Here is a 57671-nt window from a genome sequence, read left to right on the forward strand (position 1 = left end):
GGTTTCAAGATGTAATCACTCGCGCCCAATTGGATGCTTCGCTGAGCAAAATGAAAATCACTATAGCTGCTAATAACGAGCACCTTTGGGTTGTAACCATTCATCCCTTCCATCAATTCCAGCATCTGAAGTCCTGTCATTTCAGGGAGAACGATATCAGTTACGATAATATCAGGTCTGTACTGATCAATGAGCTTGATGGCCTCCTCCGCACTTCGCGCTGTAATCAAATGCTCTATGCGCCGGTCAAGGACTTCCAAAGTATCGTGAAGTCCACGCAAGATATCCATCTCGTCCTCTATCACAATGATTTTCAATTGGCTTCCTCCTGATGGTAGTTACTGCTATAAGGAAAAGCGGCTCTCATACTGATGTACAAGAACCGCCTGTCGTTTGTACTCCTTTTACCCCAACAACCTTTTTTTATTTCCCGATCTGTTCAAGCGGCTTCACATTTTTCCCTAATGCTGGTATCGGCCCGTCAACCGGTTTTGCCCACTTGACACTATTGGATATAATTTTCAGTACCTCCGGATGATGATAAGTAGGGTACGATTCATGACCAGGACGAAAATAGAATACTTTGCCCCGCCCTTTGTAGTAGCAGCAACCGCTCCGGAACACCTCACCACCCTCGAACCAGCTGACGAGCACTAATGTATCCGGCGCAGGAATATCGAAGCGTTCGCCATACATTTCCTCTTGTTCAATGTCAATATATTCAGAATGAATGCCGTCAACGATCGGGTGCCCTGGCTCTACAATCCACAACCGTTCCTTCTCATCGGCTTCCCGCCATTTTAATTTACATGATGTACCCATTAGTTTTTTAAATATTTTAGATACATGACCTGAATGAAGGACAATTAACCCCATCCCATTCAGGATGCCTTGATAAACCTTCTCTACAATGTCATCTCTAACCTCATCATGCGCTTTATGTCCCCACCATAATAAAACATCCGTATTAGCTAGCACTTCATCTGTTAAACCATGCTCTGGCTCATCCAAGGTAGCAGTCCGTACAACAAAGTCTGCATCCTTTCCCAAATATGCTGCTAATGCTTTGTGGATACCTTCAGGATAGATTTGTGCCACTTTGGCGTTTATTTTTTCATGGCGATATTCATTCCAGACCGTAACTTTCGTACTCATCCTAATTCCCCCTTTAAATCCATCCATTTATATTCTTCTGCCGAGTGAAGAATCGTATCTAGCAGCCTTTGATTCATCACACCATCTTCCAACGTGGCAGCAAGACCGTCGCCTTTCCCATTAATGAGATCAAAAAAGGCCTGCATCTGATTAGCTTGAAAATGAGGCGGAATAGACATCTTCTGATACATGCGGGATTGGCCATACACATCACCTAGGCAAACCTCTAATGTATCCGAATCATCGAGATGATAGACTAGGCCTCCCTTGCTACCATAAATCTCAAACCGTTGATAATTAAATCTACCAAACGCACAGCGCGTGATCGAATAATTAGCAGATATCCCGTTGTCTAGCTTGGCCATGAAATGACAGTAATCATCTACCGTAACCTCTCCCATCCTCTCCGAATCCAACATCTTGCGAGCAGAAATATTAGTTCCTGTATGGCCGCAAACTGACTGAAAATCACCTACCAGAAATCGCGTTAAATCCAGCATGTGAGATCCTAGATCTCCGAGAGCCCCGGAACCGGCTAATTCCTTGCGAAACCGCCACAGCAGTGGTTTATTTCCTACAATCGAGGTGTAAAACAAATATTGCCCATAGACATGATAGATATCTCCCAAGTGCCCTTGATCGATTAACCACTTAGCATATCTCGCCGCACCTTTAAACCGATAAGAGAAGCAAACCATATTGGTCACGCCATGCTCGTCAGCAAGCCTTTTTAACTCCTGTGCTTCTTGCTCGTTTAAGGAGACAGGCTTCTCCAAAGCAAAAGGCTTCTTGTTCATTATCGCTTCCCTAGCAATTGGATAGTGCATATGATTAGGCGTACAAATGGATACTGCATCAATTTCGGGACATTGTAGAAGTTCCCTGTAATTCGTAAATCGTTTTGCAATCGAATACTGTGCTCCTTTTTGCTGCAGCGTGTACGGGTCTACATCGCAAATGGCGACTAGCTCAGCATCATTGCTTTGTAGAATACCTCTTATATGACCCTCTGCAATTCCACCCATGCCTATAATGCCCATCCGAATTTTCAATTCCATTCCTCCTGCTCTATTTGAGAAGTTACCCCTTTATGGCACCAGTCATAATCCCCTGAATGATGTATTTTTGCGAAAATAAATATAAGATCAGAACCGGTAATACTGAAAGCACAACTGCAGCCAGCGCAAGATGCCACTGATTGACGTATTCACCAAAGTAAATAAAATAGCTTAATGGAATCGTTTGATTATTTTTTCCGCTTAGCATTAATAATGGCAACAAGAAATCATTCCATATTTGCAGTGTCTTCAAAATCGCGACACTAACCGTAATGGGCGTGAGCAATGGGAAAACAATACGAAAAAACACGCCGATCGGGCTACAGCCGTCTATCTTAGCAGAATCCTCTAGTTCAAGCGGAATCCCCTTAATAAATCCATGGAACAAGAACAAGGCCATGGAGGTGCCAAACCCTAAGTAAACGGCAATAATGCCTGGGATGCTGTTAATTAAATGCATATCCTTCGCTACCTTAACTAACGGGATCATCATCGTTTGGAAAGGCACAATCATCGCCGATAATACGGTGAAGAAGATCACACTGCTTAACCAACCAGGCGAACGCACTAGCTTATACGCAGTCATGGAGCTGAATAATAATATCCCTGATACACTGCATACCGTGATGATGAGCGAGTTCATAAACGCAGTTGGAAATTTTATTTGTTTCCAGACTGTCATAAAATTGGATAAATCCAGCTTCTGCGGCAAAGAAATCGTTGCCAATACAACCTGATCATAGGATTTAAATGCATTGATTACCGTCAGATAAAGGGGAAATGCAAATAGAAGAGCGAATAACACGACAACCGCTTCTAGACTAAACGTTCTCCAGTTGTAGATCGTTCTCATCACATTTCCACCTCCCTGCGTTTCATGATCCTTACTTGAATCAAGGTAATTGTGACCAGGATAAAGAAAAATACGACGGCTTTTGTTGTTCCAAGTGTATAATTATTGTTAAAAAACGCCACTTGATAAATATGCAGCGGGAGCAACTCAGTTGAGTTGAAAGGTCCTCCACGGGTTAGAGCCAGATTGAGGTCAAACATCTTGAATGCGCCCGAAATAGCCAAAAAGATACAGATGGTCATTGCAGGACGAATTAGAGGAAAAACAATATACCAAATTTTCCTCCACCAATTTGCACCGTCTATGGACGCGGATTCTAGAATATCATGCGGAACCCCTTGAAGAGCGGCCAAATAGATCACCATAAAGTAGCCGGATGACTGCCACATATACACCAGAATAATCGAGGCAAAAGCATAGCTAGGCGTACTAAGCCAATTCAATTCGAATAGCGGCCAATTTGTTAAATCGGCTAGCTGAGCAAAAACTTGAACAAATATAAATTGCCAAACAAATCCAATGATAAGTGAACCTATCACTTGTGGCATAAAAAATAGGGCGCGCAGAAGTGTTCTCGTTTTTAGTGTAGTATTCAATATTAACGCCAGCATTAATCCGGCTAGATTGACAAGAATTGTGCTTATCGCTACAAATTTTACTGTCAGCCAGCTAGAGGTCAAAAACCTTGTGTCATCCAGCAAGGACAAATAATTCGATAGCCCAACCCAACGGATATCGGAGCTAATTCCATTCCAATCTTGGAAGGAAAAAATGATCGCTTGAATAAACGGCACCACATTGATCATCGTAAAGAAAAGAAGGGTTGGTAGTACAAACAAGGCGTAGATTGAACCGTTTTTAAAGTTTTTGTATGTCAAATCATTCTCACCTCCCTAGCCGGCAGTGCCTATCTTTTCACCTTTTGATCATAGATGCTTTGAATTTGGTCAATGGTTTGCTCTCTCGTATTCTCACCTGCTACGTAGGCTTGAACAGGTGATGCAAATTCCTTGTCAGACCCGGCTGGCCATAAGCTCATTGCCCAAGGCATCGTACGTCCTTCTGATGTGTAAAGCATTATATCTTGCGCTAAAGCTCCCAGCTTCTCAATTCCGTTTATAGATTCAAATGCGGGCAGCATTTTGAACGAATCAACAATATACTTTTGCCCATTCTCGTGCAGCCAGATTAGAAACTTCTTGGCTTCATCTACGTGCTTGGATGCCTTGTTGATTGCGTAATAGGACGGGACGGCTACTGGCATCTTTGCATCTGACGGATTATTACTGATTGGAATCGGAAACATACCGATATTTATTTTTGAATCCGCTTTCATAATTGGTTCCAACGCCCACAAGCCTTGCTGCATCATAGCCGTCTTGCCCGATGCAAAATGAATAACTTGTGTATTGTAATCAATGCCAAGTGTTTTTTTTCCATCTCCATATTTCAGAGCCATATCAATTAAGTCAAAATAATGCCCGATAAATGGATTATCTTTAATCTTAGCTGTACCTGCTTCGATTTCTTTAATATATGACTCCGGATCGTCCATTGCCGCAAACGGTAGATTTAGCAGATGATAGCCTAACAGCCAACCGTCTTTATAACCTTCGGAGAAGGATTGAATTCCTGCAGCCCTTAGCTTTTCATTCACTTCTTTTAGTTCGGTCTGTGTGGCCGGTAGCTTGGTAATACCAGCCTTTTCGAATAAATCTTTATTGTAGATATACCCATAGCCAGCAAGATTGGTTGGGAAACCATATTGGCGATTTTCTATCGTCATACCCGGGATCGCCTCTTTTACAACATCATTCATCCAAGGCTCTTCCGACAAGTCAACCAGGTGCTCCTTCCAATCCTTCACATCTGAAAAAGCTTTGACAAAGAAGATATCCGGCCCTTCCCCAGAAGCAAATCTTGTCTTTCGAAGTGTCTCGAAATCTTGAGAAACCTGCGCCTCAACAATTACATTTGGATGCTCCTTCATATAGTCTTCCGCCATCTGCTTTACTTGCTCGGTCAACTCCACCTTGTATTGCAAAATTTTGATCGTTACCTTCTCATCTGAGGAACTTTTGTTACCTTTACCGCTGCTCAAATCCTTTCCATCTGTTGTTTCTGATGAGCAACCTGATACCATTACAATACAAAATACAAGAACAGCTAAAAACCGTTTGTTCATATAACCCCTCCTCGTTTTATATGCTTCTTCATACTACCCTGCCAAACAGAGGGATAACATGGAATTTTTCTACTTCACACTTGTACATTCTTATCTTTATCCAAGTTACGAAATTGTTTTGGAGAGAGGCTTGAATCCTTTTTAAATACTTTGCTAAAATACGCTTCATCATCATAACCGACCAGCTGGGCAATTTTAACAATAGGCAGAGAAGTATGCATTAACAGCGACTTTGCTCTCATAATTCGCATTTCTGTTATAAATTGAATAAAGGTACTGCCATATACCTCCTTAAATCTTCGTGAAATGTATGGCGGACTCAAATAGAAACGGTCCGCAAGCTCTTTCAATGAAAGAGGCTTATGGTAGTGAGTCTGTATATATTTTTTTATTTCTTCAAACAGATCTCCCTGCTCCTCCCCGCTCAAACGCTCCTGCAAATCCCAGAGTTTATGGATAAACCATTCTTCCCATTTCTGCAAATCACTGATCCATAAAGGTATTTCTACGTCCAAACGCTCAGTTTCTTGCAGTTGATATTGATCTGCTGTCCGGCGTAGGAACAGATTCGCTTCCAACGTATACCCTTGCAATTCGCTTAACGACATTCGTCCGCTACGCATGTTATTTTGCACAAAGTCATGGATGAATGCCGAGACTTCCCTTTTATTCCCAGATTCAATCATTCTGCTTAAACGTTCAAACTGTGCAGCTAGTAAAAATGGCTCATTTTTAGATGTTTGTGAAGAATGCTGCTGCGTTCCATAGGTTTGGAATATGTTACAGGCCAGAAGAGAACGATGCGCTTCCCTCATGAGTTGGGCCCCTTGAGACACATGAGCAGTTGAACTGCTAAAGCCATATAGCACTTCTATTTCTATTGTCTCGCGAAGGGACTGAACTACACTCTGGATTTTCTTATGGTTAGGCTCTTTTATACCTGCACTGTGCATAACATCGGATTCACTTAAACTTAACATCGCCCACTGGTCTGTCTTTAGTCGCAGAAGTATCATCTGATGCACAGGCAGTACAGTGTCTCTTACAATATTTCTAATCGCAAAGTCCATCAACGAGACGTCTCCATCAAATCTCCGTCTCAAAATGTCTTGTCCATTTTTTATGAGCAGTACACATACATCGCTAATATATGGAAGGGGGAATAGGTCTTTGATCTGCTTGGAATAGCTGAGTTCACCTTGGAGGAAAGAAACCATTTTGCGTTCATGAAGAATGGTATTCGCCGATTTGAGCTTGTACAGATTATCAATGGCTGAATAGGACAAACCTTGCTCTTCTCGCCATTGTTTCACCGCTTTCCCAAGGCTGGACTCTAACTCGGATTTGCGTAAAGGCTTAAGAATGTAGTCTACTCCTTTAGCTTGGATCGCAGCTTTCATATAGCTGTATTCATCAAATCCGCTAACGACAATCACCTGTGTGTGACGATTAGTCATTCTTAGTCTCTGCAGCAACTCGATTCCGTCTACTCCTGGCATTCTCATATCAGAAAATATAACGGCTGGATTTTCTCGACTTACAATTTGAAGAGCGGTTTGTGCATCGCCTACTACGAACCGTTCTGTAATGCCAAACTTCTCCCACTCTATAAGTAAATTAATTCCATCACGGACAGCCTGTTCATCGTCTACAATAACTGCTTTCAAAAATTTCACCCTCGATCTAATGGAATGCGAAGCTCAATCATCGTCTCTACATAAGGCACACTGGTCATGCTCCATGTAAAATGTTCACCGTATGCCAAACTCAGCCTATTTAAAACATTCATCAGTCCAATGCCTTCTTCTTCACTGTGTACTTGATTTCTACTATGCTGTTGATGAATTTTGCTAATTTGCATTGCCTCAATCCCTTTACCGCTGTCGATTATCTTAATAATCAAGAAATGGTCATACCTAACAGATGAAACATGAATGAATCCAGTCCCTAATTCTTCTTCAATACCATGAACAATACAATTTTCTACGAGCGGCTGAAGAATCATTTTAGGAACCTTAATGTGGCGAGTGTCTTCAGACGATTCGATAAAATAATACAGCCGATCTTGATATCTACTTTTTTGTAACGATAAATAATCCTGAATATGTGCAATTTCCTTCTCAAACTCTACGATCTCCTCACGCATATCCATACTGTAGCGAAGGATTGCTCCTAATTCGCTTATTCGTTCTTGTATTTGAGGAACACCTTGCTTCAAGGCATAGGTACCAATTGTTTGCAGTATATTATTTAGAAAGTGAGGATTAATCTGGGCTTGCAAAACCTTTAATTGTGACGTGGTCAACTCTATACGATGTTTATATTGTTTTAAAATCAAATCTTTTAGCGCAAGTACCATGACCTGAAAACGCTTTTCTAAGAGTCCGATTTCATCTTCTCTTGCTTTAAAGTTGTCGATCTTAAAGATTCCTTTTTCAACCCTACCTATATTCCGGATTAGGCCTCGAATAGGAGAGATAATCGAAAAGGATACCACCATAGCAAGCAAAATAATCAGGAGTAATGTGACAAATTGGACAACTAAAATCATATATAAGGACTCCTGAGCACGAGCCGTAATGTTTTTCTTTGGAATAAATTTTATCATGATGTACGACTTGCCTTCCTCCTCACTATGAATAGAAAGAGACAACCCTTTTATTTTCTGAAGTTCGATATGCCTGTAACTGGTCGTTTTTTCTTGAGAAAGAGCAGGTTCTAATGCCTTATCAAGCTTAGCTCCCCTTTCATGCTTAGCGGTTTGATATAAAACTGTGAATTCATCTGCTTGATTGTACAAGACATATAGTTGCTCATTTGATTGATCTAGCAGCCTCGACTGAATTAGCTCTAACTGCTCATAGGAAAATTCGAGTGTTAAGTAACCGAGAATCTCTCCCTTAGGCATATCAACTAACTTACGATGAACATATAAAACTACCTCGTCTCCGACAGTTGCAGTTTCAATGAATAAAAAACGCTCACGCAGCTTCTCCTCAACCATCGCCTGCTTCTCCATATATTTGCCGTCAATGGGCTCCTTCGTCCTCTTGTAATTCATACCGTTTTGATTGCTATAGTAAGAAATCGCCTGTAGCTCCTCACGACTATACAATAAAGAAATCATTTTATTTTCCAAATAGGTCGTTTCTTCATAATTCAATGACTTTTTCTCCAGCAATTGAAATAACGCCTTATCGAAATACCATTGTAAAGATAACGCTTCGAGCTCATTCATATAACTTATCGTATGCTCCACCCCCTGCTGCATCAGACTCAGGTTTGTATGAATCATATTGTCCTCAAGCGCTCGAGCGGTCGAGAAATACGTAATCGTGTTCGATATTAGAAAAGGAATGGCAGCAGTAAGCAGCAGCAAGCAGCTGATTTTCATGTATAGGCTTTTTCGAATCATGGGTATACCACATCCTTATCGATAATTCTTGTTGACTGGCGATAATTATAACAAATACTTTTGCAAGAGAGGTGACTGTGTTGTCCATTCACAACAATCAGAACAACAGTCCACGTCCCCCTAGCCTGTCATTTTGTTAATTTGACAATATTCAATTTGCTAGAAGGCATTATTCCTACCCAATTGAAAATCGTGGTAGGATCATACTATATTTTGTACTAAGTGGGAACAGTATTGTTTATTTTATTTGTTATAATATCATTGCTTCTATCATTGGATTATTTTCCGGTGGAATTGGCTGAGTGATTCGTAAAGTAACCAAAAAAATACCAATAAACGCTTGCAGTGGTTAATAGTGAAATCACCTTAAAAAGGATGGTAGAGAGAACATGAAGTTAAGTGAAAAAATGTTAAATCGGAGGATGCTTTTGCAGCCGTGCAAGTAATTGTTCCAAAACTTCTTCATCTGCTTGCCTGTCCCTTAGCCTTTCCTTTCGGAATAAACTGGATAACACGCAGACAAGCTTCTTCTAGCGTCATGATCTGAATGAGCTTCTTGAGCTCATTCAGCGCTAATAGATCCTGCTCCGTGAGCTGTCTTCGATTATTTTCTTTTCTTTCAAATACATAAACTGATTGCTCCATTATCGTCGCATACAAGACGAGTTGTATCGTCAATACAACCTTAAAGTCAATCACAAGAATGTTCAACGCCTCATGTATGAGCTCGGCATTAGAGAGATTAAACGTCGTAAATATATTCATCGAACCAGCTATGAGGCCGCGGTTTCTGATGGCGGGATTCAGAGAATAAGCTGCAACAAAACTTCAAGGCTGATGGCCTTAATCAAAAGTGGATTACGGATGTTACACAATACCGCGTATTGGATGAGCGGATCTATTTGTCTGTCATCAAGGATCTGTGGAACAATGGAATCTTCATCTATCAATTGAGCCGTCACAAGGACAATCCGTTTGTCTTGGAGATGTTTAGAAGGGCATTTGAAAAGCATAAAGACGTGACTGGACTGATCGTTCACAGCGATCAAGGAAGCCAGTACACGTCTCATGCTTACCACGACATGCTGCCACAGGTTGGTGCCGTGCTACTTCCTTTTTCCACCTTGAAGCCTTCCTTCTCCAGCCAATGGAACTACCCCCTGATCGCCGAGTATATGTAGCATTCCAACGTCAAGCATATACGTTTCTTCTTTATCACTGTTCAGGTAGCCTTTAATATTCTCTGCCATTTCTACAATGATGTCTGTCAACAAGTTTTTGTGATATTAAGCATCCCAAGCAGAAGAGTTAGTATAGTCATGCAAGGCGCTATAATTGCCTTCTTTCCACATTGCTTCACGCGCTCGATCGTACGATTGCGTTTGTGATGACGATGACGATGAGCATGGTCTGCATCCAACGACGCATTTACCCCTTCGAAAAATACAGATTTATGGGCCAAGTTTGGAGAGCCCAAAGTGACCAACCGGTAACTAGAGACAGCTTGTTAATTCTGACGCACTCGGTAAGCAGCTGATGTTGTAGACGAACATTGTCCTGAACCGTTACTTTCGGAAAACTCACCTTAACCCAAGGCGCTGGGCTTTTATGAATACCGCAAGAGCTACCTTGTCAACAATATTGAATATTCACTTTTTACAGCTCATTTAGCTCTAATAGTGCTACAATGTAAATCTTTAATGCAGTTATCAGATTAGGAATCGACTGCACCTCATCTGGACCGTGAATTTGACCATGACCAGGAGGCAAATCAAGCGATGACAGATCAGTCGTCAAGCCAGGGCCATAGCCTACCGCATGAGGCAGCTTTCTGGCATAAGTACCTCCACCCATTACAAATGGCTTCACTTGCTCTCCTGTTACGACTTGAAAAACTTGCATTAGACATTTTACCTCTGGCGTATCGGGATTATAATAATTTGGCTGACTGTCATGAACATTAGTCACTGTAAAGCCACTTTCCTGCAACTGCTGCAGCGCCACCTTGGATGACTGTTGGATAGGATATCGGATATTTAGCTCTAACGCCAGCCTTCCATCCCGTCCATCTAACAAAGTCCCGACACATGTTAAAGCTCCAGATAACTCATCCTCACACTGTATCCCTAATGCCCGTCCATCATAATTCTTGCAAATATTATAAATCTTCTCAAGTTGCTTGTGGGTAGACCCCTCAAACCATGCACTGTTCAACAATGGCTCAAAAAGGATCGCAATCGCATTGCTTGTCCCTTCAGGAAATGCAGCATGTCCAGATTTGCCGACTGCAAATAAAGTAATCTCTTCTTCCGTCTGACTATACTGAATATGAGAAGGCAGGAGACTTAGCTTGGCGACCGCTGCTTCATCACGTCGAACAATAAGCTCAGCATAACCAGGCACACTATTAGAAGCCACTCCCCCCTGTATGCGAAGGATTGAGCAATCAGTAATATCACAGCTTAAAGTAACAGAGAGCATTCCCTTCTCTCCATAACAAACCGGAAATCCGCTATCAGCCACAATATTAAAGTCTGGAGCATCATAATGCTTACGATAATAGGCAGCATCAAACATACCTATTTCCTCTCCACTACCAATAATGTGCTGAATTTGATAGTTTAAGGGAATACCCAGCTCCTTAATAAATCTAAGTGCATAGAGAACAGCAATTACTCCACCTTTATTATCTTGTACACCTCTGCCTATGAGAAAGCTGTCCTTATGTGTACAAGAAAAAGGTGGGTAGATCCAGCCCTCTCCTGCAGGAACAACATCGATATGTCCCCAAATGCCTACAGACCGCTTTGTCTCATCTCCCATACTAATTTCTGCACAATAATATTCCCTATTGAACGTTTGCAATCCATAGCGTTGACCTAAATCTAATATATACTGAATAGCCTCCGCACATTTTTCCCCGAACGGATACGAAGAGGATGGATCATAAATGGCCACGCTTGGAATACCTACTAATCCAGCAATATCTTCTAATAGCTCGGTCTTGTGCCTCTCAATCCATTGTTCAATCTGTGCTTCATTAATTAAACCTCTCATTAACTTCCCCCCTATCCTGGCGTAGCTTGATCGTTATCCTTTAATTGCACCTTCTGTTAGCCCAGCGATAATGTACTTCTGACCGGCTGCATATAACACAATGATAGGCAGCATCGCCATTAAATACGAAGTGAAGGCCATTGTATAATTAAAGGAATATTCGGTCTTGAAGTTATATTGAAATAAGGGTAAAGTCCAAAATTCCTTCGATTTATTCAAAATTAGAAGTGGAAGCATAAAATCATTCCAGAACCATAATGCATCCATAATGACGAGCGTAACTAGCATCGGCATAATTAAACGTAACACAATAATATGATAAATTTGAAAGGTGCTGCAGCCATCAATTTTTGCCGCCTCTTCAATTTCGGTTGGCATTCCTTCAATATAGTTTACGAGTAGAAATACCCCTCTTGTTAAGCTAAGAGCACCATATAACAAAATAAGCCCAATCGGATTTAGTAGGTTTAGATTGGTCATTATTTTCGTTAAAGGAAGCATAATCACTTGAAAGGGTACAAATAATCCTAACAGTATATAAACATATATAGAGTTGTAATATTTCTTATGACGATTACGAGCAATCGCATAGGAAACGGTAGGGTTAATAATAAGAAGCATAATGATAGATCCGATTGTAATAAAGGCAGTATTCCATACATATCTCCAGTAGTTCCCTTTAGAGAGTAATTCTGCGTAGTTGGAAAAATTCAATGCTCGAGGAAAACTGAAAAAGCCCCTGCCTGCCTCCTCCAATGTCTTGAAAGAGTTGATTATGACCAGATACATCGGCCCCAAAATAATGATGATTCCAATTAGCAAAATGATATTACGGAGAATGCGCCAGCCAAACCCTTCTTGTCGTATCAATAAATTCATATTTATTAGATACCACCTTTACGTGATATTTTTATTTGTAAGAAAGACAACAGAGCAATAATAATAAACAAAATAACCGATTCGGCATTAGCCATCGCAAACCTTAAGTTTTGAAAAGCATCGTTATAAATCATAATTCCAATTAAATTGGTAGATTTCACTGGACCGCCACCAGTCAAGGTATAGGCATAGTCAAAGGATGTAATTCCTGATTTAATTGCAAGCACCATATTTACAGTAATTGTAGGCATTAGATACGGGAATGTAATGTAACGAAAACGATTAAAGGTGCTTGCACCATCCATTCGTCCCGCTTCGTACAGTTCGGCAGGAACAGATTGCAATCCCGCAATAAAAATAAGGGTTGGCAAAGCGACAGCTTGCCAGATATTGACGATTGCAACAGCAATCAATGCATATTTAGGATGAGCTATAGGACTCTGATACAGCGCGGCAATGTCTAAGGCCTCACCAAGGGGTGGAACAACTCTAAAAAATAGCTGATCCCATATTAATGAAATGGTTACCGCACTAATCATAGCCGGCAAAAAATAAACAGACTTAGTGAATGTTTTAAATTTCCTAAGGGAGTTTAAGCTTAAAGCTAAAATTAAAGATAGAATCATTACTCCTGCTACAAGCATAATCGCATACTTCCCAGTGACGATTAAGGATTGCTTAAAGTTAGGATTATTCCATAGTTCTACATAGTTACTAAAACCAACATAATTATAGCTAGAACTAATCCCATTCCAATCTGTAAAGCTATATTGAATACCTATAATCACTGCATAAGTAAAAAATAGTGTATACAGAATGACAGCAGGAAGAGTGAATAAGAAATAAGTTGAGCGTTCTAGTACTTTGCTTATCATGCTATACCTTCCTTATCTCGTAGTTAAAAAGACTGAACGACAACTTGATATGCTCAAATTGTCGTCCAGATCAATGCTATTGAATTTACTTAACGGCGTTCAGCTTAATGGTCTCATCAATGTTCTTCAGGTATTGCTCAGGCGTCTCGTTATTAATGAGATAGCCTTGAGTTGTACTATATAATTCCGTTACGATCGCACTTGGAATCTTCGAAGACATCCAATCATGAACATTACCGTTGTCGATAAAGTCTAGTAAAGGCTGCAAATATTGATCGCCATACGTTGTCCCGCTAATAATGGAAGGTTCGCCAGATAAATCAGACCACTTCTGAGCAACCTCTGGTTTAGCAAGATATTTCAAGAACGTAAGTGCAGCTTCTTTTTCCTCAGGCTTTGCTTTCGCAGAGATTGACAGGGAGGCATTAACACCCGATAGAGCTGTCGTTGTATCTGCCGTATCATTTGGAAGTGGGAACGCACCGAATTTCAAATTAGGATTAGCAAGCTTAATATTTCCACGACCGTAAGAGCCAGAAATGATCATAGCAGCTTGCCCATTAGCAAATGCTTCCTGCATCATTTGAGCACTCACACCAAACGCATCCTTATTCGCATATTCTGTTAGCTCTTTAAGTTTTTTAGCAAATTCCAAGAATGCAGGATTTCCCTCAACTTGTCCTTCACCCTTAGCCACTTTAACCATTTCCTCAACACCACCAGGTGCAAATGCAATGTTGGTTGCCTGGAAGATATGACCTACATCCTTCAGTGGAAGATATAACGGTGTAATGCCTTTGCTTTCGAATACTTTGCATACTTCGATAAACTCAGCATACGTTGTTGGAATTTTCACTCCATTTTGCTCAAATAGATCGATATTATAATATACAGCCATATAATTTCGAGCGTATGGTAGAGAGTAGTATCCACCGTCATCTGCTGCTGTCATGTCCAAATACTTTTTGTTAATGTCCTTGATAAAGGGTTGATCGCTTAAGTTTTCGATATATCCATTTTTCACTTTTTCCTTAAATTGAAGCTGTGTAGGGAAATCAGTGAATAATGGTGGAATATCGTTCGTTGCAAAACGAGACGTTAACACTTTAACCGGATCAGGTACTGTATTCATATCAATTAAAATGTTCGGGTATTCCTTTGTAAAATCAGCAATAATTTCGCGATAGGCGTTTTGAATCGCTTCCTCACCCTGCTGCTGGAAAAACTCGATTTTAATACTATCGCTCTTACCTGAATTTCCGTTAGCTGGTGCATTTTCCTTACTGCATGCCGTCAGCATTATGGACACTAATAACATAGCTATGACTGATAACTTCACACTTCTTTTCATCTCTTTCTCCCCTAACTACTTCTTTTTTATGGACTCCATATAGAGCTTTACTTTCCTAATGCACGATTGGCTAAATTCGTAATGACAACATCGTCCATTGGCGGATTATGAAGCCCTGCACGAACATCACGATACATACGCTCAAGCGGATAATCTTTGGAGAGGCTAAAGCCCCCTACAATTCTCATCGCGCGATCAACAACACGTAGTGCTGCATTGGTAACAAGATGCTTTGCAACACCTAGCTCAATCTTCAAATTTTCACGATTATCCTTTTCCTTATCCCAACGATCTGCAGTATCATAAAGGAAGGTTCTTGCTGTAATTAAATCAAGTTCAATTTCTCCGATTAGAGACTTAATATTGGGCAGCTCAGCAATTGGTACTTGTAATGAATTAGGCTGGTGTTTAGCTGCAAATGAAACGGCTAGATCTCGAGCTCCATGTGCAATTCCAAGATAACATGCAGGAATATGAAGCATATTACCGTCTGTTGGAATAGGCTTACGTAGCTGATCATTTGCTTTACCACGAATCAGATATCTGTCCGGTACAAATACCTCTTTCATTACAACATCGTGACTGCCTGTAGAACGCATCCCCATCGTGTTCCATGTCTCAAGCACCTTCACGCCATCGCCAGCTTCCATAAGAAATGACCCTACAGTATCGCTATCTGACATCGTAGCCGCAATAATAAACTTTTCGAGAATCGGACTTAACGTGCAGTAAGATTTTTGACCCGTTATCAACCAGCCGCCCTCCACTTTAACTGCTTTCGTTTCAGGCTTTCCGCCACGAGTCGGACTGCCCATTGCTCGCTCACTTACCAATTCATTCAACACTAGCCCATCATGTACAATCTCATAACATAACTCACTAAACAGGTCATCTGGCATTGCACCTGATAGATGAAGCTGCTTCAATAAACCAATATGCCAACCGATTGCTAGTGCAGTGGAGCCGTCTCCTCTTGCCAGTCGCTCTTGAGATAGAACTAGTTCGTAAATCGACGCTTCCTCTCCTCCGTATTGCTTTGGGACGGTAAGAGCAGTGTATCTGCTCTGTCGTAACTCATTAAAATTCTCAAAAGGAAATGTTCCTTCAAGATCATGCTTAGGAGCTCGACCTGCAAATATCTTTGCCAGCTGATCTGCTCTCGCCGCAATTTTCGCTTCCCGCTCATTTCGTATAAAACGATCTGAAGGATCAGAGTATGTCACCATTAACAACTGCCTCTCTCATAAATCTTATTGGTTTACTTTGTTTTATGATAGACGTATTTTGATGCAAATTAAATATAAAAAAACCGAGTTTTTTATTGTAAAAAACCGTACTAGTTGTCCTCCACAGGCTGTTTACGGCATTCATTAGGTGTAACGCTATAAAATTTCTTAAATACATTGGAAAAATACTGCGGATCTTGCTCAAATCCACATTGTTCAGCTACTTCATATATTTTCAACGTAGGATGTGAAAGCAATAGCTCCTTCGCCTTCTTCATGCGAACAGAGGTCAAGAACTGAGTATATTTCTCTCCTTCATGTTGCCTAAACAGCTTACCCAAATATTCGGAGTTAAGAAATAAATAATTTTGAGCTAGCCATTGCAAAGAAAGCTGTCTATTCTGAATGTGCCGGATGGTTAATTGTTTTATTTTTATAACCAGCATTGCCTTCTTATCAATCTTATAATAATGATAGCTCGTATACAGCCTCCCTAGTTCCTTCTGGAAAGCTTGTATATCTTGACTCTCTACAACTGTAGATGCTGTACGAATGCCATATTCTGATTTCAACTGATCGCGAATATAGGACAGAACATCATTATTGTTTTCTTGAATGGCAGGTGATGATACCCCCTCACTCCATAATTGCTCTATCCATAACCTCGATATCTTCATTAACCGGGCTTCATCAGCATCAACAATCGCCTGTAACAAATCACTAGGTATCGTTGAAGAAATTATCCTTTCACTTTCAACTGCAATTGAAACGTTGGGGTTTGTATTTTTCGCAAAATTATTGCGTATAGTATCTACCTCCCCTTTAGACCACAGCAAAGCTTCAGTAATCTCCTGCTCATTACTTGGCTTTAATAAATACCGTCGCACACCAAAACGCATCGCCTGAGTAGCTAACTCAAACTCTCCAAATCCTGATAATACAATAAATATAATGTGCGAAGATTTTTTTAAACCCTGCTCAATTAATTGAAGTCCATCAACGATTGGCATTTTAATATCTGTAATGACAACATCAGGCTGTAGCTCTTGAATCCTCTCTAATGCCTGCTGTCCATTGACAGCTGTTCCTACTAACACCATACCAAGAGCTGACCAGTCAATAGATGCTGCAATACCTTCTCTCGACGTTCGTTCATCATCGACGATTAATACCCGATAGCTAGACATGACCATCTGCCCCTTCCAATAAAACAGGAATTCGAATCCGAATAATTGTTCCTTGATCAATACCTTTCAATATCCCAATACCATATGGCTCTCCATACAGTAATCGCAAACGTTCATGAATGCTTCTTAGTCCAATTCCATCCCCTGTTTCCTGCTCTAAATAATGCGTGTCCATTCCTGGGCCTTGATCCGCAATCCAAATATCTAATTGCTCACCAAAACGTTCCCCACTAATCGTAATATTACATTCTCCTGTCAATTCATCGATTCCGTACTTAATAGCATTTTCAACAATAGGCTGCAGGATCATTGCAGGAATATAACATCTATTTAATTCATCCGGAATATCGATTTCACATTGCAGCCGTTCTTCAAAACGATATTTCTGAATGAGTAAATAGTTATTCACATGCTGAATTTCTTCCTGTAACATGACCATTTCCTTTTTACTTGTCGTACTTCGCAACATATCGCCCAAGGCTTTAACCATACTAGAGATACGCTCTTGTCCATGTCTGCGTGCTAGCCAGTTAATCGAATCCAGCGTATTGTAGAGAAAATGAGGATTTAGCTTCGCCTTCAGCGCCTCATACTGAGACTCCTTTATATGAATTTGTTTGATATAGTTATCCTTAATTAAACGGTCTAATGAAACGGTCATTTTGTCAAAGCTGTTCGTTAACCAACCGATTTCATCCATATTTTTTACAGGCTCATCTTGATAGGTAGCAAAATCTCCTTTCTCTACCTTGCTCATCCGAAAAGCCAGCATCTCCAATGGACGTGTAATGCTTCTTGCAAAAATAAAGCCTATCCACACAAGTGAGACAAGAATGAGACTGTATAAAAGCAGCAGGATTTTTTTCATCAGAATGGCTTTCTGAAATAACGATTCATAAGGTACAAGATTCACTAATGTCCAACCTGTAAAGCTTATTGTAGATAAGGTACTTAAATATTTGTGATCATTTAACGTGATCATCTCATAGCGTTCGCCTGATCGTTCATTCTGTATTAGAGAGTTCGGCATAATTGTATCTTTCCATTGCTCATCATTCCAATAGATGGGGGTATGATCCTCATAGATGAGTAATATATTATTGGAAGTTGACTGACCGGAGCTAATGGAATCAATCAAATCATCTGCATTCACTCGAACAATTAACGTCCCTAACTTTGGAAAATCCATACTCTTTACTGCCCTTATTTCCCTTAAGGAAGTAAAAATCTTGGAATCTCTTTCCCCACCCTTCCACAGACTCTTCCCTTCCGCCTCAGCGGCCATTGCGATAAATTGCTTACTATAGGCTGGTGCAGTTTCATCCTTGGTGGTGCCTAGCCAGTATTCATTACCCCAATAATCAATAATCGCCATAGAGCGAATCGGATAATTAAAGAAACGATACGACAGCAGCTTATCTTCCAATGCTCGAATTGTAAAATAGGTTTCGCGACTATTCTTGTTCTGCTTTATCTTCTCCAGTCCTTGTTGAATGTCAGCGTCACTTGCTATCGATTGCGTCATTCGATCAATAGCTGCTAGCATATCCTCGATTCGCTCTGAATACAAATATAGCTTCTCACTTGTTTGTTCATATACAAGCTGTTCATATAACTTATGCATATTTTGTACGTACAAAAGACTAATGCCACTCGTCAATAGAACACCGATCAATACAAACAATACCAGCTTATGTCTTATTCTTTTTTTCATTCTTAATTCTCCCCGTACACCGTATACCACTTCCATCGTATTAAAATAATCTAATAAAGAAGTACTAATGTAGATGAATAGATCAACGCTCTAATAAAAAATACTCTATATTTCCTAGTAAAACAATAAGGAAATAAGAATATAGTTTGTTGGGGATATGAAATTACAAAACGAATCAAGATATAAAAATCAGATAGATATAAAATTGAAAGCAATTAAGGATATTAGGAATATTAAAAAATCGAGGATTTAAGAGAGTTGATTGAGGGGGGAATTGATATACGAATGATAGATATACTCAAATATTATAAGTAAGTTAAATTTACTGAATTTTTTTAATAAAAATGGCTCCATCTTTATACCAGTGCTCAACTATGTATAAACAACAGTGGAGTTTTGAAGGAATGTTGACAAGCGAAGCGACTACCTTGTTAAAGGATAATTTCTTCCCTCATTTGTATCCATTCAGGAAATTTAGTTTGTGAGTATGCTTATAATTTAGATGAAAGCTATTGCTATATGTCATAAATATCCGATTTAATTGCCTAGAGATGCTCTTTAACTGCAATGGGAACATCCTTCAAAACGTAACGTTACTTTCCTATCTTGAAATCGGACTAGAACAAATGGACAAAATAATTCCGAATAGCGTTACAAAGATACATTTAAATAGGGAGAAATAGGAACGTTAACTTTACTAAGCCTAAGTATAGAGATAATGAGGTTTCGTTTTTCTAAAAAAAAACCACCCCGAAGGGTGGTCCGCACTCATGATGAGTACTATAGGATTTGGATAGGAGTGGAGAGAAACCATACTGTACCTTTATTATATGTATACGCTTCCACTTTGTCAATAAGCGCTTTCATTTTTGTTTTAATTAATTTGTAAGCGCTTAGATGTTACAAAAGACGAACACCTGGTTAAAGGTGCACGTCATAGCCTTTTGCAGAAAGCACGGCAACCGCCTGGTCCAAATACTCCTGGCTTCGGAACGAAAGTCTTAACACGCCCGGCACGTCTTCCCTGCTCTCGATAATGTGGATGTTGCTCAGGTTGATTAGGCTATTCCCTAGCTCGCTTGTTATTTTACCGATGATACCGGGATGATCCGGAATATCGACATAACAATCAAAGGCGGATTGGATCATGCCTTTGCGGCGCTCAGGCATTTTGCTGCGGAATTCCCCTGCTGTTTCGAATGCGTTTGCTATCGCATCTCCATCGAGATTCTCCAGCATCGCAACAAATTTATCCGTTTCCTTGCTCCAATCGCGCAGCAGCTCAAGCACAACCTTGCGATTATTAATTAATATATCACGCCATATGATCGGATCGCCGGAAGCAATACGCGTAATGTCACGGAAGCCTCCTGCGGCAAGCGATTCATACAGCCCATTCTCTTCATTATAGCCACGAATCTGGTTCACCAGCGAAACAGCGATGATATGCGGCAAATGACTGATTGCTCCTGCAATCTCGTCATGCTCCTTCGCGTCTACTTTGACGATATTCGCTTTCGTATGGCTAAGAAGCTCTACGAGACGGCCAACCGCTTCCTCAGATGTATGTTCATCCGGAGTCAAGACGTAGAAGGCATTCTCGTAGAGATGCGAGGACGCGGCTTCAACTCCTGTACGCTCGGAACCCGCCATCGGATGTCCGCCAATAAACGTTGCCGGGCCAAAATCAAGCGATTTCGCGCAAGCCATAACCGAAGCCTTTGTGCTCCCCGCATCCGTAACAATACAACCTGGCTTTAAGTTGAAATTGCTCAGCTTCACCATATATTCTTCAATATTCCCAACCGGTACGCATACAAAAATAAAGTCGGCTTGCTCCGCGGCCTCCTGCATGGATGTAGTCGCATAGTCCACGACGCCGCGCTGCACATACTTCTCGACTTGAGATTGCCGATTTGAATGACCGATCACGGTAATATCCGGTTTTCCCTTAAAGCAAAGGGCGATCGAACCACCGATCAGCCCTACCCCAAAAATAGCAACAGTAGTCATAACGTTATCCTTGCACCGCCGCTTCCTGCAAAACCTGTTCAAGCGCTGCGATAAACTTTTCATTTTGCTCTCTTGTGCCAACCGTAATCCGAATATGATTCGGATAATAAGTCCAGCGTGGTCTCGAAATAATTCCTCTGCGAAGCAATCCGTCGAATACCTCGGGCGATGAACGCTTCGTATCTACCATAACGAAGTTCCCGTATGCGGGGAAGTAGGATAAGCCAAGGCGGTCAAATTGCTCGGACAAATACGCAACGCCTTGTTTATTTTGCTCACGGCAGTAAGCAATAAAATCCTTGTCCGCAAGTGCAGCTTTTGCCGCTGCCTGCGCCGCCCGCGAGGTATTGAACGGCTCACGCACTTGATTCGTGAAGCGAATCACATCGGGATGTCCAACGCCATACCCAATCCGCAGTGCTGCCAAGCCATAGATTTTCGAAAAAGTACGTAATACGATCAGGTTGCGGTGCTCTTTAAGCAGCTTAACCCCATCTGGGAACGCAGGATCGTCAATATATTCGCCATAAGCTTCATCCAGCACGACAAGGACGTTCGCAGGAACCTGCTTTAAAAATGCGGACAATTCCGGCAGCGTTACAATCGTTCCCGTCGGGTTGTTCGGATTGCAAATCCAAATGATTTTTGTGCGGCTGTTCACTTTAGCAAGCATGGCAGGCAAATCATGTTTGCCCTCTTTTAGAGGAACCTCTACGATGCGCGCATTTTCGATTTCTGCATTATGCTTGTATTGGGGAAATGTTTCATCCGCCATGATCGTTTCGTCGCCAGGTACAATAAACGCTCTGTTAATCATAAGTATGATTTCGCTGGAGCCCGTTCCAAAAATAATTTGATTTGACTCCACGCCAAGCTCGTCCGCAAGTGCAGCTGTTAGTTCAACGCTCGCTCCATCGGGATAAATATTTAAATTTGATATTTCTTCAATAATGGCTGTTTTAACCTGTTCGGAGCATCCAAACGGATTTTCATTCGATGCAAGCTTAATAACTTCCTTTAATCCAAGCTCCCTCTTAACATCCTCAACCGGCTTTCCAGGCTGGTAGACGGGAAGGTGGACGATATTACCTTTGGGCTGCATGAGCCGCTCACCTCTTTTATTATGGACTAGTCTAATTACTTGATACATTGTCTCATATCTGTTTAAGGTTTTAAAGTTTTTTTACGCAAGAAGAGCCCCTCGCCGTATGCAAGAAGCTCTTCTTCATAAAATCTTATCATTATCCTTTAAGCTGTGCGACAAAATCGCCGATTTGCTTAAGGCCTGCATCACGTTTGCTTGGATCTTGCAGCAGCGGAATCGCTTCCTCAATCGTGCGTACAATAGCGCTTCCTACGATTACCCCGTCGCATTGCTTCTCGAAGCGAGCTACCTGCTCGCGGCTTGAAATGCCAAAGCCAACGGCGATCGGCAAATCAGTCGCCTCGCGCACTGTCGCAAGAAATTCATCAATGCCCGTATGAAAATCCGCTCTCACTCCCGTTACGCCAAGCGAGGATACGCAATACACAAAACCTTTTGCTTTGCGCGAAATCCGGGTCACGCGATCCTTTGAGGTTGGTGCAACAAGCGGGATTAGATGAACGTTAGCCTCTTCGGCAAGCTGACGTACTTCCTCATCCTCTTCAATCGGCAAATCAGGAATAATTAGTCCGCTGATCCCTTTGCTTACTACAAGCTCAAAGAACGCCTTCAATCCGAACTGAAAGACTGGATTATAATAAGTAAATAAGATAAAAGGAATAGTAACGCCGGCTTCGCGAGCCCGCTCCGCAACATGAATGCAATCCTTTAACGTAATGCTGTTATGGAGCAACGCACGCTCGGATGCCCGCTGAATAACTGGGCCGTCTGCGAGCGGATCGGAGTAAGGAACGCCCAGCTCGATCATATCGGCGCCGGCTTTCTCAAGCGTCTGGATGATCTGAACGGACGTGTCCAGATCAGGGTCTCCCATCGTTACAAAAGGAATAAGCGCCGTTTTGCCTTCGGCTTTCAGGCGCGCAAACGCCGTATCAATGTGATTCATGCTTTTCTACCCCCAAATACCCCATAATCGCCTCTACGTCCTTGTCACCGCGGCCGGACAAGCTTACAACGACAACCTTGTCTTTATCCAGCGTTGGAGCAAGCTTAATCGTCTGAGCAATCGCATGCGCGGATTCAAGCGCCGGAATAATTCCTTCCGTGCGCGACAGCAACTGCAGTGCTTCGAGTGCCTCCGCATCAGTCACAGGTACATATTCCGCACGGCCTGAATCCTTCAGGTAAGCATGCTCCGGTCCAATGCCTGGATAATCGAGTCCTGCGGATATCGAATGCGCCGGCTGAACCTGTCCATGCTCGTCCTGAAGCACGTAGCTCATGGAGCCTTGGAATACGCCGTGGCGTCCTTTAGTCATTGTAGCCGCATGCTCTATCGTATCCACTCCGCGGCCGGCTGCTTCAACCCCTAGCAGCTTCACGCCCTCGTCGTTCACGAACGGATAGAAAATACCCATCGCATTGCTGCCTCCGCCTACTGCTGCCACTACGTAGTCAGGCAATCTGCCTTCATCGGCCAAAATCTGCTGACGGGCTTCATCCCCAATAATGCGTTGGAAATCACGAACCATCATCGGATAAGGATGCGGGCCAGTAACCGAGCCCAAAATATAATAAGTATCGTCAACGTTGCTAACCCAGTAGCGAAGTGTTTCGTTGCAAGCATCTTTAAGCGTTCTTGTACCCGACAGCACAGGCACCACTTCAGAGCCGAGCAGCTGCATGCGGAACACATTGAGCTGCTGACGCTTCATATCCTCTTCGCCCATGAACACCTTGCACTCGAGGCCAAGCAAAGCAGCGATCGTAGCAGACGCTACACCATGCTGACCTGCGCCGGTCTCGGCAATAATTTTCGATTTGCCCATGCGCTTTGCAAGCACGCCTTGCCCAATCGTATTGTTGATCTTATGTGCGCCGGTATGGTTCAGGTCTTCTCGTTTTAAGTATATTTTCGCTCCGCCGAGATGCGCGCTCAATCGCTCCGCATAGTACAACGATGTTGGGCGTCCCGAATATTTATGCAATAAATAACGAACCTCGTCTTGAAACGCTTGATCCTTGGAGTAATGAGCATAAGCTTCCTCCAGCTCAAGCAATGCGTTCATCAATGTTTCCGGCACGTATCTTCCGCCAAATGCGCCAAAGCGGCCATTTTCATCTGGTACCTGTGTCATGCTTCCATCACCCTTCTTACAAATAATCGGATCTTGTCGATATCCTTGCGACCATCCGTCTCTACTCCGCTAGATACATCAATCCCGCTTGGAGCATATGTCCTAAGCAGCTCTTGTACGTTTCCTTCATGCAATCCGCCAGCAACATATAGAGTTAGGCCAAGCTCGTCAGCCGCTTTATTATAGTCTTCTATCGCTTCCCAGTTGAAAGTCTGCCCTGTACCGCCGCCAGGAGCATCGATTAGCACCGCATCAACAGCCCCCTTGTATGGCGACAAAAGCTCAAGTGCGGAGACAGGACCATTTCCATCAGTGTCCCGTTTTACAGAAAATACCTTCCATACCAGCACCTTAAGCTGTTCGCGAACCGACCTGCAAAATGCAGCCGATTCATTGCCATGCAGCTGAACGACGTCCAGTTGCGCCTCCGCTAAAATAGCATGCAGATTCTCGTAAGATTCATTCACGAAGACGCCGACCGTCCTCGGACGTTCACCGCCAGCTGCTTGCAGCCTAGCTGCTGCTTTTATAAGCTGAGCAGCCGTTTCCTTATCGACCTGCCGCTTGCTTGGAGCAAACACAAAGCCGATCTCGTGAATAGGCAAACCATTCATCGCCTCAATCGTTTGGACATCCTTTAACCCGCATATTTTGATACGCGGCAGCTGCTTCATCGAGCGATCACCGTACCCATCAGATCCTCTACCGCTTGACCTACATTTTCATGACGCATAAAATGCTCGCCAATCAGCACGCCATGAGCGCCGATTGTTTGCAAATAGTCCATATCGGACTTGCCTGCTATGCCGCTTTCGCTGATAACTGTTACATTTTGGGGCATATGCCCGATGAGAGCTTCGGTTGTTTTCAAATCAGTTACGAATGATTTTAAGTCACGATTGTTTATGCCAATCAGCGTCGCTTTATCCAGCTCAAGAACACCTTCAAGCTCCTCTAGGTTATGCACCTCTACAAGCACGTCCATGCCGATCGATTTCGCAAGATCATGAAATTTACTAAGCTGTGCAGGTGTCAGAATTGCGGCAATTAGCAAAATCGCATCCGCGCCGATCAAGCGCGCTTCATAAATTTGACGCTCATCGATTGTGAAATCCTTCCGAAGAAGAGGAACCTTTACCGTCTCGCGCACCGCGCTCAGAAAAGCGTTTGACCCTTGGAAATAGTCACGGTCAGTCAACACCGAAATACAATCTGCCCCGGCAGCTTCGTAAGCTGCAGCAAGCGACGTTGGCTCAAAATCGCTGCGGATCAAGCCCTTGGACGGCGATGCCTTCTTCACCTCCGCGATTAGACCCATGTTTCTATTGCGGCCTTCCTTCGACAACGCCTTCTCGAAGCCTCTGCATGCTGCCAAAGCTGCGATTTCTTTCTCAACCTCTGCCAGATCAAAGCGAGCAGCGAGCTCTTCAACCTCTGCCCTCTTGGTTGCTACAATTTTATCTAGAAACATGTGCCAACTCTCCTGTCGTTTGAATGAGGCTGACGAGCTTCTGCTGCGCCTCGCCAGAATCGATTACTTTGGCTGCTATCGTTACACCCTCGCTAAGGGAAGCTGCCAGTCCGCCCACATAAATGCAAGCTCCTGCGTTCGCAAGCACGATATCGCGGTAAGCTCCGCGCTGTTCACCCGAGAAGATCGCGCGAATAAGCGCAGCGTTCACCTCCGGTTCGCCGCCCATCACATCCGCGATCGGCCAGCGCGTCAGCCCCAGCTCCTCAGGCGTAACATCATAGGTTTGAACCTTACCGTTTAACAGTTCCGAAATTTGCGTTGGCGCAGAGATGCTGATTTCGTCAAGACCGTCATGACTGCTCACGACCAGCGCCCGCCTCAAGCCGAGCTCGCCTAGCACTTCAGCAACGGTCGACGTTCTCGCACGGTCATACAAGCCAAGGAGCTGCCTGTCTGCTCCTGCCGGATTCGTAAGCGGCCCAAGCATGTTAAATATCGTCCGAATGCCAAGCTCACGGCGCGGTACTGCAGCATGGCGAAGCGAAGGATGGTACAGCTGCGCGAACATGAAGCAAATACCGATCTCGTTCAAGCATAACGCGGCTTGCTCCGGTGAAATCGCAATTTGCACGCCGAGCGCTTCCAGCACATCTGCACTGCCTGTTTTGCCCGACATGGCACGATTGCCATGCTTGGCTACCCGAATGCCCGCTGCTGCCGCAATGATGGAGGATGCGGTAGAAATGTTGAATTTATGAATGCCCGATCCGCCGGTCCCGCATGTATCCAGCAATCCCTCCTGCTCCGTATGGAGATGGCTGGAATGCGCGCGCATCGCTTCCGCAAAACCCGTTATTTCGTCCTTCGTCTCGCCCTTCATCCGCAGTGCAGTTACAACGCCGGCAATTTGAGCATCCGTTGCTTCGCCGTTCATGATGATGTTCATGACCGCGCTTGCTTGCTCTCTCGTAAGATCCGCACCGCCGATAAGCTGACTAAGCGCACGCTGCATCGTTATCGCTTCATTCCCTTGCATTATTGACCAAGCCCCTCTCCGGCCTTGACGTAATAATCCATATTGATTGAATTGAAGCTATCTGATGGCTTCGGCTGCGCGAAGATCGCTTCTGCTGCGCGAATCGCTTTAAGCATCCCTTTGGCTTTGTTCACCGTCTCTAAGTATTCACTCTCCGGCACGGAATCCCATACGATGCCCGCTCCGGCTTGCACATAAGCTTTGCCGTGTTTAAAAATGATCGTCCGAATCGTAATGCAAGTATCCATCGATCCGCCAAAGCCCAAGTATCCGATTGCGCCCGCATAAGCGCCGCGAGCTTCATTTTCCAGCTCCGCAATAATCTCCATCGCTCTGAGCTTTGGCGCGCCCGAGACCGTGCCGGCAGGCAGACAGGATATGAATGCATCAAAGAAGTCTTTGTCCTTGTGCAGCTTGCCTGAAACGTTAGAAACGATATGCATAACATGCGAGTATCTCTCTATCTCCATGAAAGAGTCGCATTTTACAGTCCCGAACTCCGACACGCGTCCGATATCGTTGCGGCCAAGGTCAACCAGCATCAAATGCTCCGCGCGCTCCTTCTCGTCTGCAAGCAGCTCAAGCTCAAGCGCTTTGTCCTCTTCCGGCGTTTTGCCGCGCGGCCTTGTGCCGGCAATCGGCCGTGTCTCCACGCGATCCCCGTTTACCTTCACCAGCGCTTCCGGCGATGTGCCGACGATAACCTCTTCGCCCATTTTCAAATAATACATATACGGAGATGGATTCATCGTACGCAGCACACGGTACACATGAAGCGGATCAATATCGGTATCGATGTTGAAGCGCTGCGACAATACCACTTGAAAAATATCGCCTGCACGAATGTACTGCTTCGCCTGCTCGATATTGGAGATGAATTGCTCCTTCGTTACGTTCGATTGAATATCACCAAGCTCTTGATCAAACTGGATCGATCCGCCAGCCGTTACGGGAATCGTTACGGGCTGCTGCAATCGCTCGATCGTCGCTTCGATTTTGGCAACCGCCTCCTCGTAGCTTCTTGCGATATCAGCATCGGTCGCTCCTTCGGCTATATGAACGTTGCCGACAATTTGCAGCTGCTGCTTGAAGTGATCGAAGACGATGACTTGGTCGCAGAACATAAACTGCATATCGTTCATATTCAAATCGTCAATTCGGTGCGCCGGAAGCTTCTCGTAATATTGCAGCAAATCGTATCCAAAAAAGCCGATCGCACCGCCCGTGAAGGGAGGCAGCTCTGGAAGCGACGGACTGCGGAAGGAACGCAAATGAGCTTTGAGCAGCTCAATCGGTTTATCGTTAAGCACATGCTTCTCGCCTCTATGCTCCAGCACCATCTCGCCGTTTTTACCGTAAAGCATCATAAAAGGATCTGTTCCGATAAACGAATAACGCGCCCACTTCGCACCGCCCTCGACGCTCTCCAGCAGGAAGGCATGATCCTCCTTCGCAAAATGCTGAAACAGCCGGATTGGTGTTTCTGTGTCCGCCATCATATAACGAACAATTGGAATTAAATTGTATTGATCGGCAAGACGTGTAACATGCTGCAGCTCATTTGACATTCCGAACAACCTCCCTGTTTAATAAACCTAGCCTTTAATGTGAACAAAAAAAGCTCCTGCCTAAGCAGGAGCGTTGGTTTAGATGATGACGGAAGTGTGTAAGCGGAAAAAGATACAATCGTAGGTACGGCGAAACAGCACTTTTACGATTCTATGCGCCTATGCACAAATAATCGTTCAGCTCTTTCATCATTCCGTACAAATAATTGCTCTACTCTGCTACTCTCAACTAGTCTCTACTCATCTCAACTCAGCTCATTACTCGGCTCTGCTACTCTCACTTACGTTACTAAATATACAACAACGAACGGCCGTGCGTCAACACAGGGATTGTTAAGTTACGAGCTAATGATTGCTTAAGCTTTGGACAAGTCGGGACGCAGAGCTTTCGCGCCGCTCAAATATACATGACGAATTTCCGCTTGCGTTTTGTCGGTATTAATCAGAACCATCAGTCTAATGCAGCGCTCTAGGCTGCCTTTAACCGGAACCTCAAGCGCGCACATAAGCGGCACGAGCTCCCAGCCCTTCATTTGACGAATCGCACGAGCCGGAAACGTCTCGTCTAGATCGCTTGTTACCGTCACGAACACACTGCAAATATCGTCTGGCACAATTTCATTGTCTGCTACGATCGCATTCAGCATTTCGATTGTCGCAGTCAAAATCGGCTGTTCTTCGTTTGCATCTACCGTAATCGCACCGCGTATACCTCTAACACTCATTACAGCTCCGCCTCCTGTTTCAATTGCTCTACTATTTCACGAACCCACTCAACGGGAACATTAGGTTTGATTTCGACTTTGCCGATTGCTGTCGGTACAACAAAAACCATCGTACCCTCAGCAAATTTCTTATCATGCATCATCGCTTCCATGATCTTGTCTACGTCAATATGCTCAGGCAAACGTACGGGCAGCCCGCATTTCGCAAGCACTCGTTTCGTTACCGTATAAACCTCTTCTGGTGCGCCATAGCGCAGGCCGAGCCTTGCAGAGCCGATCATGCCAATTGAAATCGCTTCGCCATGCATGAATTCGCCGTAACCAGCAACCGCCTCGATGGCATGCCCAATCGTGTGGCCTAAATTTAAGATCGCTCTCAGATCATTTTCACGCTCGTCCTTCGATACGACAGCCGCCTTCACGCTGCAGCCTTTGTACAGTCCGTAGCCTAACGCTTCCGGATCGAGCGCTAACAGCTTCTCCGCATTCTCCTCGCACCAAACGACAAACGCTTCATCCCAAATAAGTCCGTGCTTGACCATCTCCGCCAAGCCGCCGCTGACATCTCGCGGCGGCAGCGTTTGAAGCGTCAGCAAATCGTACAAGACGAGCTCCGGCTGATGGAACGCTCCGATAATATTTTTGGCAAGCGGATGGTTAACCGCCACTTTGCCGCCAACGCTGCTGTCATGCGCCAAAATCGTCGTTGGCACTTGCACGAATTTGATGCCGCGCATATACGATGCAGCTACAAAACCGGCAAGATCGCCTACGACGCCGCCGCCAAGCGCAACGATGGCTGATTTACGGTCTAGGCCTTCCTCCAAAGCTTTGGTAACGAGCGACTCCAGCATCGTCAGCGACTTTGAGCTCTCCCCTGCGGGAACGACGATGCTTGACGTCTTAAAGCCTGCAGCTGATAGCTCGGATTCAAGCGATTGCAAATGAAAATCAGCAACGTGGCTGTCCGTAATGATGAGCAGCGGCGACTTCTTGCTAATGCCATGTTTAACGAAATAGGAGGAAGCCTCCTTCAGAAGGCCTTCCCCAATATAGATAGGATAAGTGCGGTCACCTAATTCGACTGTGAGCTCACGCATGCTTAGTACCGTCCCAGCTGCTCAAGGTAGTTGTTCAAATTCGCGCGAATTTCCTCGATGGAATCGCCTCCGAACTTCTCAAGGAACGCTCTCGCCACTTCCCACGCGACCACATGCTCCATTACAACGCTGGCAGCAGGCACAGCGCAGCTATCTGAACGCTCAACCTGCGCGGTGAACGGTTCTTTCGTATCGATGTCCACGCTGCGAAGCGGCTTGTAAAGCGTCGGAATCGGCTTCATAACGCCGCGAACGACGATTTGCTCGCCGTTGGTCATGCCGCCCTCGAAGCCGCCCAGGCGATTCGTAGCGCGGTGGTATCCGCGCTCTGCTTCATACATGATCTCATCATGCACCTGCGAGCCGCGAAGCTTTGCTGCTTCGAAACCAATGCCGATCTCACAGCCTTTGAATGCATTGATGGATACAACCGCTTGCGCGATTCGGCCATCAAGCTTGCGATCCCACTGCACGTGGCTGCCGAGGCCAATCGGCACGCCTTCGATAATGCATTCCACAATCCCGCCGATGGAATCGCCCTCCGCTTTAATTTGATCGATATAATCCGTCATCTTCTGTTCGGTTTCCTTGTCTACGACGCGAACCGAAGATTCTTCCGTCAAGCGGATCAATTCATCGACAGGAAGCTGATTCGCCGGCGCTTCAATCTCGCCAATTCGAATTACTTGTCCCGCAACTTTAATGCCGAACTCCGCCAGCAATTGACGTGCAACCGCACCAACCGCAACACGTGCCGCCGTCTCGCGGGCGCTGGAGCGCTCGAGCACGTTGCGCAAATCCTTCAGATCATACTTCAAGCCGCCGTTCAAGTCTGCATGGCCTGGACGCGGGCGATGTACGCGGCGTTTCTCTTCGTCGCTGCCTTCAATAGGCTCAATATTCATAACGGAGGTCCAGTGCTTCCAATCATTGTTAGCTACGATTAGCGCTACAGGAGCACCTGTCGTTCTGCCATGACGAACGCCTCCGACAATGTTAGCGGTATCTTTCTCAATTTGCATCCGGCGACCGCGTCCATGTCCTTTTTGGCGGCGGTGCAGCTGGAAATTCAGTTCTTCAAAATCAATCGTCAAATTACTTGGAAGACCTTCAATAATAGCGGTTAATTGGGGGCCATGCGTCTCGCCCGCTGTCAAATATCTTAAACTCAAACCAAAGCTCCTCCTTCTAAGCAAGCCTATATGCGCCTGCTATGCTTTACAGCACTAAACATCTTTGCTCATTATAGTACAGCCCTTCCGGTTTGACAAGAATTTGAGCCTGTTTCAGCCGCTGCCGCCGCATAAAAAAAGCTGCCGGAATTGTCCGCATGAACGACAATTCCAGGCAGCCAATTCTGGCAGCAGCTATTAACTATTAACTGTTTTTTTCTCAAGCAGCGGCACGGCTTCATTCATTAGCATCGGGTCATTTACAAGCCTTGTCATCTGTCCGTTGTCTACTCCGATAATTTGCGCGCATTCTTGAATCGAAATAAAACCACGCCTATAGGCGGCAATTACCTTACGCTTATCCATCGGTTGCTTCATCCTCCAAGTCGCTTACGTTATAACTAGTATAGGAGAAGATGGAAAACGGTATACATGCCCCTCACACGCGGCGGTAAAAAAAGGTATCCGCCGTCTCGAAGCCGTACTGCGCAGGCGAGAATATTTGCTCCGTGCTTCCAACAAAAAGCAGCCCGCCGGGCTTAAGCGCTTTGGAAAACTTATGATACAGCTGATGCTTAGCTTCTTCGGTAAAATAAATCATAACATTCCGGCATACGATTAAGTCAAACGAGCTGTCGAATGTATCATGAAGCAAATTTTGCTGCTTAAATTGGATGAATTGCTTTAATGAGTCCGAAATCAGATATGCGCCTTCCGATTGCTTAAAATATTTTTGCCGGCATGCCGCCGGAACGTCGCGCAGCGAGCGTTCCAAATAGCTGCCTTCCATCGCTTTTTGAAGCACATTCGCATCCAAATCCGTCGCGAGGAGCGAGGACCGCTGCAGCGCGCCAAGCTCCGATAAAATCATGGCTAACGTGTACGGCTCTTCACCCGTCGAGCAAGCTGCGCTCCATACTTTAAGGCGACTCGAGGCGCTTAGCATATCCGGAAAAAACCGTTTTTGCAAAACCTCCCACCGGGAAGGGTTTCTCCAAAACTCGGATACATTAATCGTCATGCGGTCCAAAAACTCATTCAGCATGCTGCGATTTTGTTCAATCGCTTTCCAATATTCCTCGAACGTTTGATAACCGTGCTTCATTCGCAGTGTAGTCAGCCTGCGCTTCATTTGGGCTTCCTTGTACTGCGACAAATCGATGTCGGTCTTTTGCTTTATTCGAGCTATAAACTGTGCAAAATCACGATCCTCAAGCATAGGTGCCTCCATCGTTAAGCGGGTAATTTACACCCACCGTTGAATAGTATGTTCGTAATTAACCAGCTCAGATGGCGTGAAGTACATGGCGATCTCCCGCTCAGCGTTAGCAACGGAATCCGAGCCATGAATGAGATTAAAGTTCGTATGTACAGCAAAGTCTGAACGAATCGTTCCGGGACTTGCATCGACAGAATCTGTTTTGCCGATTAGCGCGCGAGTGAGCGCGATGACGTTATCGCCTTGCCATACCATCGCAAATACCGGACCGGATGTGATGAATTCAAGCAGCGGCTCATAAAACACTTTGCCCTTGTGCTCTTCATAGTGGCGCTCCGCCAGCTCCTTATTGATCAAAATAAATTTGGCTGCTGACAGCTGCAGTCCCTTTCTTTCAAACCTTGACACGATTTCGCCAATTAAGCCCCGCTGAACGCCATCTGGTTTAATCATCAGAAAAGTTCTTTCCATCTACATCCATTCCTTTCGAATTCGTATATTTAATAATTACGTTTGCCAATAAAGTGCGCGAGATCGATCAAGTTCTTTTTCGCTGCAACGTTCGGTAATCCCTCTAATGCTTGCAGAGCTTTTTTTATATACCGATTCGCGAGCTGGTCAGCGAGCTGTCCGCCATCGCTTTTACGGATCAATTCAATGGCGCGCCCCGCATCCTTTTGGCCTCCATTCTCCCTGATGGATGCGATCTCGTTTAACAGAGAATCACGTATGCTCAGGTCCTGGAGAGCAAGCAATACCGGAAGCGTAATGTTGCCTTGACGCATATCGGAGCCTGGCGGCTTTCCGATCTGTTTCTCGGTTCCATAGAGATCAAGCAAATCGTCTCCGATCTGAAATGCCATGCCTACATTGTAGCCATAACGGTACAGACGGTTCGCAGTTTTACTGTCGGCGTTCGCTGCAACAGCGCCAAGCTGGCAGCTAATAGCGATGAGCAAAGCCGTTTTGCGCCTTATCCGCAGCAGGTAGTTGCGGATCGTTTGCTCGGTATTAAAGAAATCGCGAATTTGCTCCATCTCACCAATGCACATCTGTACGAGCGCATTTGATAAAATTTGATGGATCAATGGATTGGGCAGCTGAGCTGCAATCGTTAACGCTTTGCCGTGGATAAAATCACCCGTGTACATCGCTATGCGATTGTCCCACTTGGATTTAACGGTAAGCTGGCCGCGCCTAGTTTCCGCATCGTCAATGACATCATCGTGCACGAGTGAAGCCATATGTATAAGTTCAAGAGGTACTGCGATCCGTTTCATCACATCAAGCCGATAATCGCCAAACTTGCCGGCAAGCAGGACGAAAACGGGTCTGATCCGTTTCCCTCCGGCTTTCAGCAAGTGCAAAGAAGCTTCGCCGAGCAGCAAATGGTCATCTGACACACTTCGCTCCAGCTCCTGCTCGATCTGATTTAGGTCGCCTTTCATCTTTGCATACAAGTCTAGTAGTTTCATTCTTTCACCTATTGGGCAGATTGGTCTTCAAAAAAAGTAAGCTCCACGTCATTCGGCAGCAGTCCTAACTGCTTCGAATAATCGAAATATAACTTAAGTCCTTCTTGCAGCTTGCTCCCAAAATCATATTGAAGCGAATGAAAGTACATCTCCCAGTATGTCGATACTCCCCCAAGCTGTGAACATGCTTGTTCAATTAGTGGACCAAGATGAGCCTTATTATACTGTTTGCTCGCAATTAACGTCTTATATACAGCATGAACGGCTTCAGGCGCGGATAAAGCCGCTTCCTTGCGTGCCGCAACAACGGCATAAGTCATTCCAAGACCCGTCCATTCATTCCACAATTGCCCCAAGTCAATGACATGAAGCCCGTGGTCTCGCCAAGAGGCTTGAATCGCCGGATCGCCGATAATAAGCGCCGCATCGGCTGTCTCAAGCATACGATCAAGCTCGGGTGCTGCGGTAAAATAAGTGGGATTGCAATCAAAATGCAAAGCCATCATTATTTTGAGCAAATTGACTGAAGTTGCCGATGTGGTCGTTACGGCAATTCGTTCAGGCCGTTTGCGTTCAATGGGCTCCTTCAAGAACAAGAGGATCGAGTTTACCGCTCCAACAGAGCCTACCGATAATTCCGGCAAAAGTACATAGTCATTTGCGTTTTGTCCATAAGAGAAGGACGATATTGCTGATATATCCAGTTCACCAACCTGAAGCATTCGGTTTAATTCAGAAGGTACACGCTTAATCACTTCAAAGCTGTCCCGATCAGCTCGCTCCTCGAACTGATGGAATAGCGGCCAAGCATTCGCGTAATCAATTCTTCCAATGGTGATTGGGCGATTATTCATGCCCATTCTGCTCATCTCCCCATCTTCTGTACAAATCATGGTCGATAGCCATATTGTCAAGCACTTTACCGACCAGAAAATCAATCATTTCATCCATCGACTGCGGTTTGTAATAAAAAGCCGGCATTGCCGGAATCATTCGAACGCCAAGGCGAGCGAGCGTCAGCATGTTCTCAAGATGAATCGCGTGAAGCGGCGTCTCTCTCGGTACGATCAACAGCTTCCGATTCTCCTTTAACATAACGTCCGCAGCTCTAGTCATCAAATCATCGGAAATGCCGTGCGAGATTGAGGCAAGCGTCCCCATCGAGCACGGCACAATAACCATTCCTTGTACGCGGTAAGAGCCGCTTGCTATGCTTGCGCCAATATCCGCATTCGGATGGAACACAAGCCTTTTCGTCGCGATAGCCTCGCCGAAGCGCGCCTCAAGAGCTGCGGAGCGACGTGTCGTCTCCCAGCCAAGCTCTTCCTTCAGCACCCTCCAGCCTGCTTCAGTAACGACTAGATGAACCTCATAGTTTATTTCAAGCAGCACCTCGATAAGCCTAATGCCATAAATCGAGCCGCTTGCGCCTGTAATGCCGACCACCCAACGATTCGTCCAATTCGATGGGCTGGCAGCCATGTTAGCTTCTACCATTCGTGAATAACGAGCAAATCAACGATTGTAAACAAAAACAGCACGACGCTAAGGGTACCATTCATTCCGAAAAATGCCGTTTGGACCCGTGACAGATCGTTTGGACGAACGAGCCAGTGCTGATAAAACAATAAGGAAATCGATATTAACGTCCCAAGCAGATACATCCAGCTTAAGTCCGTGAGCCAAAACAACGTAACAAAGCCGATTGCCGTCACCATATGCAGGGCACGCGCGATCCATAGTGCGCCTGCGATGCCAAAGCGAGCCGGAATCGAATGCAAACCAACGTTTCGGTCATACTCAAAATCTTGGGTAGCATAGATGATGTCAAACCCTGCGATCCATAGCGCTACTGTTATATACAATAGCCATGCAGCCAAATCAAAGCCGCCCGTAATCGCTACCCAGCCGCCAAGAGGCGAAAGCGCAATCGTAAATCCAAGAAAGATATGGCATAACCATGTAAAACGCTTCGTATAAGAATATAAGACAAGCATGACTACCGCAATAGGCATGAGCTTAAGCGCGATAGGCTCCAAATTAGCGCTTGCTACGAACAGCAGAACGAATGAAACGATAATAAACAATAAAACCTCCGCGGATTTCAGCAGTCCGGCCGGAAGCGCCCTCTTCTCCGTTCTTGGGTTGCGCAGGTCAATCGCTTTATCGATTAGACGGTTGAGGCTCATTGCCGCGCTGCGGGCGCCGAACATCGCAAGCGTAATCCAGCCGATCTCAGCCCAGGAAGGAAGCCGCTGCTCCATCATCACCGCCCCTAGAATAGCGCCCATAAAAGCGAAAGGCAATGCAAAAACGGTGTGTTCAAACTTAATCATTTCTAAAATAATGCGTAATTTGCGAATCATTGCTATTTCTTCTCCTTTGTCCCCATATGCAGCGCAGCTACTCCGCCGGTCAGAGGATATGCCTTCACCTGATCAAGACCCGCATCTTCAAACAGTTCAGCAAGCTGTTGTCGACCGGGGAACATTTTAAGCGATTCCGGCAGCCATTTGTACTCTTGGAAGCTCTTGGCTACAAGCTTGCCCATTTGCGGCAATATACGCTCGAAATATAAGTTGTACATCGCTTTGAAAGGCTGCCAGGTAGGTTTGGATACCTCTAGGCATACGACTAGCCCGCCAGGCTTAACAACGCGCTGCATTTCCTTTAAAACCTGCAAGTAGTCAGGCACGTTGCGAAGGCCAAAACCAATCGTCACATAATCGAAGGAGCTATCCGCGAAGGGAAGGCTCATCGCATTGCCTTGCACTAATTTAATTTGCTTATTCAGGCCAAGCTTTTCAATTTTGAGGGCTCCGACATCGAGCATGTTTTGGCTAAAATCTAGGCCGACAACTTCCCCGGTTCCGCTTGCTTCCGCCAGCGCGATCGTCCAATCACAAGTTCCGCAGCAAAGATCCAGCGCGGTTTGTCCTGATTTTACGTTCATTTTCTTCATCGTAAACTTCCGCCAAGCCTTATGGCGGCGAAAGCTGATGAGGTCGTTCATCAAATCGTATTTTGGAGCAATTCTTTCAAATACGCCATGCACATGGCTTTTGGAGTTCGAATCCATCTCTAAAGTCACCTCGTCTCGTTGAGCGCAGGCGTGTAACCGGGCTTTTCGTATAACAGAGCATCGACGATAGAAGTCAATTCACCGAGCAACTTGTCCGATTCCAGCTCTCCAGCTAAAGCCACCACGGCATCCGCTGACTGCTTCAGCTTCGTTGTAAGCTGGCTGCGCACCTTGTATTTTTGTGCCAAACTGTTAACAAATGCAGCATCTTGCATGCGCGAAGATAGCTGCTGCCGCTCATCGTCGGTTCCCTCCTGCATGAGATGCCAGTAGGCCCAGCTCTTATCAAGCCGAGCCGAACTCTCCAAACGGGCTATCTCGTCGCGCAAAACCTCGCAGCGGCTAACGCCGAGCAGAATCTCGGACCAGGCTTGCGCAAGCGTTCCCTCAAGCACGCCCGAGAAAATGTGAAACAAGGTGCTTCTAATCTGCACCGTGCAGCTCAAATAATCTTCTGCGGTTATTTTGAGCTGCCTCATCCGGACATATAAATTTACTTTCAGCCTGTTGACCTCGGAAACCGCGCTGCTGATTTTGGATATCATGTCAATTTGGCCGGCCTGCGCAAGCAATTGATAAAAAGTCGCGCTAAAATAATCGCCGGCCAGCACCTTAAGCTGTCTTGACCGCATCTCCGGCTCAGAGCGCTGTTCTTGCTCCGTATCGATCAAATCATGCGTATCCATCCCTAGCTGAACGAGAGATACGACAAGCGTATAGAGCTCGCTGTTTGACTTTAAGGACTGCTGCTCATTTAGGAATACATGGAGCAATCGCAGCCTTGCGTCCGGTAAGTCAGGTAGCGCCGTATGCGCTTTAATCATGTCATATTCTACATACTTTTGAGCTATTTCAGGTATACGGTATGTTTTCATGGGGGAAGCCTCCGAACAGAGAAGCGCAAATCGCCGCTCAATAATCTAAACTATTATAGCACAACTTTTTCTAAAGAGCATACGATTCAACCTGCGTGTTCAACAAATTGCAACATCCATCACAGCTAATGCTGCGAAATAGACGAAGGCTTTACTGTAAACCCAGATACTGGCCCGAACCGCTCTTCCCAAGCAGAGGTAAAGCTGACCCGCAGCCTGTTTCGCCACAGCTCGTCATGTACGGGATCGGCCTCGGCAAGACCATTCAGCTCATGGATGAGCCATTCATCCGTCTTCCTCACGTCGACAGCGGCAAGCAGCGCTTCGCCGCTTTCCTTCTCCTCAACGATCCGTATGAGCACCCGCTTCACATTTTCGAGTTGAAGGAAGGATACGCGAACCAGCTTCTCCACGTCGGCAAACCAGACTGCCGGCCTGCCTTTGCTTGTGCTCACCCTTAGGTCAACGGACAAAATGCCATTGCTCCACTCCGCCTTATTCAATCGCTCGCTGAGCGAAATAGCCACAAGAACATCAACAAGATTGCTGTTGGTAAGCCTAACGGCCGGTGAAGCGCGAAAAACGGCTATATCATGGTCATTTGCTGAACGCTTTGACGCCATATGCGGCAGCCAGGTTAATAATAAAGTGACAGCCAGAACCGACACGCATGCGGTTAGGAGTGGTTTTCCGATTTTCACCCTGCACCTCCAAATAGTCGCTCGTCCATAGAAAAAAGACTCATACTTCATTGTACGAGCGTTGGAGGTTGTTTATTCGGACAGGAACAGGCAAAAAAAAAGCAGGCTTCGCCTGCCCTGCACGTTTGTTGCTACTGATCGGTTTCCATCGTCCCGTATTTCGTCATGACGACCGCTTTACCCCGTATTTTAATAGCTGAAGTATGATCGGTAAATTGGCAAATTAATATTTCGTTTTTGTCCAGCTTTTCCGTATGATGAAATTTTGTGTCCAGTCCGCGTGTTAAACCGATGACTTGAACGCCCTGGTCCTTTGCTTTTATAACAATATACTCGCCATGTGTAGGCTCCATCATTATCCCTCCGCTTCCGAAATTGCAAACTATCCATGTGAATTATAGTGGAAGTACGACGTTTGTGCAATCTCTTCAGGCTTGCGGATGTGCAAAAAAACGCCCGAACGGCATTCCGTTCGAGCGTTGCTTGCTCAAAATATAATCATTTATAGGCTAGAGCCTTATGATCATGCTTATATTTTGCTGCGCTGCGGGCATTGCCGCCGATGATCGGCAGCAATCGCCGCTTACGCATTCCTATGCTTAATTGGATACAAGGTCCTTAAGTGATTTTCCTGGTTTAAAAGCAGGCGTTTTGCTAGCTGCGATCTCAATTGGATCTCCCGTTTGCGGGTTACGGCCTTTACGGGCTTGACGCTCGCGAACTTCGAAGTTACCAAATCCAACCAATTGCACTTTATCTCCGCTTTGCAAAGCATCGGAAATCGCATCGAAAACAGCATCAACCGCTTTCGTTGCATCTTTCTTCGAAAGATCAGTCAATTCAGCTACTTTAGTAATCAAATCTGTTTTGTTCATTGTTTCACCTCCTCCAAAGTGCTGCATCACATGATTTTGCTGTAAGCATATAAACTCTCATCTTATCCCTCTTATTAACGGAAAACTTCAAAAATATACCTTTTGACCGAACAAACCTATAGTAATACAGCCGTTTGCCAATTTCAAGTACTTAACGATCATTTCCTCCAAAACAAATAAGCCGCTCCCTGTTTGGCAGCGGCTTATTCGATATGCTAGATTCAGTTACCTACAGGATGATCGCGATCAATCCGCCGGAGCCCTCGTTGATGATGCGTCCAAGCGTCTCTTGCAGCTTGTAGCGCGCGTTGTCCGGCATCATCGCGATTTTGCCTTGAATGCCTTCTCGCACGATCGAGTGCAGGGAACGGCCGAATATATCAGACTCCCAAATCTTGATCGGATCATTCTCGAAGTCTTGCATTAAGTATCTAACCAGCTCTTCGCTTTGCTTCTCCGTGCCGATAATCGGAGCAAATTCCGATTCCACATCGACGCGGATCATATGGATGGACGGTGCTGTGGCCTTCAGTCTAACACCAAAGCGTGAGCCTTGGCGAATTAGTTCCGGCTCGTCGAGTGCCATTTCCGCAAGTGACGGTGCCGCGATGCCGTATCCGGTCGTCTTGACCATCTCCAGCGCTTCGGCAAAGCGGTCGTACTCCCTTTTGGCATGAGAGAAGTCCTGCATCAGCTGCAGCAAATGATCCTTGCCCCGAATTTCCACGCCCACAACCTCCATGAGGATGCGGTCGTACAGCTCATCTGGCGCGTACAGGTCGATTTCAGCGACACCCTGCCCCATGTTCATTCCGCTGAGTCCAGCCCGTGCGATGAAATCATATTCCATGAACTGGGTTACGACGCGGTCGACATCCCGCAGTCTGCGAATATCTTTTACCGTTTCGCGAACGGAGCTTTCGTAGTTGCTGCGGAGCCAGTGATTGTCGTTCAGCACCATTACCCAGCTTGGCAGGTTGACATTCACTTCATGCACGGGGAATTCGTAGAGCACTTCCCGCAGTACTGAGATAACTTCCTCTTCGCCCATTGTCGCTACGCTAAGCGTCATTACCGGAATATCGTATTTCGCCTGCAGCTCGCTGCGCAGTTGAAGCGCTTCTTCACTCTTAGGCCGAGTGGAGTTGATGACGAGCACAAACGGCTTGCCGACTTCCTTCAGCTCGTTAATGACACGTTCTTCAGCTACAACGTAGGAGTTGCGCGGAATTTCTGCGATCGAACCGTCTGTTGTGACAACAACACCGAGTGTAGAATGCTCTTGGATAACTTTGCGTGTTCCAATCTCAGCCGCTTCTTGGAAAGGAATCGGCTCATCGAACCAAGGAGTCGTAATCATGCGCGGACCATTTTCGTCCTCATAGCCTTTCGCGCCCTCAACTGCGTATCCGACGCAATCGACCAGTCTCACGTTTACCTCAAGTCCATCGGTAACCCTGAGCTGAACCGCTTGATTCGGCACAAATTTAGGCTCTGTTGTCATAATCGTCTTGCCTGCGGCGCTTTGAGGAAGTTCGTCAATGGCTCTCACACGGTCTGATTCGTTAGCGATGTTCGGAAGTACAACCGTCTCCATAAACCGTTTGATAAACGTTGATTTACCCGTCCGGACAGCCCCGACAACCCCGAGGTAAATATCCCCGCCGGTTCTTTCGGCTATATCCTTGAAAATATCTACTTTCTCCACTGAATATCCCCTCCCAATTGATTTTTCCGGTTCGCCGCCATCCACCGGTCAATAGGGCAGGCCAGCGACGCAACTCGTACATGCTTTTTGGACTAGTAACATCATATGTGCAAGCTTTCCGATTATGACGATTCCTTCTGCGAAATCTTTTTTCCCTCGTCTGCGAGCTTCCCTTCCAAGATTGAAATATATGAGATTAAAAGCGTATCTATGACCGCAATAGGCAAAAAAAATCCTTTCCAAGACGAGTTGTCTGGGAAAGGAAATGGCGTAACTATAGATAAAATCTGGCTTGTCCTACTGCTGCACGGCCTGTGGCTCATTATTTACCAATCGATAATCCGGAGCTTTGACAGGCACAAAATCGCTTCCATCCACTAACAGCGTCCGCAAATCAAAATTTTCATCGTAATCGGATTTTCCGCTTTTTTGAACGAATTGCATGACATCGATTCCGTAATCGGAGTAAACGACGCCATTCTCATCGACTAAGGCTTGAATCGACTGGCCGGAGAAAACGCTGCGAATAACCGGCGCTTCCTTCTTCATGCTTTTGTAATCGATTTGATAATAACCGGGATACATCTGCTCTCCTTTTGGAAGCACGCTGTTTGCTTGGATATACGTCTTCACCCAGCTCTGGATATCGTTAATTTTTTGGAAGGCCAAAATGTCGAGCAGCTTAACCCGAGGCTTAGTCTCTTCATCAATGACAAGAAAGCTGTAGTTGCCGCCGTTTTCAAATGCGGCAGTAGGGATGTCGGTCAGATAGCCTGTCCGGTTAAGCTTTAAGAAATCAACTTGAAATTTTTCATACTTTGGCGTTTCGGCTGTGCTATTTTTGATGGGCAGCATACCCGTCTCCGCTTGATATTGGTCGATTGCAGCTTGCACATTTCTTATCGCCTCTTTTGGCGCCACTTTATTTTGCTTCAACTGATCCTTAGGATATAAGCAGCCAGATAAAGAAAGCAGCATAATGATTAAAGCAACAAACACCGACAGTTGACGCGTGTGACGGCGCAGCTCGCCCTTAAAAATATGATTCATGTCCTTCCTCCTCAAAGATTTGCTGCGCAAAGCTTCAGCGCGATTCATGAGTTAAAGCTTTGCGCAACAAACCTGTTTCGTAAGCGTTGTCACCATAAACTTCCGTCTTCCTCCGCTTGCCGGGCGAGCTGGCGCGCTACGGCTGCACGGAGCGGATCGAGCGGAATCTCCACCTCTACCTTGCCTGCCACTTTTGCTTGGCAGGACAGCCTTACATAGTCGCCATCTAAGCCGGATAGCTTATTTCTTTCATTATCTGCTATCGGCTGTAGCTCGCTTCCTGGCCTCACTGTGACCTTGCACATGAAACAGGCAGCTTTGCCCCCGCAGCGTGTGCGAATCGGTATATTAGCGCGTCTGGCGGCGTCTAGCAGCGTCGTGCCGGGCTTCACCTTTATTTTGCGGCCAGAAGGCCAAAAAGTAACCTCTCCGTCCATTACAAGCCTCCAGCCTCTCGAACTGATATCAAATGATGAACGTTCTCCTTCGCTTTAGCAGTGAACGTATTGTTAGTTTCAACGGCTCTCAGGGCTGCTTCATGATTTTTAGGAGCTTCCGCAAATGCTTGGACGATCAGCTCAACCCGGTCCATCCGATTCCGAAGGTAGTTGAACCACAGCTCATGCGCAAGCGGAACGATCGGCACCGGACATTCCTGTTCATACAATTGAATGTGTTCGGCATGCGGAATAAGCAGCTCGCGAACCCTTGTTTCATAAAGATTGCCGGCAGCTTGCACCTGGAATCCGCCAACTAGCTCAACTTGCACGCCATGAATGAGAAAATGGCTCAAGGTGGAGCGGTACATAGCCGTTACGCTTATTGCCGGCTCATCCACCGCAAATGCTCTAAGCGACTCATAAATGGATGCAACATCCTCGTCATCGCAATAAATATCCAAATCCCGCGGCTTCGCTGGCAGCGGCAGCCCTCGCAGCATTAAGCTTGCGCTGCCGCCGACTACCCAATTCGCGTTGCATGATCCTGTGGCATCTATAAGGACAGCCAGCGCTTTATGAATGCGTTCATGTTCTGTCATCGCCGGCACATCCTCTTTCTGTATGGCGTAATGTAGCATTAGAAATATGGCTTGTTGGCGGCAGCAATCGTTGCATTGTCCTGCTTGACAATGGCTTGGCAGCCAAGGCGGTAGCCCTCTTCGAATTCCTCCGGCTCAAGGCGGTCCCATTCCTCGTCCGTAATGCCTTCCAGTTGGTCCGCTCCTTCGGTTATTAGGCAGCGGCAGCGAGCGCAGGTCCCACGGGCGCAGGAAAAGCTCCAATCAACGTTATGCTTCAGCGCAAGATCAAGCAGCGACAAGCCTGCTTCCCCTTCTACTACAGCTGTTTTCGTTCTACCCTTCAATTCAATCATTGTATGTCAAAGTCTCCCTTTATGTTAGCTTATTCGAGTCTCGTATGTAAGATAGGCTAGATAATTGAAATAAGCCCGCAAATAAATCCGATTATGAGGACGATAAAGGCAATCAGCGAAAGAACAAATTTCAGAACGCCTTTTGTTTTCAAACGGGCAAACGTAATTAAAAGGGCCGCAATCGCCATCATTCCAATGCCGAACAGCGAAACCCACATTTTTGTCATTGCATCCATAGTAATCCCATTCTCCTAATCTATATCATAATGAATTCTCACCCATTATAACATCGCTCAAAAAAAAGGACAAAAGCTGACAAGGTACTGCACCGAATCCGAAAATTCGGAAGCACCCCTAGCTTTTGCCGTTAAGCTTTATTTTTTGATCATCATTTTCATGAGTGTTTCCATGCTGCTTGCGCTCATGCCGCTGGCCTTGACTGCTTTCACGATATCGTTGACCGTCGATTCGGTAACCTTGACCTTAGCCATATCCGACACCTGCTTGATCAGCTTGCGCAGTTCGGCTTCGTCTTGCATTGTTTCTGCAGTAACGCCGCTGGCAAGCTTTTTGACCGAGCTTTCCGTAATGTTCTTGCCGGTTTTTTTGTTGATCGAACTAAGAATGTCTTTGGAAAAGTCCTTCGCCATGCCCTACACCTCCAGGATGCGCTAGTGTCTTGCTCCATGCATCATATGAGGTGAATGTAGGTTTGGTGTAGGCGCTGGTCCTTAGCCTATCTCTTCGATTTCATGCGTGCGAAGACGTCCCATTAGATGCTCGACAGCCGTTCGCGGCGCTTTATTCGCGAATAAAACCTCGTACAGCTGGAACGTAATCGGCATTTCTACGTTATGCTGCTTCGCAAGGTCAAAGGCAGCGCGAGTTGTCCGAACGCCTTCAACGACCATTCCCATTCGGCTTAGCACCTCATCAAGAGACGTTCCGTCGGCCAGCATGTATCCCGCGCGCCAGTTGCGGCTATGCTTGCTTGTGCAAGTAACGACGAGATCGCCAACGCCGGCCAGGCCAGCAAAGGTAAGCGGATTCGCCCCCATGGCTGCTCCCAATCTGCCGATCTCAGCTAGGCCGCGAGTAAGAAGCGCTGCCTTGGCATTATCGCCGAACTGAAGACCGTCAGAGAGACCGGCTCCAAGCGCAATAATGTTTTTGATCGCGCCTGCAACCTCCACGCCTACGACGTCAACATTTGTGTAAACGCGGAAATGCGTATTCATGAGCGCATCCTGCGCTTGCTCAGCCGCTTGAATGTCAGCGGATGCGACAACAACCGTAGTCGGCTGCTTCAAGATGACTTCTTCCGCATGGCTTGGTCCTGAAAGCACAACAAGCTGCTCGAGCGGACGGTTAAGCTCTTCGGAGAGAACGGTTGTCATCCGCTTCAGCGTATCGGTTTCAAAACCTTTTGTTGCATGAACGACAAGCGTGTCGCTGTGCAAGTGAGGCGCTGCTTGCCTTGCTACCTCGCGCATGGCGCCCGATGGCGCAACGAACAAGGCAAGCTCGGCATCCTGCAGCGCATGTTTCATATCCGTCGTAGCATGGATTAGCTCCGGCAGCTTGACGCCAGGCAAAAACTTGCTGTTCACATGGTTTTGATTCATGTCATCCGCTTGCTCCGCATTCCGCGTCCACAGCCTCACCTGATAGCCATTATTCGCGAGAACCGAGGCAAGCGCCGTTCCCCAACTGCCTGCAACTAACACTGCCGCAATTTTCGTCGTTGATGGATTACGTTTTGTCATGCGACGCTCACTATCCTTTCTTAGCCCCTAGCTTGTTCTCCGTTCCTTGGAACAGCTTTACGATATTCGTCCGATGGCGTACAAAAGCAAATATACAGATCAGAAGACTTGCACAAAGTAAAGGTACGGAAAAATAAAAGATAGAAATGAATAATGGCGTTAGCGCAGCAAACAATAACGAGCCGAGAGACACATACCTTGTTAATGCAATCGTTGCAATCGCAACGACACCTGCGCATAGAGCAGGTAAGAAAGCCAGCGTCGCGATAACGCCAACCGTAGTGGCAATCCCTTTGCCGCCCTTGAAGCGGAACCAAATAGGCCAGTTGTGCCCGATAATAGCTGCAAGACCGCAAATAACGGGAATCCAATCATTCTCGCCAAGAACGCGTCCGATCCATACAGCCGCAACGCCTTTGGCGATATCAAGAACAAATACGAGTATGCCCGGCCCTTTGCCGAGCACCCGCAATGTGTTCGTAGCGCCAGCGTTGCCGCTGCCATGCTGGCGTATATCAATCCCTTTGACCCATTTTGCAATAACGATACTAAATGAAACTGATCCCAGCAAATAGCTTAAAGCAACCGCGATTACTCCGTATAACAAGCTACTTCTCCCCTAATCTTCTTCGGACTTACGACGCGAGAATATTCGTATTGGCGTCCCTTCAAAATTAAATGCAGCACGAATCTTATTTTCCAAATAGCGCTCATACGAGAAATGCATGATTTCCGGATCATTGACAAATACAACGATCGTCGGCGGTTTAGTGGCAACCTGCGTTACGTAATTAATGCGCAGACGTTTGCCTTTGTCAGACGGCGGCGGGTTGATCGCCACAGCATCGGATACGACATCGTTAAGCAGATGCGTCTGAATGCGCATAGCATGCTGCTCGGATACGTGCTTGACGACAGGCAGCAACTTTTGTAAGCGCTGTTTCGTCAAGGCAGATAGATAAACGATAGGCGCATACGACATAAACAAGAAATGATCGCGAATGTTTTGCGAGAAATTTTGCATCGTTTTCTCGTCCTTTTCGACGACATCCCATTTGTTCACAACAAATATCGATGCTTTCCCTGCTTCATGAGCATAACCAGCGATATGCTTGTCCTGCTCGATGATGCCCTCTTCGCCATTGATAAGCACAAGAACGACATCTGCGCGCTCGATTGCTTTCATCGCACGCATCACGCTGTACTTCTCCGTAGATTCATACACCTTGCCGCGCTTGCGCATACCAGCCGTATCGATCAGTACATAGCGCTGGCCGTCACGCTCGAACGGCGTATCAATCGCATCGCGCGTCGTACCCGCAACGTTGCTTACGATTACGCGATCTTCGCCAAGCAAAGCATTAACAAGCGATGATTTCCCGACATTCGGGCGTCCAATAAGGGCGACACGAATGACATCCTCATCGTAGCCGTCATCCGTAAGCTCAGGCAGAAGCTCTACTGCTGCATCAAGCAAATCACCGATTCCGAGTCCATGGGAGCCGGATATCGCGATTGGCTGGCCAAAGCCTAGACCATAGAACTCATAAACTTCATCCATACGGCCTTCATTGTCCACTTTATTAACGGCCAATACGACAGGCTTGCCAGAACGGAACAGCATTTGAGCCACTTCATCATCCGCATGCGTCAAGCCTGTTTTCGCATCGGCCATAAAGATAATCACGTCTGCCTCTTCAATAGCCAGCTCAGCCTGCATACGGACAGATTTCATAATTTCATCTTCACCATCAATTTCAATACCGCCGGTATCGATGATGCTGAACGATTTTCCATTCCATTCTCCGGTGCCATAAAGCCTGTCACGAGTGACTCCCGGTTTATCCTCAACAATTGCTAGACGGTCGCCGATTACCCGATTGAAAATGGTGGACTTACCCACATTCGGACGACCGACAATAGCGATAACGGGTCTTGCCATAGTTTGTTTTCCACTCCTTCAAAAATACTCACGATAACCATCATAGCAAAAAAGTACGTTCTTGGCTAACTTTTCATATTATCGATGATTGACCAATATAATTGTGCCATTCTTCAAATCATGTGCGCTTGCATCCAAAATCTTCTCCAAAAGAAAGGATGTTTCCTCTAATTTGTGTTCGTTTTCCGCAATGAAAATAGGCGCTCCTCCCCCAACGGATTCTGCTTTCAAGGAAACTACAGCTACAATATTAGCCATTCTCGCCCGCCTCCTTCTTGTTCACAGATGCTTCTGATGGCATGCGAACAGCCGATTCCAAGATTGGCACACGCAAAATAACTTCCTTGCCTTTTTTGGAATCAAGCTCCTGCGGCAAAATAAATACGGCTAACCGACCGTCCTTCATATCGAGCTTCGCCATCGGTATTAGCGCAGGCTCCCCGTCGTCTCGATACACGCCAAGAATGGTTGCCAAATCATAAAGGATAGCTTGGCGCTGACCCAGGTTGCTGAGCGTAACCTTTCCGTTTGAATTGTGTGGAGTCAATATAAACCCCATGCCTCGCGCCGCAATTATTTCTTGATTTGATTTCAAGCCCACGTTCATAATATAAACGTCTCCGACAAACAAGTCCGGCCCATCTATTTTTACCAGGGCTGCTTGTACATCAGCTATATGAGATACGGCTTTTCCTGATTTTAGTTTCTCAACAATAATAAGTGAAATAATTCCGGCTAATATGCCGATCCAAATATTCACTAATATCCCAAATAAGCTTGTAAGCAGCGCCGTCATGATGACCAAGTAATTCCGCCCCTCAAACACCATGGCAATCCCTTCTATATAAGTTGAGCCTCGCCCTACCAGCTCCATGCTGTCTATTTTGGTTAACGTTTCACGTTCCATCTTCCGGACATCTCTAAACTGCTGTGCCGCAAGCGTCAAAAAAGTTATCGCCGTGTAGTCCTTGTTAAACAAAGCCGGAACCGCCACAGCCCCGAGTGCTGCAGCTATTACCCCCAATGAAATATGGATGATCTGGCCATGCGGGTATGTCGGATACTGTCGATAATCCGTTCTGAGCATGAGCAAACGTGAAAGGATGCCAAAAGCGATGCCAAGAAGCACGCCTACCAAATATTTATTTTCGACGAGATAATGCTGCATTATGAAGGACGTCCCCCTTTGATTTGCATGAGCATAAGGCTTAGCTTTGATGTGCCTATCCTAATCGTTTTAAGCAGCAGGCTGAACAGCCTTGCCGCAGCAAGGGCAATCCAAAAGCTGTCCCACCAAGATAATGACCCAAGATGTGCCGTATACGCTCTAGATTGCAAATGGGCATTTAACGTTTCGCCGAGTACGGCCCCCCATACGAGCATGCCGCATTGATGCTTCGCTTGAGAGGTAAATGCGCCGCAAAATATTCCGGTGAGCAGCGGTGCGTCCCAGCTTGGACCTACCCAATGGAAAATAGGATCGAAGCTGTACATCTTTCGTATGAAACCCCAAATTACGGCTATCATCATCGTGCACAAAATCAAATAGCCGATATAACTCCAATCGTCCGAGCCTTTGTAAGACAGCAAGCTGACTAGCATGAGAAAGCAAACACTGACATGAAGCTCGACCTGAATATGTTCGGAGAATGGCGACCACCATATCGACAAACTTAGCAGCAAAACCATCACGATACCAAGAATCGCCAGCGTACGACGACTTATTTCCGGTGCAAGATAGGGCTTCCACCCCGTCGCGATCAGGATGAACAAAATAAGAACAATCCATAACGACATAAATCCAGGATTCACGTTATATCACCTCTTGTAACCCCTATTATGCACCAAAAAAAAGGAGCTATTCCTGCGATGGTTCGCAGGAATAGCTCCTTTGTGTATGAAAATTAGTTTATTTAAGGTTTTTCAGCTTGTCGCCGAAACGCTCAGCCAGCGAGTAGCTCATGCTCTCGTTGCTCAAGCTTACGTTCGGATTGTCGATTTTCTCGATTTTTGGCGAACGTGGAGCTCTTTCTGGTCTAGCGCTAGGAGCAGCTTGCTCAGGCGCTTCTTCTGTTTCTTTGATGCTTAGGCTAACGCGTTTCTCAGCTGGGTTGAAATCAAGAACTTTCGCTTGAACTTCTTGCCCTTCTTGAAGAACTTCGTTAGGCGTTGCAATGTGACGGTGCGCGATTTGCGAGATGTGAACAAGGCCTTCAACGCCAGGAGCGATTTCAACAAAAGCTCCAAAAGGAACGATGCGGCGAACAGTACCCGTTACGATATCGCCAATTGCGAATTGGCTTCCAGCAGAATCCCAAGGACCTGGTTGAGCGGCTTTCAAGCTAAGGCTGATTTTGCCAGCTGCCGGATCAACTTTAAGCACTTTAACGCGAACTGCTTGGCCTTCAGCTACAACATCCTTCGGATGTGCAACATGCTGCCATGAAAGCTCAGATACGTGAACAAGGCCATCAATGCCACCGATATCAACGAAAGCGCCGAACGGTGTAAGGCGTTGAACTGTACCGTCAAGCTCTTGACCTACTTCAAGCGCTGCGATTACTTGCTTCTTGCTTTGCTCGAACTCAGCGTCAAGCACTTCTTTTTGGGACAAGATTACTTTGTTGTTCTCACGGTCGATTTCTTTAACCTTCACGCGAAGCGTGCGGCCTTTGTAATCGGAGAAATCTTCAACAAAGTGGCGCTCAACCATAGATGCCGGAATAAATCCGCGTACACCCACGTCAGCTACAAGACCGCCTTTAACAACGTCGGCAACGGCAACTTCAAATACTTCGCCGCTCTCAAAGCGTTGTTGCAATGTATCCCAAGCTTTTTCGCCATCAACTTGACGTTTCGAGAGAACAAGCTTCTCTTTCTCGTCGTCGATGCTTACTACTTTAAGCTCAACCTCTTGACCGATTTGAACAGCGTCCGTAGCGTTTTCGATCTGCACAGCAGAAAGCTCACGAATTGGAATAACACCGTCATATTTATATCCAAGGCTTACATAAGCTTGGTTATCTTCGATTTTGACGATCGTACCTTTAACGGAATCGCCTTTTTTCAAAGACACGAAATTATCCAAAGCGTCTTGGCTTACTTCTTCCGCCACGGATTCTTGCACATTAGTTTCTTCTGACATTGAAATAACCTCCTCAGTTCATACCCCAACTTTATTTAAATCCGCTATCGCCTAGAGCGTAAGCAGCATTTAAAACATAAATTAACGATTGTTTGCAGCAAGCTCGCGAATGCGAGCCATAATGGCGTCTGTTACTTGCTCAAGCATATCTGGCGATGATTCTTCAATAATTGCTGTAAGATCGATAGGCTTGCCATAACAAACGACCACCTTGCTAAATGGTCTATACTTTCCGATGATCGCAACGGGAACAATCGCTGCGCCGCTTCGAATAGCAATCATAGCAGCGCCTTTCTTGGCCGCTCCTGACTGATTGTTGCGCGAGCCTTCTGGAAAAATGCCCATCACATTGCCTTCCTTCAGCATCGTGATTGAAGACTTGATCGCGTCCTTGCTCACGCCGCCGCGCTTGACCGGAAATGCGCCGAACGAGCGAAGGAGAGGTCCGAAGACAGGAATTTTAAACAATTCCTCTTTGGCCATAAAATGCACCTTGCGCTTTACCTTGACGCCTACAGTAGGAGGATCAAAGTTGCTAAGATGATTCGAGGCGAGGACGACTGGGCCGGTGGCTGGAATATTTTCCGTGCCTCTAGCTTCCAATCGGAATAGCAGCGTGTAAATAACACGCAGGATAAAACGGAAAAACAGATATGACATAGTTTACTTCGCCTCCGCCATTTTGGTTCGGCTTAATTTCACAATTGCGGCAATTACTTCGTCAATTGTCATGGCGGTGCTGTCGAGAACAACCGCGTCAGATGCACAGATCAGCGGTGAAATATCGCGTTGCTCGTCCAAACGATCACGTTCGGCAATCTCGGCTTCCAATTGCGCAAGCGTAATAGATTGGCTGTCCACTATTTCACGGTAACGGCGAAGTGCCCGTTCCTTAACGGATGCGGTTAGAAAAATTTTCAGTTCCGCGTTAGGCAGTACGTGCGAACCAATATCCCGGCCGTCCATGACGACGCCCTTGCGTTCCGCAAGCTTGCGCTGCATGACCCCGAGAACTTCACGTACCGTTTCGTTCGCTGCAAAGTAGGACACCTGAAGCGTCACCTCGCGCGAGCGAATCAATGCGGTTACATTTTCTCCATTCACGAATACCGACTGACCTTGCTCGCCTGGCTCAAGCTCAATCTCTAAGGATCTTACTAGTTCAGCTAGTTTGGCAGTTTGCTCTACCGATACTCCTGCTTGCTGCGCGCACAGCGTTACTGCGCGATACATAGAGCCCGTATCGATATACACATAACCTAGCTGCTCGGCGACTTTTCGCGCAACCGTGCTCTTGCCCGCGCCTGCCGGCCCGTCAATGGCAATGTTCATGCGGTCGCTGTCACCTTCGTGTTGCACCACCTAAGGTCAACCCCCTTTTAGTAGAGACGGCTGGCCGAATGCATGTAAGAATGCGACGCAAACCTCTCAAGAAAAAAGCAGGCTTTGCCTGCGAACGTGAAAATTATACCACACTATAGACACAGATGCAAAAGCCGGTCGTCAGTTCAAGCGGGTTCCTTCCCACTGATCTACGCCCGTTAACCAATGCCGAACGGTATTATTTTGCAAAGCTGCTTGCGAGCAAACCAATAAAATAACAAGCCCAATAATGATTTTCCGCAGCACGCCGCTCACTTCCTCCGTCAGCTTTAGCATTTGCTTCCGGCTTCTTTTTTGTCGAAATATATGTTTCAGCATATGGCTTCCTCCCTGCCTATTTCAGGGTAGTTTTCCATGTTTGATAAAACTTATTCATCGATTGCGATATTCCAGCTGCTTCTCAAAGCAATAACGGATAACCTTCTGCCGCTCCGAGTCATTAATGCTGGCATATTTAATCATCGCCTGCTTCCTGCCGGATTCAAGCTCGACAACTCGTACAACTTCTCCCTGAAAAAAAGCATGCTCAATCGATCCGTTTTTGAAAGGAACAAGGAGCCAGCATTCCAGCAGCTGCTCAGGCACAAGCTGCCATTTGCCGTTGCAAATAAACGAAATGCCTCCGCCGCCGACATCGTCGGTCTCGCACACAAATCTTACGTGATTCGACATTTTAACCGCAATTTCAAGCTCCGCCGGAACGCGCAGAAAACTTCTGCGCTGCACCTTCGTAATCCGGTCTGGCTCCGGTTTGCGAATTTTGATCAGCTTGACGCCATCCTCCATAAAACCGAGTACATGCGAATCAAAATAATGTTTGATACCGTCCGCGGATACAAAAAACACGGAAAGCTCGTCGCCAAGAAAAAGCCGCTTGTAACGCCCTGATTTCTCATTAATCGGAATCTCTATCAGTAAGCCGTCCCCTTGCTCATCGGCAATTCGAGACTTATATTCAATAGATGCTTCCTCTTCGTCCGAAGAAGCGATTTGATAATGAAGCATTTGATTCACTTTAGGCAACAAATTGGCTCCCCCCTATTTACATGCATTATAACACGTCGATTTGAGGGGAGCCATATCGTTATTTGTCAGAAGCTACCTTGGTATCGTTTGGAGTCATTTCCTCAATTGATTCTTCTACGCCAGTCTCCGAGTTTATATACACGCGGTAAAGTGAACCGTTGATTTTTCCCGTATATTCGTAGCACAGCACTTCTTCGCCCAATTCATTAAGAATCAGCGCCAATTGCTCCGTTTGGACTTTCATTTCCGGATTTAACGCTTTGCGCGCATCGGGCTTTGAAATAATCGGGCTGGGCAGGTTGCGCTTATGATGCTCATAAACATAATCATTGGCTTGCAAGCCAACTGTTTCACCATCATCAAGTGCGACCTTTACCGTCAGCTTATCCGGGTAAATGAGTACCCCGCTCTGCACGCTCACATAGGTGAACGCACCCATGTTTTTGAACATATCATAACTTACGGCTTTCATATCGGAGAAACCATGTTTATCAAGGAAAGATTCCGCATTGGCCTGTGCCTTCGCCAGATCAACCTTTTTCTCTCCAATATCGCGCGGATTCATAAACCAAATGAGCTTCCCGCCCTTTTGCGTAAAATCCATCTGAAGCTTTTTCTTATTGCCCTCATTCACTGTAGCCGAAAAGGAGGCATATTCCGTTCCCTTCGCGTTTTCGACAACACGAATCTCGGCATTTTTGGCATCGGTAAATTTGGCTGCGAGCTTTTTGACTTCCTCTGCGGTTACCAATTTTCCGCTCAGCATGTTGATCGTGCGCTTTTGATACATGCTGCTGACCGATGGGCCCCAATTGATTTCAGGATATTCGCTTACCTTCTTGTCAACCGACTTGAAACCGTCAATGATGACATTGTCATTGTTCGATTTCTCGGAGGCTAGAGCGATTTCAACGTCCATCCAGCGCAAATGGTTCGCTAGCACATCTTTTTGCATGCCGGCCAAACTCTTTGAAATTTCCTCTGAACTTGCATAGAGCGTCTTCATCGTTTTGAATTCATCAGGCGTAAGCGGCTGCTTAGATAAATCGCGAACCGCTGTCTTGTACGAGAAGTTAGCGATTCTCGACAAGAAATCTCCCGCTTCATTGAAAGGAAGCAGCGTAAGCGGAAGTTGGTTAATCTCGTTTTGTGCTTGGCTAGTTAGACGCCAAACGTTGACAAGCCCTTTACGGTGATAACTTTGCGAGGTGGAGTTAACAGCGAGCGTATTGCCTAGCTGTTTGTGCAGCTGCTCGACATGGTAAGTTAAGTCGTGAAACGCACGTTGATATTGATTTTCGGCTTTTATCAATATCGAGTTTTTTTCTTGATGCTCTTGATAGCCCCAGTAAGTAGCGCCGATAAAAAGCAGGGACATAATCGGAAATAGGATCGAGCTGAGTCGATGGTACATAATACAAAAGCTCCTTTCTTGTGCAAAACCTGGTTTTAGTTTGGTTTGCCCAAGGGAGCTTTATGCATCCATCTATTTAATTGTCATAGCAGCTTTCATTTTCTTTAAAATACACTATGCTCTTCGATATCCAGATCGTTTGCGTTATTGCAGATGCATTGCTTAAAACCAGTATCTATCGAGCCTTTGTCTCTTCGTCCGCGCAGTACAAACTTCTCTCCGCACACGTTGCACCGGATTGTAACCTTAATCCTTGCAGCCTCCATATGCTCCTCCTCAGCCATTATTCGAATGCCGTCATATCAGGCATTTCTATATAATGTAAGTATGGACGGATCAGCTACAGTTTAATCTCATCCTCGCGGACAAGAAAACGAAAGGGAGAACGGGAAGTTGCGTGATTCATTTTGCGCAGGCCCCATACCCATAACACGATCATAAACGGAATGATAAACCACATCCAATTGGTGCGTACCGTTATCATAATCCAATCGTAAGTGCCGTGCAGCAAGACCGGGAGCAGCAAAGATATGGCTATAAAATACTTGCTCGTATGCTTAGGGGCGAACTTCGCTTTACCTAAGTAATAGCCCATCATAATGCCGAATAAGGCATGGCCGGACACCGGCAGCAGCGCCCTTACGAGCAGCGTGCCGAAGGTAGCCGGCGAATAGATCGCGTAAAGGACATTCTCGAGAGTGGCGAAGCCAAGCGAAATCGATGCTGCGTACACTATTCCATCGTAAGGCTCGTCAAACTCGGTATGGTTATAGATGACGTGATACAAAACAAACCATTTCACAAACTCCTCGACGCCTGCCGATTCGCCAAATGCAAACCAGACCGAATGCTCCCCCAGCCACAGCTGCATGCCGCGCTGGATAACCATTATAGGAACGACGACTAGCATGCCGAGCACAAACATTCTGGCAACCATATGGATCGGCTCCGCTTCATAGCGGTCCCTTAAATATAAATAAGTAAGCAGCGAAACGCCTGGCGCAACGGCCGCAGTCAAAACAGAAAACAAAAGCATTTCGTCCCTACTTTCTCACACCCAGCCGCGATAGCGAACAGCCTCGGCCATTTTGCGCACGCCAGCCATGTAAGCGGCAAGACGCATATCGACTTTACGGGTGCGGTGTATTTCGTACACGTGGTTGAAGCCTCGGACCATCATAAGCTTCAGCTTATCATCAACCTCTTGCTCATCCCAGTAGTAGCCTTGATTATTTTGCACCCATTCAAAATAGGATACGATTACGCCGCCGCTGCTCGCAAGCACATCGGGAATCAGCAATACCCCTCTTTCGGACAAAATACGCGTAGCTTCAAGCGTAGTTGGCCCATTCGCTGCCTCCACGACGATTGATGCACGAATACGCGCGGCATTCTGATCCGTAATCTGATTCTCGATTGCCGCAGGCACAAGCACGTCGCAATCAAGCTCTAACAACTCTGAATTCGTTATCGTCTGCGTAAATAAATTGGTCACATTGCCAAAGGAATCTCGACGATCCAGCAAATATTCAATATCGAGCCCTTCTTCATTATACAATGCTCCGTTCACATCGGAAATACCTATTACTCTCGCACCGGCTTCATGCATGAATTTGGCAAGGTAACTGCCCGCATTTCCAAAGCCCTGAATGACGATGCGCGCGTTTTTCAGCTCTATCCCTTTTATGCGCAGCGCCTCATGAATCATGATGACAACGCCTCGCGCCGTCGCTGTCTCCCTTCCTTTGGAGCCGCCTAGAACTAGCGGCTTGCCGGTAATGAAGCCAGGCGAATCAAATTCGCGGATACGGCTGTACTCGTCCATCATCCACGCCATGATTTGCGAATTCGTCATCACATCCGGCGCTGGAATATCCTTGCTCGGACCAACAATTTGGCTGACAGCTCGTACATATCCTCTGCTGAGCCGCTCCAGCTCGCGGAAAGACATCGTCCTTGGATCACAAATGACGCCGCCCTTGCCGCCGCCGTAAGGCAGGTCCGCAATTCCGCATTTCAAGCTCATCCAAATGGATAACGCCTTAACCTCATTCTCCGATACGGCAGGATGAAAGCGTACGCCGCCCTTCGTTGGCCCCACCGCATCATTATGCTGGGAGCGGTATCCTGTAAATACCTTCGTTGTGCCATCGTCCATCCTTACGGGAATACGTACGGTCAGAAGCCTCATGGGCTCTTTCAATAGGTCAATCATATCCTGATCATAGCCAAGTCTTCGCAGCGCTTGCTCAATTACGATTTGAGTAGATTGCAATACATCGTTTGCTTCTTTATCACTCATTACTCCACCGCCTTTGTCTACATCTAATATGAACGCCTTTACCCTACTGTATTCCCTTTTTCAAGACAGTTAACATACAAGAAGAGCATCTTACAGACAAGATTCAGCCTGCAGATGCTCTTAGCATGTTCGTTCGCTTAAAATTTAAAATGATTACAAATTTCCCGAACCGCTGATTCAGGCATAATCACTTTCCCATATTCTTCAAGCATAGCGTAGGTAACTGAAGTAGCTTCCCCATACTCTGCAAGCAATGCGATAACAGCGTTGTGCCTGGAAGCATCGATTAGAGCAGGCTCTAACGCTAATATATACTTGCCATTATAGGAATACAAACGTCCGTCTTCGGTGAGTGTGGAGCTTTGCAATTGCTTGCATACCGATATGACATCCTCAAATTCTCGGAAGGAATACATAACCACATCGCTTTGCTCAAGCGTCACTTCCATCTCATATATTTCGTCTTCCGTGTCGTCATCTTCGGTTGCCCGATCTCCTGCATGACTGTTCATTTTGCCACGGGTGACAATCACTACCATACCTTGTGCGGGGAGGGCAAACACTTCGACCGCTAATGGGCCGCTGGCATCGAATCCAAGTTCACTATATGCTTGATCCATCATTTCACTGAATAGTTCGTGTACTTTTGGAATTTCGCGCCACATGTCGTCCTTCTGGATCCCCCGTTCCAGCAGGTCGTCGAACGTCAGGAAAATCCGTATCTTATCCTGGCTCAGTCGTTCGATTTTCATGACAGGATCCTCCTCTGCAGCATCTGTTGTAATAACGTATGATTTTTTTAGAAAGATGTGATCAAATTGATCAAATCATGCTATGTAACTACTTTATCATTTCTTTTCATCGAATGCACTAATATTGAACGAAAAAAAAGAATCGTTTGGGCGCTTCGCATCTCTGCGTTACGTCCAACGATTCAGCTAACTTGCTGTGTTTTTTAATGGGCAACCGCTGACGATTCCGCTTTGATCTTGTCCGTCTCGCGCTTCAGCGCCGGGTCGCTATTTACGATTGCTTCAATTTGTCCCCA

64 protein-coding genes and 1 pseudogene (2 of these 65 running past the window's edge) are annotated in these 57671 nt (G+C 45.8%); 2 read left to right on the top strand and 63 right to left on the bottom strand.

Going from position 1 to position 57671, the window contains the following annotated elements:
* The 9 genes from A7975_RS07945 to A7975_RS34040 all read right to left on the bottom strand — a co-directional run.
* A protein-coding gene (locus tag A7975_RS07945) for a response regulator transcription factor (RefSeq protein WP_065384726.1) crosses the window boundary here: on the bottom strand, positions 1-317 show its 5' portion. The gene continues 1246 nt to the left of window position 1, outside the view; only the first 317 of its 1563 coding nucleotides appear in the window; it begins with the start codon at positions 315-317; the stop codon falls past the left edge of the window.
* A 106-nt stretch (positions 318-423) separates the two neighbouring features.
* Positions 424-1155, bottom strand: coding sequence for a ThuA domain-containing protein (locus tag A7975_RS07950; protein ID WP_053376588.1), 732 nt, complete (start codon positions 1153-1155; stop codon positions 424-426).
* Positions 1152-2213 (bottom strand): Gfo/Idh/MocA family protein, encoded by a 1062-nt coding sequence (locus tag A7975_RS07955; protein WP_065384727.1) that lies wholly within the window; start codon positions 2211-2213, stop codon positions 1152-1154. Before A7975_RS07955 ends, A7975_RS07950 begins: the two co-directional genes overlap by 4 nt.
* A 22-nt stretch (positions 2214-2235) precedes the next feature.
* On the bottom strand, positions 2236-3066 hold the full coding sequence (locus A7975_RS07960; RefSeq protein WP_065384728.1) for a carbohydrate ABC transporter permease: 831 nt from the start codon (positions 3064-3066) through the stop codon (positions 2236-2238).
* Positions 3066-3944 (bottom strand): carbohydrate ABC transporter permease, encoded by an 879-nt coding sequence (locus A7975_RS07965; protein WP_065384729.1) that lies wholly within the window; start codon positions 3942-3944, stop codon positions 3066-3068. Before A7975_RS07965 ends, A7975_RS07960 begins: the two co-directional genes overlap by 1 nt.
* A gap of 29 nt (positions 3945-3973) precedes the next feature.
* Positions 3974-5251 carry an extracellular solute-binding protein gene (locus tag A7975_RS07970; RefSeq protein WP_053376592.1) on the bottom strand — a complete coding sequence of 426 codons (1278 nt, stop codon included), beginning with the start codon at positions 5249-5251 and terminating at the stop codon, positions 3974-3976.
* Positions 5252-5325: 74 nt separating this feature from the next.
* Complete coding sequence (locus A7975_RS07975; RefSeq protein ID WP_065384730.1) at positions 5326-6918, bottom strand: response regulator transcription factor; 1593 nt, start codon at positions 6916-6918, stop codon at positions 5326-5328.
* A 5-nt stretch (positions 6919-6923) separates the two neighbouring features.
* Positions 6924-8666, bottom strand: a complete 1743-nt coding sequence (locus A7975_RS07980) for a sensor histidine kinase (RefSeq protein ID WP_065384731.1) — start codon at positions 8664-8666, stop codon at positions 6924-6926.
* Between the two features lie 462 nt (positions 8667-9128).
* Positions 9129-9431, bottom strand: coding sequence for a hypothetical protein (locus A7975_RS34040; protein WP_053376595.1), 303 nt, complete (start codon positions 9429-9431; stop codon positions 9129-9131).
* Between A7975_RS34040 and A7975_RS35350 the strand changes: the two genes are divergently transcribed.
* Positions 9333-9620 (top strand): helix-turn-helix domain-containing protein, encoded by a 288-nt coding sequence (locus tag A7975_RS35350; RefSeq protein ID WP_176707681.1) that lies wholly within the window; start codon positions 9333-9335, stop codon positions 9618-9620. The genes A7975_RS34040 and A7975_RS35350 overlap by 99 nt on opposite strands.
* Positions 9524-9847, top strand: a complete 324-nt coding sequence (locus A7975_RS32920) for a DDE-type integrase/transposase/recombinase (RefSeq protein WP_255314218.1) — start codon at positions 9524-9526, stop codon at positions 9845-9847. Before A7975_RS35350 ends, A7975_RS32920 begins: the two co-directional genes overlap by 97 nt.
* A 475-nt stretch (positions 9848-10322) precedes the next feature.
* Here the strand turns inward: A7975_RS32920 and A7975_RS07995 are convergent, their stop codons facing one another.
* The 54 genes and pseudogenes from A7975_RS07995 to A7975_RS08250 form a co-directional block, all read right to left on the bottom strand.
* The gene (locus tag A7975_RS07995; protein WP_065384733.1) at positions 10323-11723 is read right to left on the bottom strand and encodes a Sapep family Mn(2+)-dependent dipeptidase; all 1401 of its coding nucleotides are present in this window, start codon (positions 11721-11723) and stop codon (positions 10323-10325) included.
* Between the two features lie 33 nt (positions 11724-11756).
* Positions 11757-12602, bottom strand: coding sequence for a carbohydrate ABC transporter permease (locus A7975_RS08000; protein ID WP_065384734.1), 846 nt, complete (start codon positions 12600-12602; stop codon positions 11757-11759).
* Positions 12603-12607: 5 nt separating this feature from the next.
* Positions 12608-13477 (bottom strand): carbohydrate ABC transporter permease, encoded by an 870-nt coding sequence (locus A7975_RS08005; protein ID WP_053376599.1) that lies wholly within the window; start codon positions 13475-13477, stop codon positions 12608-12610.
* An 85-nt stretch (positions 13478-13562) separates the two neighbouring features.
* Positions 13563-14828, bottom strand: coding sequence for an ABC transporter substrate-binding protein (locus A7975_RS08010; protein ID WP_065384735.1), 1266 nt, complete (start codon positions 14826-14828; stop codon positions 13563-13565).
* 47 nt (positions 14829-14875) lie between these two features.
* On the bottom strand, positions 14876-16054 hold the full coding sequence (locus A7975_RS08015) for an acyl-CoA dehydrogenase family protein (protein WP_065384736.1): 1179 nt from the start codon (positions 16052-16054) through the stop codon (positions 14876-14878).
* 110 nt (positions 16055-16164) lie between these two features.
* Positions 16165-17241: a response regulator transcription factor gene (locus A7975_RS08020; RefSeq protein WP_065384737.1), complete on the bottom strand. Its 1077-nt coding sequence runs from the start codon at positions 17239-17241 to the stop codon at positions 16165-16167.
* On the bottom strand, positions 17234-18955 hold the full coding sequence (locus A7975_RS08025) for a cache domain-containing sensor histidine kinase (protein ID WP_053376603.1): 1722 nt from the start codon (positions 18953-18955) through the stop codon (positions 17234-17236). The genes A7975_RS08020 and A7975_RS08025 overlap by 8 nt, the downstream gene beginning before the upstream one ends.
* A 921-nt stretch (positions 18956-19876) precedes the next feature.
* Positions 19877-20968: a prephenate dehydrogenase gene (locus tag A7975_RS08030; protein WP_053376648.1), complete on the bottom strand. Its 1092-nt coding sequence runs from the start codon at positions 20966-20968 to the stop codon at positions 19877-19879.
* A 4-nt stretch (positions 20969-20972) separates the two neighbouring features.
* A complete protein-coding gene (gene hisC, locus A7975_RS08035; protein WP_053376649.1) occupies positions 20973-22070 on the bottom strand; it encodes a histidinol-phosphate transaminase in 1098 nt (365 codons plus the stop codon).
* A gap of 139 nt (positions 22071-22209) precedes the next feature.
* The gene (gene trpA, locus A7975_RS08040) at positions 22210-23019 is read right to left on the bottom strand and encodes a tryptophan synthase subunit alpha (RefSeq protein WP_065384738.1); all 810 of its coding nucleotides are present in this window, start codon (positions 23017-23019) and stop codon (positions 22210-22212) included.
* Positions 23006-24211: a tryptophan synthase subunit beta gene (gene trpB / locus A7975_RS08045; RefSeq protein ID WP_053376651.1), complete on the bottom strand. Its 1206-nt coding sequence runs from the start codon at positions 24209-24211 to the stop codon at positions 23006-23008. The genes trpA and trpB overlap by 14 nt, the downstream gene beginning before the upstream one ends.
* Positions 24208-24885, bottom strand: coding sequence for a phosphoribosylanthranilate isomerase (locus A7975_RS08050; RefSeq protein WP_065384739.1), 678 nt, complete (start codon positions 24883-24885; stop codon positions 24208-24210). Before A7975_RS08050 ends, trpB begins: the two co-directional genes overlap by 4 nt.
* Entirely contained in the window at positions 24882-25682 is an 801-nt protein-coding gene (gene trpC, locus A7975_RS08055; RefSeq protein WP_065384740.1) for an indole-3-glycerol phosphate synthase TrpC, read from the bottom strand. The genes A7975_RS08050 and trpC overlap by 4 nt, the downstream gene beginning before the upstream one ends.
* Positions 25669-26721, bottom strand: coding sequence for an anthranilate phosphoribosyltransferase (gene trpD / locus A7975_RS08060; RefSeq protein WP_065384741.1), 1053 nt, complete (start codon positions 26719-26721; stop codon positions 25669-25671). Before trpD ends, trpC begins: the two co-directional genes overlap by 14 nt.
* On the bottom strand, positions 26721-28289 hold the full coding sequence (trpE, locus tag A7975_RS08065) for an anthranilate synthase component I (protein ID WP_053376655.1): 1569 nt from the start codon (positions 28287-28289) through the stop codon (positions 26721-26723). Before trpE ends, trpD begins: the two co-directional genes overlap by 1 nt.
* Before the next feature lie 356 nt (positions 28290-28645).
* A complete protein-coding gene (gene aroH, locus A7975_RS08070) occupies positions 28646-29014 on the bottom strand; it encodes a chorismate mutase (protein ID WP_053376656.1) in 369 nt (122 codons plus the stop codon).
* Positions 29014-30114 carry a 3-dehydroquinate synthase gene (gene aroB / locus A7975_RS08075; RefSeq protein WP_053376657.1) on the bottom strand — a complete coding sequence of 367 codons (1101 nt, stop codon included), beginning with the start codon at positions 30112-30114 and terminating at the stop codon, positions 29014-29016. The genes aroH and aroB overlap by 1 nt, the downstream gene beginning before the upstream one ends.
* 2 nt (positions 30115-30116) lie before the next feature.
* On the bottom strand, positions 30117-31286 hold the full coding sequence (gene aroC / locus A7975_RS08080) for a chorismate synthase (RefSeq protein WP_053376658.1): 1170 nt from the start codon (positions 31284-31286) through the stop codon (positions 30117-30119).
* 198 nt (positions 31287-31484) lie between these two features.
* Positions 31485-31652: a hypothetical protein gene (locus tag A7975_RS34045; RefSeq protein ID WP_176707683.1), complete on the bottom strand. Its 168-nt coding sequence runs from the start codon at positions 31650-31652 to the stop codon at positions 31485-31487.
* 73 nt (positions 31653-31725) lie between these two features.
* Positions 31726-32505 carry a CheR family methyltransferase gene (locus A7975_RS08085; protein WP_065384742.1) on the bottom strand — a complete coding sequence of 260 codons (780 nt, stop codon included), beginning with the start codon at positions 32503-32505 and terminating at the stop codon, positions 31726-31728.
* A gap of 27 nt (positions 32506-32532) precedes the next feature.
* Positions 32533-32976 (bottom strand): nucleoside-diphosphate kinase, encoded by a 444-nt coding sequence (ndk, locus tag A7975_RS08090; protein ID WP_053376660.1) that lies wholly within the window; start codon positions 32974-32976, stop codon positions 32533-32535.
* Between the two features lie 29 nt (positions 32977-33005).
* Positions 33006-33980 carry a polyprenyl synthetase family protein gene (locus A7975_RS08095; protein ID WP_065384743.1) on the bottom strand — a complete coding sequence of 325 codons (975 nt, stop codon included), beginning with the start codon at positions 33978-33980 and terminating at the stop codon, positions 33006-33008.
* 8 nt (positions 33981-33988) lie between these two features.
* Positions 33989-34840, bottom strand: coding sequence for a menaquinone biosynthetic enzyme MqnA/MqnD family protein (locus tag A7975_RS08100; protein WP_053376662.1), 852 nt, complete (start codon positions 34838-34840; stop codon positions 33989-33991).
* On the bottom strand, positions 34827-35462 hold the full coding sequence (locus A7975_RS08105; protein WP_065384744.1) for a UbiX family flavin prenyltransferase: 636 nt from the start codon (positions 35460-35462) through the stop codon (positions 34827-34829). The genes A7975_RS08100 and A7975_RS08105 overlap by 14 nt, the downstream gene beginning before the upstream one ends.
* 8 nt (positions 35463-35470) lie before the next feature.
* Entirely contained in the window at positions 35471-36346 is an 876-nt protein-coding gene (locus A7975_RS08110) for a UbiA-like polyprenyltransferase (RefSeq protein WP_053376664.1), read from the bottom strand.
* A gap of 2 nt (positions 36347-36348) precedes the next feature.
* Entirely contained in the window at positions 36349-37059 is a 711-nt protein-coding gene (locus A7975_RS08115; RefSeq protein WP_053376665.1) for a demethylmenaquinone methyltransferase, read from the bottom strand.
* Between the two features lie 8 nt (positions 37060-37067).
* Complete coding sequence (locus tag A7975_RS08120; protein ID WP_065384745.1) at positions 37068-37937, bottom strand: heptaprenyl diphosphate synthase component 1; 870 nt, start codon at positions 37935-37937, stop codon at positions 37068-37070.
* 125 nt (positions 37938-38062) lie between these two features.
* Positions 38063-38638: a hypothetical protein gene (locus tag A7975_RS08125; RefSeq protein ID WP_065384746.1), complete on the bottom strand. Its 576-nt coding sequence runs from the start codon at positions 38636-38638 to the stop codon at positions 38063-38065.
* A 131-nt stretch (positions 38639-38769) separates the two neighbouring features.
* Positions 38770-38991, bottom strand: coding sequence for a trp RNA-binding attenuation protein MtrB (gene mtrB, locus A7975_RS08130; RefSeq protein WP_053376668.1), 222 nt, complete (start codon positions 38989-38991; stop codon positions 38770-38772).
* 246 nt (positions 38992-39237) lie between these two features.
* Complete coding sequence (locus A7975_RS08135; RefSeq protein ID WP_053376669.1) at positions 39238-39513, bottom strand: HU family DNA-binding protein; 276 nt, start codon at positions 39511-39513, stop codon at positions 39238-39240.
* 229 nt (positions 39514-39742) lie between these two features.
* Entirely contained in the window at positions 39743-41221 is a 1479-nt protein-coding gene (spoIVA, locus tag A7975_RS08140) for a stage IV sporulation protein A (protein ID WP_065384747.1), read from the bottom strand.
* Positions 41222-41518: 297 nt separating this feature from the next.
* A complete protein-coding gene (locus A7975_RS08145; protein ID WP_065384748.1) occupies positions 41519-42271 on the bottom strand; it encodes a DUF3939 domain-containing protein in 753 nt (250 codons plus the stop codon).
* 89 nt (positions 42272-42360) lie between these two features.
* On the bottom strand, positions 42361-42708 hold the full coding sequence (locus tag A7975_RS08150; RefSeq protein WP_053376672.1) for a 2Fe-2S iron-sulfur cluster-binding protein: 348 nt from the start codon (positions 42706-42708) through the stop codon (positions 42361-42363).
* Positions 42708-43310 (bottom strand): nucleotidyltransferase family protein, encoded by a 603-nt coding sequence (locus tag A7975_RS08155; RefSeq protein WP_065384749.1) that lies wholly within the window; start codon positions 43308-43310, stop codon positions 42708-42710. The genes A7975_RS08150 and A7975_RS08155 overlap by 1 nt, the downstream gene beginning before the upstream one ends.
* Before the next feature lie 38 nt (positions 43311-43348).
* Positions 43349-43645: a 2Fe-2S iron-sulfur cluster-binding protein gene (locus A7975_RS08160; RefSeq protein WP_053376674.1), complete on the bottom strand. Its 297-nt coding sequence runs from the start codon at positions 43643-43645 to the stop codon at positions 43349-43351.
* A 56-nt stretch (positions 43646-43701) separates the two neighbouring features.
* Positions 43702-43881, bottom strand: coding sequence for a DUF2768 family protein (locus A7975_RS08165; RefSeq protein WP_053376675.1), 180 nt, complete (start codon positions 43879-43881; stop codon positions 43702-43704).
* Between the two features lie 138 nt (positions 43882-44019).
* Positions 44020-44295: a stage VI sporulation protein F gene (locus A7975_RS08170; RefSeq protein ID WP_053376676.1), complete on the bottom strand. Its 276-nt coding sequence runs from the start codon at positions 44293-44295 to the stop codon at positions 44020-44022.
* Between the two features lie 81 nt (positions 44296-44376).
* Entirely contained in the window at positions 44377-45411 is a 1035-nt protein-coding gene (locus A7975_RS08175) for an NAD(P)H-dependent glycerol-3-phosphate dehydrogenase (protein ID WP_065384750.1), read from the bottom strand.
* Between the two features lie 10 nt (positions 45412-45421).
* Positions 45422-46018 (bottom strand): glycerol-3-phosphate 1-O-acyltransferase PlsY, encoded by a 597-nt coding sequence (gene plsY, locus A7975_RS08180; RefSeq protein WP_053376678.1) that lies wholly within the window; start codon positions 46016-46018, stop codon positions 45422-45424.
* Positions 46019-46030: 12 nt separating this feature from the next.
* On the bottom strand, positions 46031-47353 hold the full coding sequence (gene der, locus A7975_RS08185) for a ribosome biogenesis GTPase Der (protein WP_053376679.1): 1323 nt from the start codon (positions 47351-47353) through the stop codon (positions 46031-46033).
* Positions 47354-47431: 78 nt separating this feature from the next.
* The gene (locus tag A7975_RS08190; protein WP_053376680.1) at positions 47432-47611 is read right to left on the bottom strand and encodes a capping complex subunit for YIEGIA; all 180 of its coding nucleotides are present in this window, start codon (positions 47609-47611) and stop codon (positions 47432-47434) included.
* Between the two features lie 91 nt (positions 47612-47702).
* A pseudogene (locus A7975_RS08195) lies at positions 47703-48521 on the bottom strand (YIEGIA family protein); the annotation flags it as partial.
* Positions 48521-49165 carry a YphA family membrane protein gene (locus A7975_RS08200; protein ID WP_065384752.1) on the bottom strand — a complete coding sequence of 215 codons (645 nt, stop codon included), beginning with the start codon at positions 49163-49165 and terminating at the stop codon, positions 48521-48523. The pseudogene A7975_RS08195 and the gene A7975_RS08200, both read right to left, overlap by 1 nt.
* 97 nt (positions 49166-49262) lie before the next feature.
* A complete protein-coding gene (rpsA, locus tag A7975_RS08205; RefSeq protein WP_053376683.1) occupies positions 49263-50498 on the bottom strand; it encodes a 30S ribosomal protein S1 in 1236 nt (411 codons plus the stop codon).
* Between the two features lie 81 nt (positions 50499-50579).
* Positions 50580-51158: a lysophospholipid acyltransferase family protein gene (locus A7975_RS08210; protein ID WP_053376684.1), complete on the bottom strand. Its 579-nt coding sequence runs from the start codon at positions 51156-51158 to the stop codon at positions 50580-50582.
* Between the two features lie 3 nt (positions 51159-51161).
* Positions 51162-51830, bottom strand: a complete 669-nt coding sequence (cmk, locus tag A7975_RS08215; protein WP_053377856.1) for a (d)CMP kinase — start codon at positions 51828-51830, stop codon at positions 51162-51164.
* 171 nt (positions 51831-52001) lie between these two features.
* Positions 52002-52199, bottom strand: coding sequence for a hypothetical protein (locus A7975_RS08220; protein ID WP_053376685.1), 198 nt, complete (start codon positions 52197-52199; stop codon positions 52002-52004).
* A 54-nt stretch (positions 52200-52253) separates the two neighbouring features.
* Positions 52254-52907, bottom strand: a complete 654-nt coding sequence (locus tag A7975_RS08225; protein WP_053376686.1) for a flagellar brake protein — start codon at positions 52905-52907, stop codon at positions 52254-52256.
* A gap of 58 nt (positions 52908-52965) precedes the next feature.
* Positions 52966-54321 (bottom strand): germination protein YpeB, encoded by a 1356-nt coding sequence (ypeB, locus tag A7975_RS08230; RefSeq protein ID WP_065384753.1) that lies wholly within the window; start codon positions 54319-54321, stop codon positions 52966-52968.
* 104 nt (positions 54322-54425) lie between these two features.
* Complete coding sequence (locus A7975_RS34050) at positions 54426-54587, bottom strand: hypothetical protein (RefSeq protein ID WP_176707684.1); 162 nt, start codon at positions 54585-54587, stop codon at positions 54426-54428.
* Between the two features lie 74 nt (positions 54588-54661).
* Positions 54662-55357 carry a glutamic-type intramembrane protease PrsW gene (prsW, locus tag A7975_RS08235; RefSeq protein ID WP_053376688.1) on the bottom strand — a complete coding sequence of 232 codons (696 nt, stop codon included), beginning with the start codon at positions 55355-55357 and terminating at the stop codon, positions 54662-54664.
* A gap of 15 nt (positions 55358-55372) precedes the next feature.
* Entirely contained in the window at positions 55373-56623 is a 1251-nt protein-coding gene (locus tag A7975_RS08240; protein ID WP_053376689.1) for a Glu/Leu/Phe/Val family dehydrogenase, read from the bottom strand.
* Between the two features lie 137 nt (positions 56624-56760).
* Complete coding sequence (locus A7975_RS08245) at positions 56761-57375, bottom strand: genetic competence negative regulator (protein WP_053376690.1); 615 nt, start codon at positions 57373-57375, stop codon at positions 56761-56763.
* Positions 57376-57578: 203 nt separating this feature from the next.
* Positions 57579-57671: the end of a hypothetical protein gene (locus tag A7975_RS08250; protein WP_053376691.1), read on the bottom strand. The gene runs 231 nt beyond the window's last position; only the last 93 of its 324 coding nucleotides appear in the window; its start codon lies beyond the right edge, outside the window; it ends in the stop codon at positions 57579-57581.

Source organism: Bacillus sp. FJAT-26390, from assembly GCF_001682865.1.
Classification (GTDB): domain Bacteria; phylum Bacillota; class Bacilli; order Paenibacillales; family Paenibacillaceae; genus Pristimantibacillus.

Coding starts and splice junctions, on each gene's coding strand:
- A7975_RS07950 (WP_053376588.1), bottom strand. CDS start 1,155: ATGAGTACGAAAGTTACGGTCTGGAATGAATATCGCCATGAAAAAATA.
- A7975_RS07955 (WP_065384727.1), bottom strand. CDS start 2,213: ATGGAATTGAAAATTCGGATGGGCATTATAGGCATGGGTGGAATTGCA.
- A7975_RS07960 (WP_065384728.1), bottom strand. CDS start 3,066: ATGAGAACGATCTACAACTGGAGAACGTTTAGTCTAGAAGCGGTTGTC.
- A7975_RS07970 (WP_053376592.1), bottom strand. CDS start 5,251: ATGAACAAACGGTTTTTAGCTGTTCTTGTATTTTGTATTGTAATGGTA.
- A7975_RS07980 (WP_065384731.1), bottom strand. CDS start 8,666: ATGATTCGAAAAAGCCTATACATGAAAATCAGCTGCTTGCTGCTGCTT.
- A7975_RS34040 (WP_053376595.1), bottom strand. CDS start 9,431: ATGAATATATTTACGACGTTTAATCTCTCTAATGCCGAGCTCATACAT.
- A7975_RS07995 (WP_065384733.1), bottom strand. CDS start 11,723: ATGAGAGGTTTAATTAATGAAGCACAGATTGAACAATGGATTGAGAGG.
- A7975_RS08000 (WP_065384734.1), bottom strand. CDS start 12,602: ATGAATTTATTGATACGACAAGAAGGGTTTGGCTGGCGCATTCTCCGT.
- A7975_RS08005 (WP_053376599.1), bottom strand. CDS start 13,477: ATGATAAGCAAAGTACTAGAACGCTCAACTTATTTCTTATTCACTCTT.
- A7975_RS08010 (WP_065384735.1), bottom strand. CDS start 14,828: ATGAAAAGAAGTGTGAAGTTATCAGTCATAGCTATGTTATTAGTGTCC.
- A7975_RS08015 (WP_065384736.1), bottom strand. CDS start 16,054: ATGGTGACATACTCTGATCCTTCAGATCGTTTTATACGAAATGAGCGG.
- A7975_RS08020 (WP_065384737.1), bottom strand. CDS start 17,241: ATGTCTAGCTATCGGGTATTAATCGTCGATGATGAACGAACGTCGAGA.
- A7975_RS08025 (WP_053376603.1), bottom strand. CDS start 18,955: ATGAAAAAAAGAATAAGACATAAGCTGGTATTGTTTGTATTGATCGGT.
- A7975_RS08030 (WP_053376648.1), bottom strand. CDS start 20,968: ATGACTACTGTTGCTATTTTTGGGGTAGGGCTGATCGGTGGTTCGATC.
- hisC (WP_053376649.1), bottom strand. CDS start 22,070: ATGCAGCCCAAAGGTAATATCGTCCACCTTCCCGTCTACCAGCCTGGA.
- trpA (WP_065384738.1), bottom strand. CDS start 23,019: ATGAATCACATTGATACGGCGTTTGCGCGCCTGAAAGCCGAAGGCAAA.
- trpB (WP_053376651.1), bottom strand. CDS start 24,211: ATGACACAGGTACCAGATGAAAATGGCCGCTTTGGCGCATTTGGCGGA.
- A7975_RS08050 (WP_065384739.1), bottom strand. CDS start 24,885: ATGAAGCAGCTGCCGCGTATCAAAATATGCGGGTTAAAGGATGTCCAA.
- trpC (WP_065384740.1), bottom strand. CDS start 25,682: ATGTTTCTAGATAAAATTGTAGCAACCAAGAGGGCAGAGGTTGAAGAG.
- trpD (WP_065384741.1), bottom strand. CDS start 26,721: ATGCAAGGGAATGAAGCGATAACGATGCAGCGTGCGCTTAGTCAGCTT.
- trpE (WP_053376655.1), bottom strand. CDS start 28,289: ATGTCAAATGAGCTGCAGCATGTTACACGTCTTGCCGATCAATACAAT.
- aroH (WP_053376656.1), bottom strand. CDS start 29,014: ATGAGTGTTAGAGGTATACGCGGTGCGATTACGGTAGATGCAAACGAA.
- aroB (WP_053376657.1), bottom strand. CDS start 30,114: ATGCGTGAGCTCACAGTCGAATTAGGTGACCGCACTTATCCTATCTAT.
- A7975_RS34045 (WP_176707683.1), bottom strand. CDS start 31,652: ATGGATAAGCGTAAGGTAATTGCCGCCTATAGGCGTGGTTTTATTTCG.
- A7975_RS08085 (WP_065384742.1), bottom strand. CDS start 32,505: ATGCTTGAGGATCGTGATTTTGCACAGTTTATAGCTCGAATAAAGCAA.
- ndk (WP_053376660.1), bottom strand. CDS start 32,976: ATGGAAAGAACTTTTCTGATGATTAAACCAGATGGCGTTCAGCGGGGC.
- A7975_RS08095 (WP_065384743.1), bottom strand. CDS start 33,980: ATGAAACTACTAGACTTGTATGCAAAGATGAAAGGCGACCTAAATCAG.
- A7975_RS08100 (WP_053376662.1), bottom strand. CDS start 34,840: ATGGGCATGAATAATCGCCCAATCACCATTGGAAGAATTGATTACGCG.
- A7975_RS08105 (WP_065384744.1), bottom strand. CDS start 35,462: ATGGCTGCCAGCCCATCGAATTGGACGAATCGTTGGGTGGTCGGCATT.
- A7975_RS08110 (WP_053376664.1), bottom strand. CDS start 36,346: ATGATTCGCAAATTACGCATTATTTTAGAAATGATTAAGTTTGAACAC.
- A7975_RS08115 (WP_053376665.1), bottom strand. CDS start 37,059: ATGGATTCGAACTCCAAAAGCCATGTGCATGGCGTATTTGAAAGAATT.
- A7975_RS08120 (WP_065384745.1), bottom strand. CDS start 37,937: ATGAAAACATACCGTATACCTGAAATAGCTCAAAAGTATGTAGAATAT.
- mtrB (WP_053376668.1), bottom strand. CDS start 38,991: ATGGAGCCTACACATGGCGAGTATATTGTTATAAAAGCAAAGGACCAG.
- A7975_RS08135 (WP_053376669.1), bottom strand. CDS start 39,513: ATGAACAAAACAGATTTGATTACTAAAGTAGCTGAATTGACTGATCTT.
- A7975_RS08145 (WP_065384748.1), bottom strand. CDS start 42,271: ATGAATCATATTTTTAAGGGCGAGCTGCGCCGTCACACGCGTCAACTG.
- A7975_RS08150 (WP_053376672.1), bottom strand. CDS start 42,708: ATGGACGGAGAGGTTACTTTTTGGCCTTCTGGCCGCAAAATAAAGGTG.
- A7975_RS08155 (WP_065384749.1), bottom strand. CDS start 43,310: ATGACAGAACATGAACGCATTCATAAAGCGCTGGCTGTCCTTATAGAT.
- A7975_RS08160 (WP_053376674.1), bottom strand. CDS start 43,645: ATGATTGAATTGAAGGGTAGAACGAAAACAGCTGTAGTAGAAGGGGAA.
- A7975_RS08165 (WP_053376675.1), bottom strand. CDS start 43,881: ATGGATGCAATGACAAAAATGTGGGTTTCGCTGTTCGGCATTGGAATG.
- A7975_RS08170 (WP_053376676.1), bottom strand. CDS start 44,295: ATGGCGAAGGACTTTTCCAAAGACATTCTTAGTTCGATCAACAAAAAA.
- A7975_RS08175 (WP_065384750.1), bottom strand. CDS start 45,411: ATGACAAAACGTAATCCATCAACGACGAAAATTGCGGCAGTGTTAGTT.
- der (WP_053376679.1), bottom strand. CDS start 47,353: ATGGCAAGACCCGTTATCGCTATTGTCGGTCGTCCGAATGTGGGTAAG.
- A7975_RS08190 (WP_053376680.1), bottom strand. CDS start 47,611: ATGGCTAATATTGTAGCTGTAGTTTCCTTGAAAGCAGAATCCGTTGGG.
- rpsA (WP_053376683.1), bottom strand. CDS start 50,498: ATGTCAGAAGAAACTAATGTGCAAGAATCCGTGGCGGAAGAAGTAAGC.
- A7975_RS08210 (WP_053376684.1), bottom strand. CDS start 51,158: ATGTCATATCTGTTTTTCCGTTTTATCCTGCGTGTTATTTACACGCTG.
- cmk (WP_053377856.1), bottom strand. CDS start 51,830: ATGAACATTGCCATTGACGGGCCGGCAGGCGCGGGCAAGAGCACGGTT.
- A7975_RS08220 (WP_053376685.1), bottom strand. CDS start 52,199: ATGCTGAAACATATATTTCGACAAAAAAGAAGCCGGAAGCAAATGCTA.
- ypeB (WP_065384753.1), bottom strand. CDS start 54,321: ATGTACCATCGACTCAGCTCGATCCTATTTCCGATTATGTCCCTGCTT.
- A7975_RS34050 (WP_176707684.1), bottom strand. CDS start 54,587: ATGGAGGCTGCAAGGATTAAGGTTACAATCCGGTGCAACGTGTGCGGA.
- prsW (WP_053376688.1), bottom strand. CDS start 55,357: ATGCTTTTGTTTTCTGTTTTGACTGCGGCCGTTGCGCCAGGCGTTTCG.
- A7975_RS08240 (WP_053376689.1), bottom strand. CDS start 56,623: ATGAGTGATAAAGAAGCAAACGATGTATTGCAATCTACTCAAATCGTA.
- A7975_RS08245 (WP_053376690.1), bottom strand. CDS start 57,375: ATGAAAATCGAACGACTGAGCCAGGATAAGATACGGATTTTCCTGACG.